Source organism: Snodgrassella alvi, from assembly GCF_040741455.2.
GTDB lineage: Bacteria > Pseudomonadota > Gammaproteobacteria > Burkholderiales > Neisseriaceae > Snodgrassella > Snodgrassella alvi_E.
In genome coordinates this window covers 57,672-115,342 of sequence record NZ_CP160328.2, presented here as the reverse complement: position 1 = coordinate 115,342, position 57,671 = coordinate 57,672, and the positions used below count along the sequence as shown (strand labels likewise).

General features: G+C 42.2%; 49 protein-coding genes, 2 tRNA genes and 1 other RNA gene (2 of these 52 cut by a window edge). 16 read left to right on the top strand and 36 right to left on the bottom strand.

Annotated elements, in window-relative coordinates; all coding sequences use genetic code 11:
- The 10 genes from ABU615_RS00505 to ABU615_RS00460 form a co-directional block, all read right to left on the bottom strand.
- Positions 1-733 carry the start of a hypothetical protein gene (locus ABU615_RS00505; RefSeq protein WP_370388987.1) on the bottom strand. It extends 1,799 nt beyond the left edge of the window, so only the first 733 of its 2,532 coding nucleotides appear in the window; it begins with the start codon at positions 731-733; its stop codon lies off the left edge, out of view.
- A gap of 129 nt (positions 734-862) precedes the next feature.
- Entirely contained in the window at positions 863-1,009 is a 147-nt protein-coding gene (locus ABU615_RS00500) for a hypothetical protein (RefSeq protein WP_370388986.1), read from the bottom strand.
- A gap of 71 nt (positions 1,010-1,080) precedes the next feature.
- The gene (locus tag ABU615_RS00495; protein WP_370388985.1) at positions 1,081-1,458 is read right to left on the bottom strand and encodes a hypothetical protein; all 378 of its coding nucleotides are present in this window, start codon (positions 1,456-1,458) and stop codon (positions 1,081-1,083) included.
- Positions 1,458-1,844: a phage tail protein gene (locus tag ABU615_RS00490; protein ID WP_100140057.1), complete on the bottom strand. Its 387-nt coding sequence runs from the start codon at positions 1,842-1,844 to the stop codon at positions 1,458-1,460. The genes ABU615_RS00495 and ABU615_RS00490 overlap by 1 nt, the downstream gene beginning before the upstream one ends.
- A 59-nt stretch (positions 1,845-1,903) precedes the next feature.
- Positions 1,904-3,334: a phage tail sheath subtilisin-like domain-containing protein gene (locus tag ABU615_RS00485; RefSeq protein ID WP_370389331.1), complete on the bottom strand. Its 1,431-nt coding sequence runs from the start codon at positions 3,332-3,334 to the stop codon at positions 1,904-1,906.
- Entirely contained in the window at positions 3,334-3,513 is a 180-nt protein-coding gene (locus ABU615_RS00480) for a DUF2635 domain-containing protein (protein WP_100156897.1), read from the bottom strand. Before ABU615_RS00480 ends, ABU615_RS00485 begins: the two co-directional genes overlap by 1 nt.
- Before the next feature lie 40 nt (positions 3,514-3,553).
- Positions 3,554-4,147 carry a phage protein Gp37 gene (locus ABU615_RS00475; RefSeq protein ID WP_267408045.1) on the bottom strand — a complete coding sequence of 198 codons (594 nt, stop codon included), beginning with the start codon at positions 4,145-4,147 and terminating at the stop codon, positions 3,554-3,556.
- A 665-nt stretch (positions 4,148-4,812) separates the two neighbouring features.
- A tRNA-Ser gene (locus ABU615_RS00470) sits at positions 4,813-4,903 on the bottom strand.
- Positions 4,904-4,969: 66 nt separating this feature from the next.
- Positions 4,970-5,419, bottom strand: coding sequence for a DUF441 domain-containing protein (locus ABU615_RS00465; RefSeq protein ID WP_100156895.1), 450 nt, complete (start codon positions 5,417-5,419; stop codon positions 4,970-4,972).
- 116 nt (positions 5,420-5,535) lie between these two features.
- Positions 5,536-6,033: a DUF1841 family protein gene (locus tag ABU615_RS00460; RefSeq protein ID WP_267390471.1), complete on the bottom strand. Its 498-nt coding sequence runs from the start codon at positions 6,031-6,033 to the stop codon at positions 5,536-5,538.
- A gap of 214 nt (positions 6,034-6,247) precedes the next feature.
- Here ABU615_RS00460 and ssrA point away from each other — a divergent pair.
- Positions 6,248-6,608: a transfer-messenger RNA gene (gene ssrA, locus ABU615_RS00455) on the top strand.
- Positions 6,609-7,248: 640 nt separating this feature from the next.
- Here ssrA and ABU615_RS00450 read toward each other — a convergent pair.
- The 4 genes from ABU615_RS00450 to ABU615_RS00435 form a co-directional block, all read right to left on the bottom strand.
- Positions 7,249-7,680, bottom strand: a complete 432-nt coding sequence (locus ABU615_RS00450) for a M15 family metallopeptidase (RefSeq protein WP_370388984.1) — start codon at positions 7,678-7,680, stop codon at positions 7,249-7,251.
- Between the two features lie 53 nt (positions 7,681-7,733).
- Positions 7,734-8,072 (bottom strand): hypothetical protein, encoded by a 339-nt coding sequence (locus ABU615_RS00445; protein WP_267390178.1) that lies wholly within the window; start codon positions 8,070-8,072, stop codon positions 7,734-7,736.
- A gap of 3 nt (positions 8,073-8,075) precedes the next feature.
- Positions 8,076-8,564: a hypothetical protein gene (locus tag ABU615_RS00440; protein ID WP_100140049.1), complete on the bottom strand. Its 489-nt coding sequence runs from the start codon at positions 8,562-8,564 to the stop codon at positions 8,076-8,078.
- A gap of 248 nt (positions 8,565-8,812) precedes the next feature.
- Positions 8,813-9,712 (bottom strand): phage antirepressor N-terminal domain-containing protein, encoded by a 900-nt coding sequence (locus tag ABU615_RS00435; RefSeq protein WP_370386376.1) that lies wholly within the window; start codon positions 9,710-9,712, stop codon positions 8,813-8,815.
- A 364-nt stretch (positions 9,713-10,076) separates the two neighbouring features.
- Between ABU615_RS00435 and ABU615_RS00430 the strand changes: the two genes are divergently transcribed.
- Positions 10,077-10,667 (top strand): S24 family peptidase, encoded by a 591-nt coding sequence (locus tag ABU615_RS00430; RefSeq protein WP_370388983.1) that lies wholly within the window; start codon positions 10,077-10,079, stop codon positions 10,665-10,667.
- A gap of 636 nt (positions 10,668-11,303) precedes the next feature.
- Here the strand turns inward: ABU615_RS00430 and ABU615_RS00425 are convergent.
- Positions 11,304-11,732, bottom strand: coding sequence for a hypothetical protein (locus ABU615_RS00425; protein ID WP_367421999.1), 429 nt, complete (start codon positions 11,730-11,732; stop codon positions 11,304-11,306).
- Between the two features lie 378 nt (positions 11,733-12,110).
- Between ABU615_RS00425 and ABU615_RS00420 the strand changes: the two genes are divergently transcribed.
- Complete coding sequence (locus tag ABU615_RS00420; protein WP_367488694.1) at positions 12,111-12,728, top strand: LexA family protein; 618 nt, start codon at positions 12,111-12,113, stop codon at positions 12,726-12,728.
- Positions 12,729-12,972: 244 nt separating this feature from the next.
- Here the strand turns inward: ABU615_RS00420 and narI are convergent, their stop codons facing one another.
- From narI to ABU615_RS00375, 9 genes are all read right to left on the bottom strand, one after another.
- Positions 12,973-13,662, bottom strand: coding sequence for a respiratory nitrate reductase subunit gamma (gene narI / locus ABU615_RS00415; protein ID WP_370388982.1), 690 nt, complete (start codon positions 13,660-13,662; stop codon positions 12,973-12,975).
- Between the two features lie 13 nt (positions 13,663-13,675).
- Positions 13,676-14,311 (bottom strand): nitrate reductase molybdenum cofactor assembly chaperone, encoded by a 636-nt coding sequence (narJ, locus tag ABU615_RS00410; RefSeq protein ID WP_100156886.1) that lies wholly within the window; start codon positions 14,309-14,311, stop codon positions 13,676-13,678.
- Between the two features lie 11 nt (positions 14,312-14,322).
- On the bottom strand, positions 14,323-15,873 hold the full coding sequence (gene narH / locus ABU615_RS00405; protein ID WP_370388981.1) for a nitrate reductase subunit beta: 1,551 nt from the start codon (positions 15,871-15,873) through the stop codon (positions 14,323-14,325).
- Positions 15,874-15,889: 16 nt separating this feature from the next.
- A complete protein-coding gene (locus tag ABU615_RS00400) occupies positions 15,890-19,585 on the bottom strand; it encodes a nitrate reductase subunit alpha (RefSeq protein WP_370388980.1) in 3,696 nt (1,231 codons plus the stop codon).
- 98 nt (positions 19,586-19,683) lie between these two features.
- Complete coding sequence (locus tag ABU615_RS00395) at positions 19,684-21,054, bottom strand: NarK family nitrate/nitrite MFS transporter (protein WP_100156883.1); 1,371 nt, start codon at positions 21,052-21,054, stop codon at positions 19,684-19,686.
- Positions 21,055-21,066: 12 nt separating this feature from the next.
- Positions 21,067-22,290 (bottom strand): nitrate/nitrite transporter, encoded by a 1,224-nt coding sequence (locus ABU615_RS00390; protein WP_370388979.1) that lies wholly within the window; start codon positions 22,288-22,290, stop codon positions 21,067-21,069.
- Between the two features lie 186 nt (positions 22,291-22,476).
- Entirely contained in the window at positions 22,477-23,130 is a 654-nt protein-coding gene (locus tag ABU615_RS00385) for a response regulator transcription factor (protein WP_100140038.1), read from the bottom strand.
- A 19-nt stretch (positions 23,131-23,149) separates the two neighbouring features.
- Positions 23,150-25,081, bottom strand: a complete 1,932-nt coding sequence (locus ABU615_RS00380; protein ID WP_370388978.1) for a histidine kinase — start codon at positions 25,079-25,081, stop codon at positions 23,150-23,152.
- A 44-nt stretch (positions 25,082-25,125) separates the two neighbouring features.
- Positions 25,126-25,182, bottom strand: coding sequence for a hypothetical protein (locus ABU615_RS00375; protein ID WP_370389363.1), 57 nt, complete (start codon positions 25,180-25,182; stop codon positions 25,126-25,128).
- A 501-nt stretch (positions 25,183-25,683) separates the two neighbouring features.
- Here ABU615_RS00375 and ABU615_RS00370 point away from each other — a divergent pair.
- Entirely contained in the window at positions 25,684-26,148 is a 465-nt protein-coding gene (locus ABU615_RS00370) for a type VI secretion system amidase effector protein Tae4 (RefSeq protein WP_100140036.1), read from the top strand.
- Positions 26,133-26,495, top strand: coding sequence for a T6SS amidase immunity protein Tai4 family protein (locus ABU615_RS00365; protein ID WP_367488731.1), 363 nt, complete (start codon positions 26,133-26,135; stop codon positions 26,493-26,495). Before ABU615_RS00370 ends, ABU615_RS00365 begins: the two co-directional genes overlap by 16 nt.
- 558 nt (positions 26,496-27,053) lie before the next feature.
- On the opposite strand, the gene ABU615_RS00360 is transcribed toward ABU615_RS00365, so the two are convergent.
- The 3 genes from ABU615_RS00360 to panC form a co-directional block, all read right to left on the bottom strand.
- Positions 27,054-27,431, bottom strand: a complete 378-nt coding sequence (locus ABU615_RS00360) for a DUF805 domain-containing protein (RefSeq protein WP_100140033.1) — start codon at positions 27,429-27,431, stop codon at positions 27,054-27,056.
- Between the two features lie 576 nt (positions 27,432-28,007).
- Positions 28,008-31,652 (bottom strand): DNA translocase FtsK, encoded by a 3,645-nt coding sequence (locus ABU615_RS00355; RefSeq protein ID WP_370388977.1) that lies wholly within the window; start codon positions 31,650-31,652, stop codon positions 28,008-28,010.
- Between the two features lie 51 nt (positions 31,653-31,703).
- The gene (panC, locus tag ABU615_RS00350) at positions 31,704-32,546 is read right to left on the bottom strand and encodes a pantoate--beta-alanine ligase (protein ID WP_370388976.1); all 843 of its coding nucleotides are present in this window, start codon (positions 32,544-32,546) and stop codon (positions 31,704-31,706) included.
- A 243-nt stretch (positions 32,547-32,789) separates the two neighbouring features.
- Between panC and ABU615_RS00345 the strand changes: the two genes are divergently transcribed.
- From ABU615_RS00345 to ABU615_RS00335, 3 genes are all read left to right on the top strand, one after another.
- Positions 32,790-33,581 carry a transporter substrate-binding domain-containing protein gene (locus tag ABU615_RS00345; RefSeq protein ID WP_370388975.1) on the top strand — a complete coding sequence of 264 codons (792 nt, stop codon included), beginning with the start codon at positions 32,790-32,792 and terminating at the stop codon, positions 33,579-33,581.
- Between the two features lie 189 nt (positions 33,582-33,770).
- Positions 33,771-34,772: a 2Fe-2S iron-sulfur cluster-binding protein gene (locus tag ABU615_RS00340; RefSeq protein ID WP_370388974.1), complete on the top strand. Its 1,002-nt coding sequence runs from the start codon at positions 33,771-33,773 to the stop codon at positions 34,770-34,772.
- 7 nt (positions 34,773-34,779) lie between these two features.
- Positions 34,780-36,363 carry a sulfatase-like hydrolase/transferase gene (locus ABU615_RS00335; protein WP_370388973.1) on the top strand — a complete coding sequence of 528 codons (1,584 nt, stop codon included), beginning with the start codon at positions 34,780-34,782 and terminating at the stop codon, positions 36,361-36,363.
- A gap of 244 nt (positions 36,364-36,607) precedes the next feature.
- Here ABU615_RS00335 and clpA read toward each other — a convergent pair whose 3' ends face one another.
- Both clpA and clpS read right to left on the bottom strand, forming a co-directional pair.
- Positions 36,608-38,902 carry an ATP-dependent Clp protease ATP-binding subunit ClpA gene (gene clpA / locus ABU615_RS00330; protein WP_100140029.1) on the bottom strand — a complete coding sequence of 765 codons (2,295 nt, stop codon included), beginning with the start codon at positions 38,900-38,902 and terminating at the stop codon, positions 36,608-36,610.
- 139 nt (positions 38,903-39,041) lie between these two features.
- Positions 39,042-39,347, bottom strand: a complete 306-nt coding sequence (gene clpS / locus ABU615_RS00325; protein WP_100140028.1) for an ATP-dependent Clp protease adapter ClpS — start codon at positions 39,345-39,347, stop codon at positions 39,042-39,044.
- Between the two features lie 226 nt (positions 39,348-39,573).
- Between clpS and ABU615_RS00320 the strand changes: the two genes are divergently transcribed.
- The gene (locus ABU615_RS00320) at positions 39,574-39,777 is read left to right on the top strand and encodes a cold-shock protein (protein WP_025330479.1); all 204 of its coding nucleotides are present in this window, start codon (positions 39,574-39,576) and stop codon (positions 39,775-39,777) included.
- Positions 39,778-40,175: 398 nt separating this feature from the next.
- Here ABU615_RS00320 and ABU615_RS00315 read toward each other — a convergent pair whose 3' ends face one another.
- Positions 40,176-41,336, bottom strand: a complete 1,161-nt coding sequence (locus ABU615_RS00315) for a uracil-xanthine permease family protein (RefSeq protein WP_370389362.1) — start codon at positions 41,334-41,336, stop codon at positions 40,176-40,178.
- 266 nt (positions 41,337-41,602) lie between these two features.
- On the opposite strand from ABU615_RS00315, the gene ABU615_RS00310 reads away from it, so the two are divergent.
- The 6 genes from ABU615_RS00310 to ABU615_RS00285 all read left to right on the top strand — a co-directional run bounded on the left by ABU615_RS00310 (position 41,603) and on the right by ABU615_RS00285 (position 48,318).
- Positions 41,603-41,678: transfer RNA gene (locus ABU615_RS00310), tRNA-Thr, on the top strand.
- 777 nt (positions 41,679-42,455) lie between these two features.
- Positions 42,456-44,135 (top strand): MFS transporter, encoded by a 1,680-nt coding sequence (locus tag ABU615_RS00305; RefSeq protein ID WP_267390153.1) that lies wholly within the window; start codon positions 42,456-42,458, stop codon positions 44,133-44,135.
- Positions 44,136-44,159: 24 nt separating this feature from the next.
- Positions 44,160-45,416, top strand: a complete 1,257-nt coding sequence (locus ABU615_RS00300) for an HlyD family secretion protein (RefSeq protein WP_370386385.1) — start codon at positions 44,160-44,162, stop codon at positions 45,414-45,416.
- Complete coding sequence (locus tag ABU615_RS00295; protein ID WP_370388972.1) at positions 45,413-46,819, top strand: efflux transporter outer membrane subunit; 1,407 nt, start codon at positions 45,413-45,415, stop codon at positions 46,817-46,819. Before ABU615_RS00300 ends, ABU615_RS00295 begins: the two co-directional genes overlap by 4 nt.
- A gap of 128 nt (positions 46,820-46,947) precedes the next feature.
- Positions 46,948-47,784: an RnfABCDGE type electron transport complex subunit B gene (locus ABU615_RS00290; RefSeq protein WP_367488777.1), complete on the top strand. Its 837-nt coding sequence runs from the start codon at positions 46,948-46,950 to the stop codon at positions 47,782-47,784.
- Between the two features lie 90 nt (positions 47,785-47,874).
- Entirely contained in the window at positions 47,875-48,318 is a 444-nt protein-coding gene (locus ABU615_RS00285) for an META domain-containing protein (RefSeq protein WP_267390149.1), read from the top strand.
- Positions 48,319-48,418: 100 nt separating this feature from the next.
- On the opposite strand, the gene fumC is transcribed toward ABU615_RS00285, so the two are convergent.
- Positions 48,419-49,807: a class II fumarate hydratase gene (gene fumC, locus ABU615_RS00280; RefSeq protein ID WP_100140021.1), complete on the bottom strand. Its 1,389-nt coding sequence runs from the start codon at positions 49,805-49,807 to the stop codon at positions 48,419-48,421.
- 372 nt (positions 49,808-50,179) lie between these two features.
- Here fumC and ABU615_RS00275 point away from each other — a divergent pair, with 372 nt between their 5' ends.
- A complete protein-coding gene (locus tag ABU615_RS00275; protein ID WP_370388971.1) occupies positions 50,180-51,946 on the top strand; it encodes a cation:proton antiporter in 1,767 nt (588 codons plus the stop codon).
- Positions 51,947-52,191: 245 nt separating this feature from the next.
- On the opposite strand, the gene sbmA is transcribed toward ABU615_RS00275, so the two are convergent.
- From sbmA to ABU615_RS00250, 5 genes are all read right to left on the bottom strand, one after another.
- Entirely contained in the window at positions 52,192-53,394 is a 1,203-nt protein-coding gene (gene sbmA, locus ABU615_RS00270; protein WP_323811343.1) for a peptide antibiotic transporter SbmA, read from the bottom strand.
- A gap of 511 nt (positions 53,395-53,905) precedes the next feature.
- Positions 53,906-54,625, bottom strand: a complete 720-nt coding sequence (locus ABU615_RS00265) for a 5'-methylthioadenosine/adenosylhomocysteine nucleosidase (RefSeq protein WP_370388970.1) — start codon at positions 54,623-54,625, stop codon at positions 53,906-53,908.
- A gap of 138 nt (positions 54,626-54,763) precedes the next feature.
- A complete protein-coding gene (recD, locus tag ABU615_RS00260; RefSeq protein ID WP_370388969.1) occupies positions 54,764-56,548 on the bottom strand; it encodes an exodeoxyribonuclease V subunit alpha in 1,785 nt (594 codons plus the stop codon).
- A gap of 35 nt (positions 56,549-56,583) precedes the next feature.
- Positions 56,584-57,279 (bottom strand): lipoprotein-releasing ABC transporter ATP-binding protein LolD, encoded by a 696-nt coding sequence (gene lolD, locus ABU615_RS00255; RefSeq protein WP_370388968.1) that lies wholly within the window; start codon positions 57,277-57,279, stop codon positions 56,584-56,586.
- On the bottom strand, positions 57,272-57,671 hold the 3' portion of the coding sequence (locus ABU615_RS00250; RefSeq protein WP_367488789.1) for a lipoprotein-releasing ABC transporter permease subunit. 851 nt of this gene lie beyond the right edge of the window; the window shows 400 of its 1,251 coding nt (coding positions 852-1,251); the start codon falls outside the window, past its right edge; its stop codon occupies positions 57,272-57,274. The genes lolD and ABU615_RS00250 overlap by 8 nt, the downstream gene beginning before the upstream one ends.

Below are 57,671 nucleotides of genomic sequence, written 5' to 3'. Positions count from 1 at the left end.
TACTACGATGGGCATAAGGAATAGAGGCTTTAACTTGATCAAGAGTCATGTTTTGTTGCAACATATCATTGATCAAATCTAGAGCAGCTTGTGAAGTCCCACCATTTGAGGCAACCAGTCCTTTCACCAAAGACTGAATTTCTTTCACACCCTCAGTTTTAATCCATTCAGTTGATTTACTTTTATCGGATACATAAGCTTTAGCAGCAGTTTGTAACACACCCGAACGTAATTTTTTTTCATCATCAATTGATGGACTAACAGCATCATATACAGCTTTGCCACCTTTAATAATAGCGCTACCTGCAGACTTAGCTGTATTCCATCCGGAATTTTTTGAAACCCCCGAATTTTTCTGAATTTTAGAGCTTTTTTCTAACTCTTTATTTAATTCGCGAATACTATTGCGTGATGCCTTACTAGCATTCTGAATCTGTTTTTGCGCAGCACTGGCTGTGGCCGCAAAATTTTTATAAGCATTCCCACTTTTGATGATTTCACGCTGAATCTGCTGCTCAGCACGCAACTCCTTGCGTAAACGTACTTCAGCTGTTCGTTGCTGTTCTCTCTGAATTTGCTGAATAATGCGAACTTGTGATTTACCCGCCTTTTCACTTTCCCGAATAGCAACTGCTGCCGTTCGTTTTATCTGCTGTTCAAGCTTTTTAACTTCTTCTGTCATTTTCACGATAGAAGCCTGCTGTTTTGCCAACGAATCCTGATTGGAAGACATATCAATACTCTCTCTTAATTATAGTTATATTAATTCCAAATGATTAAATGAATTGAAAGAAATGAATAGACTTCAGCAGCATCAATGCATAATCCCAGCCACAAGACAGGGATTATGCATTTAATCAGGCTAATTAGCGGCCAAACTTTCTTTAACCGGCTGAAAATGTTTTGGTTTTCTCTGACGTAAAGAAATAATTACATTATCATCATCATTTTTGATGCCCATACTTTCCAGCACCGTCTCAATCCACACTGATACTTCTGAATGACACATCCTGCTTACCATTTCAGGAGTAATCAATGATTTGGCCAGTAATATACATGCCTGTCTATAATTTTTATGCGCTACTTCAAAGCTTCGTTGCTCTCGGTTTTTTCGGATGCCGCTGGGTCTGACCGGCCAGCGGCAATCGATTTTGACCGAAGTGATTCCATACTTGTTAAAATTGACTGATAATCTTCAGATGCCAGATTATTAAAAAGAAATTCAACACTTAGATTTTCTGGTTCTATACCTGGCACATGCAACTGTTGCGCCCAATAAGCCAGAGTAGTAATAATCGCTTTTTCTGCATCTGGAACATCAGTGATTAAACCAGTATCCTCCAATAATTCCAGTGCCTTAAGTTCATCGGCCAAAGTCAATGGCTTAACAGTATAATCAAAATACATCTGCTGATTGTATTCCAGACCATAAACCAGTTTTCCAGTCTCTTTTAACATTATTCAATCACTTTATCCAATGCAAACATTTCAATATCACGACGTGCTTCATTTTCTACACTGTATTCTTCCGAGCATTTTGTACTGGTACAGCCAATATAACTAATGCGAGCTTCATCAGCATTACGCGGATAAATAGTAATTTTGGCGTTAGTAATATTGTCCCAATCAATGCCACTTTCATCCAAAGGAATAGCCGCACTAACACTCATGGTATATTCAGTCACACCATCCGCATAACCACGAACCTTACCGGATTTATTCATGGTTTTTACCACCTTACGTCCGGTAGTTACTTCTGGCTTAAAGCTAATAATTTCCACTTCACGGCCGTTTACTTCCATAATTACCGCACCTGCATATTTAGCACCTGTTTTATTTGCCATATAATTTCCTTTATATTTAATAAGGTGTTAATGAAAAATTAACACCTTTAATAATTAATTTATAAATACAGATCCACGCGTGCAGCCAATACATGCAATCCATTAACTACATCAGCCGGTATCACTGCATCCAAACGATTTGGATCGCTGGGATTACGCTGTACAATCAATTTTTCTTTATTTTCCATTACCTGTTCCAGAATTTCTGCGCTTTCACATTGATTTAAAACATCCAGAATTTCGGAACGGACTTTTAAAGGTGTACGTTCAGACAGTTTTTCTCGTGGAAAACGTAAAGCTATGCGTTGATTAATCGCATCTCGAACATAATCAAGAGTACGGATAGTAGTAATATCCAACAATGCCGGATCATCAGTACCAGTTGCATTTTTTACATATGTTGAGACTGCTCGCATAATCTGTACGCGGTTAGATACAATATGCAACGGTGAAAGACCATTGTATAAAGCACTATTAAACTCAGCAAATAAAGGCCAGCTGGCATCAGACGTAATACTTAGACCTTTTATTTCAAGAGTATTTAATGGGCGGGCGGGATCAGTTTCACTGGCAATTACAGCCGCATAGCCTGCAGCAATAATGGCATTACCTTCTACAGCATTTTTATACCATGCTATAGTAATACGTCCACTGTTGATGTTATTAGCAAAAGTTGTTCCCGTACTTAGGGTACCTCGCCAGCCCATTACACCTATACAGCCGCGCTTTTCAATTGCATTTGATACCAGATCTATATGATCCGATAATTTTTTAGCATTCAGACTATCAGTAAATGCATTACAAATAATCTGATAATGCTTACCGGCTACTCTCTGCAGAGCAGCACTGATATCGGGATTAAGCTGTCCACCTTCAAATGGTTTGATATCCAGCACTACACTGCTGGCGCTGGATGTGTCTGTATTAAATGATGCCGACAAAGTAATTTCATTACCAATCGAACCTTTATTTTTAGCGGTTAACTGAATTTTATCGCTTACAACCTCTGCTGTAGCTAATGTGTTTACTTGGTTAATTATATTTGCCAACCGGTTATAAACTTCTGCATTAGTATCACCATTATTGACTGTCAGCTGACATTCCGTACCGCCGATATTAATCGTAAGGATACCTGAGTTAGCACCTGGATCTGCAATCGTAATGGCTATGCTGGCTTTAGCAGCAATACTTTGTTCAGCATCATTTACACCAATAATAGTTAAATCCAAATAAGGATTATTAGTAAATGCCTGTTTGACACAATAATGAGCCCATGACCCCTCACCAAAGAGATTAGCAGCATCGGCGTCACTAAATAATTGTACGGGTGCTAATGCCGGCTGTCTGCCTGTTGGTAGCATAGGTGCAATCAGCAGCATCTTCTGCGGATTAGCGGGCAATCCTCTTACTGTTGTCCGGGTATTGAATTCAATATACCGTCCTGGTACACGAATATCATTTCGCACCGTATCAAACTGGATATTTTCTATCATTCATTCACTCCTGTTTTATTTTCTTCGAAATTTTCAGTTATCATTATCAGATCGCCATCAGCCACCAAACGACGGTAGTAGAGAGTGTCCGGTACGTTAACCAATTGAGTTGTTATATAAGAATTAACGCGTTTTTCTTTTGGTACGCGCAAACCATCTGCTGCTTTAACCTTCATCTTCTTTCTCATGAATAGTTAGAACTTAATCCTGCCAAACTTAATTTTCTATTTCTTCTATATTCACCGTCAGTGAAGTAAATGGAGCATGTGGTTCGGAATGACTACCATTAAATTTACTAAATAAATAGTCAGGATTACTTACATCGTTGGTATATTCGGGATATTGATCACTTTCCAGCCCATAGATATCAAAACCTGCCTCAAATTCAATGGCATAAATATTCAAATCTTTACTATTGGCATCAGGAGGATTAAAAAAAACCGGACGAACCGATTTGGGCTGCAAACCTAAACTATTTAAGTGTTCATTTAATCTCTGTCCACTCAGCAGACGTAATACGGCATAAATTAAGTCATTGATATTGGTATTCTGCAAAGATTCTGAATCATTAATCTCATTATTTACACAAACTACATAAAAATTAGCTATTAATTCGAAACGTTGTCGTTCAGAACTCTTTATTTTTATATGTGCTTGATTAAGAGTTAATAACACAGATGTTTTTTTTTCTTTGTTGGTGAACGCATCTCTATTTTCAAGCCCACCAAAAAAAACTTCTATATCTGTGACTAATGATCCCAACCCCTGATGTAATCGCTCAATAATTGCATTTTGGATTTGATTAAGCACAATAAATACATTTCTCCTTTCTTTTTATATATATTTATCATAAATATTATGTATTACATTCACTTAACTATCGAATTAAATATTAAATATCATGTTTCTTTTAGTACAAAAAACAATTCTTGTATTTCACACTTCATATACATAATTCATCAATATCTTCTCGAAAGAGATATAACTTCACGTAATTATCCTGCAGTCAGTCAAAGATATGATTAAAACAACACAAAATGCTTAATCATATTTATGAAGCATTACTCAATGAATAAAATTTTAATATACGTTTGGTTCAACAAACTTTGCGTGTTTATTCAATTTTTTTAATACAAATAACCACAGTGACCCATTAATAATTTAGTCAATATCGGCTACAGTAGTAATTTTATATAGCAATTTAAATTCAAATATTTTCTGATCTATGTCACTTACTCGCATTAATCTTGATTAGTTTCTATAACACTACTTTTATTTTCTTTATCTTGTATTTTCCATTAGTGCATTTATTAGTATAGACTTATCACTCAATTTAGTGAGATTCATTGATTTAACTTGGAAATAAAAACAAATTCAGTACAAAAGCTATACGAAATAAATACATTTAAATAATATAACAATATCATATTAAACATATATAAAAAAAGCCGCATAAGCAGCTTTTATATAGAAACTGGCGGAGAGGAAGGGATTCGAACCCTCGATACGCTATTCACGTATACACGCTTTCCAGGCGTGCGACTTCAACCACTCATCCACCTCTCCAAGAAATGGAAGTGGGCGCATTATAACGAGCGGACCTCATTCTGGCAAGAACTTCAGGCAATATACCTATAGAATTAACGACAGTAATCCAGCAGCAATCAAAGGTCCCACCGGCACTCCACGTAAGAAAGCCACTCCAATAATCGTACCAATCATCAAACCTGTCACAATGGTGGGATTCATTTGCATTAGTTGTACCCCACGGCCACCCAGCCACGCAACGACAATGCCTACTACTACAGCAGCAATGGTTTTCCAGCTACTGGCCAAGGCCGCAATCTGCGCAGGCTGCACCTTACCTGTAATCAGCGGTGCCAATACACCGATCATCAGCAGCATAATTCCAAGCTGCAGCCCATATTTTTCTAATAGCGGTGCATATTTCAATAACGGTGTCTGCTGCACCAGTAGGATAATCAATGCAGAAATCGTTACTGAAGGATTATGTCCGAAAATACCCAACGCCACAAACAACAGTAGCAACAAAGCATTTGCATTACTTGCCCAAAAAGACATATCCATCCCTTAATTAAAGCTTACAGATTCCAAAATATTATGTACCACATTTAATCTGATAAAGTAAATCGGTACAAATGGTTAAACAATAAACTATAATTTATACTAGAGCAAATTCAATCTTTTTTTACGGCAGCTGTTTCGATTTCATGCGGATTCAGACGCGGGTTGTCTTCCTGTCCGAGCCCAACCAATCTACGCAGACGCGTCATATAAGCATTCACATCCAGCCCCTGCCCATAACGCTGTGCCAGCCAGAGGGTTTCCGCCAATGCTTCTATCATATCGTGCTCGGCTTTGACCCAGTCACCTGCATATTTTTTACATAACTGCTGATGAATGGCAGCAATACCAAATGGCTGATTAATCGCAACCTGCTCCTGTACTGACAAATGTAATGACAGATGCAAAAAAGGGTTAGTCTCCCCTTCTTCCGGCCGCCATGTACGGTTTAGGTATTGTTCGACATTTTCTAAATAAGGCGCATATTCGCTATGTGCGTCAATAATCCGTAACGCTTTCTGCTGTAAAGCATCTAACAGATGCGGCTGCTGACGCTTCTGCCAGACATCTGAAAAAAAATGACGTACATCATCAGTATTGACATCGTACATATTAACCAAGATTTCAAATTGAACCTGTAGATTATAAATCAATACGTTTGGCAACGATATTGCATCAACAGATTTACATTCTGCTCTAATTGTGTATATGCAAATTAATAAAGATAATTTAATATTTTAATCCAGCAGCCAACTTAGTTAGCATATAGCAATTCAGAATAAGTTTGCATATATCTCAAATAAACGTATAATTGACAAACTATCTGGGGGCGACCTTGGTTTCGACGGGGGTTGCAAAGCAGATGCGTGCATACCGGGGTCTCAGATTCCCGTTAAACCCTGAATTTATATAGTCGCAAACGACGAAACTTACGCTTTAGCCGCTTAAGGCTAAACGTTGCAACGGTTCGCCAATGGGCCGTGTGAGGCAACTCACCGCAACGACATTTACATTGGCTGGTTTAATGTCGTGTTGTCTGGCATTAAACGAGATTTATGGCAACTGGTTTACAAACAGCCTGTCTGTCGGCGGTTTGTGAATAAGATTCGAAGTTGGCAAGACTAAGTATGTAGATCGCTCTGTAGAGGACTTTCGGACGGGGGTTCGATTCCCCCCGCCTCCACCATCTCTACAGTATTTCTCTTTTAAAACTATTTAATTCATTTCCATATCACCTGATTTTCAATCTGATTTTATTAAACTGTTTTTAAATTTGTTTCCCTAGAACGCAAAAAAGCTCCCATTTAGGGAACTTATCTATTCAGCTGTTTAAGGTGAAGCATACCTGTGATTTGAATTTATTATAGCATTTATTATGTATAAGTCAATAAAATATCTTAACCAATTGAAATAATTATATATTTAAATTTTCCTCATTCGATTATTATATTTTCATCCAGCCAGACTTAATTCTGAAACAATTTACCCAAACAGATTTTATCATTCGTTTTTAAATGTTGATGAGATAAATATCTAGCCATTCTTATATAAATTAAGTAAATTTTCCGATTATCATTCGAGTAATAAATTTTGGAGGCAGATATTTAGCTTCTTAGAATCATCTGACTAATAGAATTGATTATATTTCTTAATCATGAATGATTGCTATATTCTTTTGTATTATCTCAGAGTAAAATTTTAGTCTGATCGCAGCATAATGATGAAATTATATAGACTATCCATTTTATTACAAATTTAATAAATGTGTTGATTACCAATAAATAATGACAACAACACAACAATTCCATTAGTGCTATTCAGTGGAGTTATACCTCAAAATGAGGATAGTCTTTGCTAGTTTTCCAATCCCCACCCCAGACAATTTTTACATTTAGTTCTGCTGCTGCTTGCTTCATTGCCAAAGCAATGGTGTGGAATTTATGCAAATCGTTCCAGTCTACTGGATACGGTACCAGATCAATTGCCTTACCAGTAACATGTTTACTGGCAAACGGATTATTTAACCAGGTAACTTTACTTACGGCTGGCTGTGCATATTTTGCTGGCACACCTTTTAGTGTACATTGCTGTTCGGTGCGGCCTTTACCGTAATTAATGCAACATTGTTCTCGTGTGCGTAGGCCTTCTGTTACCATAAAATCTTGAGTGGTCAGTTCTATTGCCCTTTTTACCACTCTAACTAGACCGTTATTTACCCCATACAGTCGCTGCAATGAGCGATTACTTAATTTATACATTTTTAATTTCCAAAAAAAGCAGCCTTTCGGCTGCTGATACTCATTTATAATTATTATTTTGTTGTATCATCGTGACCAACAAATTGTTCTGCTTTTCTACTTACAATATCAATAATGCGCTTTGCCAGTCCTGGCGCGGCGGCTTTGAAGGCATCAAGAAAGGATGTTGTAGACATACCTGCAAATACTCCTACACCAGCAAAAAGCCATGGGCGGTTTGGCGGAAAAAAGTAATCGGTCACTGCTGCTGCAAATATCATTCCCAGTAATACAAACAGTATGGTCATAAACCAACCATAGCGTTTATAATCTGTGACCAATAAAGAACCAGCTAGCCCGCCTATCAGCGCAAATAAAATACAGACGGAAAAAGCATTTTTTATTAACTCCATACTTTATCGTCCCTTGTGTTTCAAATCTTCAACCCGTTTTGTGTAGTTGATCTGATTACGTCCGGCTAGCGCACACACAACAGCTAATACCGGATAAGTTGTCATTCCGGTGGTCAGTGGTGGATACGAAGCCCAAAACGTAGCCGATATGACTGCCCATATCAGTGCGGATAAAATCAGTAAATAACCACAAAGCACGTTGCAACGATTAGATTTAAATATGGTTACAAGCAATTGCAATACGGCCATACCAATCAACAGTACCGAAAGAGTCAACGGATGTAATAACAAAAAGCCTTTATACAGTTTGAGATTAAAAACCTCGCTACCGCCCAGCAGAAATATGCCGGCAAAACCGATCATAATCAGTGCGCTGGTTACGGTAATAACGCGTGTACCTGTATGAAACAACCATTTTTGTAATTTATCCGGCAAAAATCTTAAATCCAGCAGTGAATAAAGTAACTGTAATACCATTTCCACATTTTTCATAAATCAACCATCAAATCCTCAGAAAACAAAAAAACCGGCAAATGCCGGTTTTTGTACCCATTAATAATAAAATTTTCATATTTAATTTATTGTATAAATATTTGTTTTGTTTTTTCAATATTTCTCCTTCTGTAATTTAGTCATTAGTTCAAGATTTTCTACCAGTTTCATCAAATGAAAACTGTTTACCATCATATTCTGTGCAAAGCAGTGTGTAAGTTTCGTTTAGTACCAAACTCTTGGGAAGATTACATCAGCTTAGCCAGATGCTTGCGCGCAGATTCTTTAATTTCTGATTCGGGCATTTTGTCAAATAAGGGTAGAAAAGCCTTATAGCAGTTATTAAAGACATGCTCTATTTCATAAGCATATTTATGGACCTGATTTTCGTATTTGCTGCCAAAAATATGCAATGCTGGCAGTAAATGCTCAAACATAAGTCGCATATTCTGTGAGCATACAAATGATTCATATAGATTATCTAGTTGAGCCGGTGGTACCATTATGTCAGTAAAACCATTATTATCTGGTTGTGCATTACCGAGACTAACTTTTTTAACAGCTACGCGGCTGAGTAGACACAGCACTTCACTAAATTTGGATGCGGGTACATGCTCGTAGCTGACACCATAGCGGGTTTGTACTGCCTGCCATAATGTCATGGCCAGTTCTGCCTGTTTTTCTTTGGCAACGGATAATACAAGTTGCCGATGCAGTGCTTTTATCACAGCAATCTGGTCACGTTGTAAGCCGGATTTATTTTTGTCTACTGGTTGTGGACAGCACGGCTTTTTTAACGTACGTGGTTTACGCCAGTAAGCCTGTATAGCTTCTGCACACTCGCTCTGATAAATTACTACTGTGTCTTTAAGGCTATCTTTCACTTTTTTGGGATTGATGCTCTGCAACCAGTTACTTAGCTTTTTTAATGGAATTGCTAATATTTTTTTGGTGCCATTTTTAATTGGAATGGATAAAAATCCACAACCATACTTTTGATAACAGCCTCTGAGTTTTCGATGCTGGGTCGACCAGTCCAGACCGATTCCGCTGACTACAGATTTCATGCACACGTAAACTGTATTCTTGATTTTAACTGTAGCCAGACTACTCCCATTAAAAGAAACAAATGTGATACTATTATTCATTCAAAACTCCTTAATTTGAACTTGGGATTTTGTTTACTTAATACCTCAAAGGTGGCAGCCTTTGAGGTATTTCCTTTTAAGTTGCTATACTAATTAAATATATTTAATTTTTTTTATTTTCACCTTGTATTAGTTTATTGTTAATTTAAGTTTAAATAACTTAAAACTACTTTGGGTTAAACTTAATGACAGTTTTGACTCAATATAAATTCAGGTAATATACCTCTTACGGTTATTAAATATAGCCATTTATGGCTATATTAAAATCTATAAAAGATAATTACAAGCATTTAATGGCTATTTTTAACCATTCTTTGTCATTTTTCGATTAAATTTTTATTTATTAATATCTTACGTTTTTACCATGAAATTTGCCATTCAACTCAAAGCTGCCAGATTGGCTGCTGGGCTTTCTCAAAAAGAGCTTGCCTTTAAAACTGGCATTACGCCTTCTCTAATTTCCCGTTACGAACTGGGTAAAGTTGCACCCAGACTGGAAACGGTTAACCGGATTATGCAAATCCTTAATTTTCAGCCCAGTGAAAGCATATCGGAAGGCCTGTTTAATGATGATGCGTTTATTCCGATTCCTCCTCTGCCGTCTCAAAATACCCATTCAAAAACTTCTCAACTTAATCTGTACCGAGAGGATATCAAGCTAAATAATTTGCAGGTAGACAATCTGGTTAGTATCACCATGAGTGGTGATTCGATGCATACTTTGTTAAATGATGGTGACAAGCTCGTTGTGGATGTTTCAAAAAAAATACCTGTAGACGGTAAGATTTATGCATTTAATCAGGGTAGTCTGCTCAGAATCAGGATACTGCAAAACTTACCTAATGAGCGGGTAAGAATGAAAAGTTATAATAATCATGAATACCCAGATGAAACTGTTGGATTAAATCAGATAGAAATTATTGGACAAATTGTATACAAAGCCGGTTTTATATAAATGTTCCCAGATTCAGCTTTTGCTACTCGCAATATTCAGTTTTTTTGTTTGTGTACAGCCGAATACGCTATCAAGTATTCGGCTGGTATCGTAAATACAGTTGTTGAGTTTTGTAATATTCATATCAATCATTTTAAGAGAATAATGAGATGATTTTTACGTTTGTTATTTAACTGATGAGATTAATTTAACATAGTCAGATTCCAAGCCATTTTATCTGAAATCTGACCAATTACGAATTTTCCTGACCATTTTTATTCTTCCTTTTTCCATTAAAGATATTTTTTGGTAGTTTTTGCCTAAATAAGTTCATTTATGGTGTCTGATTTTATATGTTTAACAACTCAGATACTGTTGTAAATATAAGCTCATGTCTACTTAGTTAAATATTATTAGTTATGGTCTGGTTGACCACATCTTCACTGCCTATAAAGGTATAAAAAAACGGATTTCTGTACGCAAAATCCGTGCTGATGATAAATCTCTTATTTTTGTTAATTATGCGCTGCCATGATTTAACCGGTTTCGTAATCACCAAATGCAAAAAAGCTCCCTTGCGGGAACTTTATCAAACAGCTGTTTAAGGTGAAGCATACCTGTAATGTATAATTAATTATAAGCTGTGATGGGATAATGTCAAGTATTATAGCGAAAATATTTTTCAAATTGTGGCTGAAGTTTCATTTCCTGCCAAAAACGCCATAAGCTTTGTTCTATTGCTTGATTCCATTCTTTGCTGGAGTAGCGTCGGCGCTGGTTGCGTTTAACGGAGTTTTGATTCTGGCGTTTATATAAAGGGCTGAGTTTGCAATATTTACTAGACAGAGTGGCAAAGGCTTCGCGGTCTTTGTAAAACAGGTTGCCCATAGTGTTTTTTACCATGTCATACACTTCGGGCTGATAGGTAGGATAAAAAGCTTGCTGGGGGCTTTTATTAGGTGCTTCTGGCTGATATTTCCATTCTATACTTCGGCAATGTCCCTTTTTGATGCTGTCTTTCATGCAGTACTCATACGCGCGCAGTACTTTTTCTGCAAGATCAATTTCTGATTTATAGTCTGTCATAGATTCACCTTATGTAAGTGATGTGCCAAAACCATTAGGCGATACTTAATTAATGTATTGTTTAAGGAAAACTAGTTATTTGCTTTTTTTAAGTTACTTGCCATATTATGAGATAAATGTTTATTTTTAAATTTGCTTTTGAAGCATATTTTTTAAAATTTCAGAGTTTCTAAACTTTTGAAATCAATTCTTTGACTAAACACTAAATCACTGTGTGAAGATTATTTTTAAAACCTTATCAATTATCGATAATAATCAACAAAGTATTTTATATTCGTTTTAATACAAATATAATATTAAGCTAATATCTAACAAAATGCAAATCATTGCCTAATTATAGTAAGTCTAAATAAGATTAGGTAAACACTAAGGATAATTATGTACACTGGTAAACAATTAGGTGATGCAATTAAAACTGCTATTGAGCTAAAGGGTGTGCGAAAAGCTGATGTGGCGCGCGCTTTTGCGATAAAACCGCCCTCGGTAACGAGCTGGATACAGACTGGGCGGGTTGATAAAGCTCATATTGATAAGTTGGTATCCTATTTTGCCGATGTTGTGAAGCCGGAACATTTTGGAATCGGTGCATTTGAAGATAATGAAGTTTTGTTTAATGGCTTTAAAGTACCACTGTTGTCATGGATAGATGCAGCTAAGCAGCTGGATAGAAAAACCTTACTGGTTGCTAGTAATATTTGGGTATCTGCTTTGCGCAAGCCCAGTGCACAGGCGTTTGCATTGGAAATCAAGGGAGACAGTATGGAACCAGAGTTTACGGCAGGCGACAAAATTGTAGTAGAACCAGAGCTGCCGGTACAACATGGCAATTTTGTGGTAGTGCGCGAAAGTGGTAATGAGGCGATGTTTAAACAATATGTAAGAGAGGGTAATCGCCATTATCTGAAGCCGCTGAATAATCGCTACCCGATTATCGAGATGTCGGATCAGTTCCATATTTGCGGCATTGTGACTGAGAAATTTAAAATTTATATTTAAAATGTTACACAAGAATCTTACAGGCAAGTTGAGAGATACTGAAGAGTGACAACGCTGACTGGATGTAATAGACATTTTTTTGTGGATTACGCATTAAGAATGCGATGATTTTTAGCACATTATGCTAGATAAGCCTGTGGTAAATCAATTTTTTTAGTGGATTTATTTTTGCTACGGTTTGGCTGTCATAAATTTAAGGCAATACTGAATATCAGCATTGCCTTAAATTGTTCTAAGCAATTGTTTAATAACGTCTGCTTCTGACCAACTGGGCTTGGCGTTTTAGGTACACTAATGCGCCAAATCCACTCCAAATATGTACTAGCCGAGTAAATGGAAAGATAACAAATACGCTCATACCCATAAATAGGTGAAGTTTGAAAATCGGATGAGTATGAGCAATGATGTCAGCTGCTCCGCTGCGGAAAGTGACGATATGCTGCGCCCATTGCATCAGGCTAATCATTTCCTCCCCGTCCAGATGGTGTGCGGAAACATGAATGGTTCCTAATCCCAGACACAGGGTAATTAGCAGCCAGATTAATACCAATTTATCACGCCACGTGCTGTTGGCGAGTAAACGCGCACTACTGAAACGGCGATAAATCAACATTATAAGACCGATTAAAGCCAGTGTTCCCATGATGCCACCGGCAATCATGGCTGTGAGCTGCTTGGTTTCATGACTGATGCCCAGCGTATCCCACACGAACACTGGTGTTAATAATCCAACTAAATGGCCAAAAAACAAACCCAGTACGCCGATGTGAAATAGGATATTACCCATGCGCAATAAGCGCGGATATAGTAGCTGGCTGGATTCGGATTTCCACGAATATTGGTTGGTATCAAATCGAATCAGACTGCCCAGAAAAAAGATACTGGCGGCAATGTAGGGAAAAATGCCGAATATGAATTGATTAAGATAATACATGCTGTCTCCCGGCTTAGCTGAGTTTTTTCTGGCGGAAAAATTGCACTTCCTGTACGGATGGCTGGTTTAACAGAGGTTCGAGTCCTTCTGCGGTGGGGCCAAATTTTTCCAGGGCTTCATCCATATTACGTACCGGTGCTGCCTTTAATGGCTGCGGTGCCACTGGCGACAAGGCCACTACTGCATCCATTACCGGCGCATAAATGGACTGGCTTTTATGCAGATTGGCCGCAATGTATGCAATGACATGCACGGCATCAGCTAGCAACTGCTGCGCCTGCTGGCTGTCGATGCCGGATAGAAACTCCAGAAATAAGGGCAGATAATCCGGCAGTTCGTTATTTTCTGGTTCTAGACCATGTGCCTGATATTCTGCTAGCAAGTCGACCATTGCCTGCCCACGTGCTTTGTCTTCACCATGCAGATGTTCAAACAGATGCAGGGCATGGTTGCGGTTGCGGTCGAAAGTATCGACATACACTTCCTGAAGGCTGATTTCATCGTATGCACGCAAATGATTAAAAAATGGTTCCAGCGCTGCGGACTGTTCCAGTGCAGCATACTGGTTGACAGCAGTATGCAGTTCTTCAATATGGCTCAGCCATTGTTGCCGCGGATAGCTCAGTAAAATGGATAATATCTTATACATTTTCTGTTTCCTTATACTGACTGGCGTTCGTTTTTCTTACGCAAACCATGAAATACTATCGGTGCAGCTTTACGAGTACCAAACAAGCTCTCTTTGCTATGGCCATTGTGGCAGCCATCACCAAAGGTGAAACCACATCCAGCTTTTTCTTCAAAGGTATTGCTAACCAGTTCTTTATGAGCACTGGGGATGACGAAACGATCTTCATAGTTGGCAATAGCCATAATCTGATACATTTCTTCGATTTGCTGCGCGCTCAGTCGGTGGCCTGACAGCTCCTGCAAAGCCTGTTCAGCAGAATGGATTGTTTTAGTACGCATGTATTTACGCATATCAATCATGGTTTGAAGGGCATTGACAATTGGTTCTGTTTTGCCGGCTGTGAGCAGATTGGCCAGATACTCGAGCGGAATACGCATTTCTCTAAGCTCTGGTATGAGGCCATGCTCACCAATCACTCCTGATTCCAATGCTGACTGAATCGGAGATAATGGTGGTATGTACCATACCATTGGTAAGGTGCGGTATTCTGGATGCAATGGGAACGCTACTTTCCATTCAACGGCCATTTTATATACAGGAGAATTCTGTGCTGCCTGTATCCAGTCGGCAGGAATGCCTTGAGCAAGCGCTTCGCGGGCAATTTCTGGATCGTTTGGATCAAGGAAAACATCAAGTTGCTGTTCGTATAAATCCTGAGGATTTTCTACAGCGGCGCTGGAGCTGATACGGTCGGCATCATACAGCATTACCCCTAAATAACGGATACGGCCAACACAGGTTTCCGAACAAATAGTAGGTTGACCACCTTCTATACGTGGATAGCAGAAAATGCATTTTTCTGCTTTACCTGACACCCAATTGTAGTAAATTTTCTTGTATGGACAGCCGGAAACGCACATGCGCCAGCCTCGACATTTATCCTGATCTATCAGTACGATGCCATCTTCTTCTCGTTTATAAATGGAGCCAGAAGGACAGCTGGCCACGCAGGCTGGATTAAGACAGTGCTCACACAGGCGTGGCAGATACATCATAAAGGTGTTTTCAAAAGCAGCATAAATGTCCTTCTGTATGCCATCAAACAGTTTGTCCTTTGAGCGTTTGGCAAATTCACCGCCCAGATCATCTTCCCAGTTTGGCCCCCATTCGATTTTGTCCATCTTCTTGCCAGTTAATACCGACACCGGCCGTGCCGTTGGTGGGGTTTGCATCAGTGGAGCAGCTTGCAAATGCTCGTAATCATAGGTGAACGGTACATAGTACTGGTCGATGGCCGGCATATTTGGATTAGCAAATATATTTGCCAGTATTTTTAGGCGATTACCCTGCTTTAGCTTAAGTTTACCAGTACGTTCGCGTACCCAGCCGCCTTTATATTGCTCCTGATCTTCCCAGTTTTTTGGATAACCGATACCGGGCTTGGTTTCGACGTTGTTAAACCAAGCGTATTCCACACCATCACGGCTGGTCCAGACATTTTTGCAAGTCACGGAACAGGTATGGCAACCGATGCATTTATCCAGATTCAGCACCATGCCGATTTGTGCACGTATTTTCATAATTTGTGTTCCTTACTTATTCAGCCGCCGGGGTTGTGGCCGGTGTATCCAGCCAGTCCACCTTGTTCATTTTGCGTACTACCACAAGTTCATCGCGGTTGGTACCTACCGTACCGTAGTAATTGAATCCCCAGGACAATTGAGCATAGCCACCAATCATATGAGTCGGTTTCATTACTACTTTAGTCACAGAATTGTGGATACCGCCACGTTTGCCAGAAAGCTCCGAACCGGGCACGTTGACAATTTTTTCCTGTGCGTGATACATCAGAATCATGGTTTCCGGCACACGCTGGCTAACAACAACGCGCGCGGTTAATGTGCCGTTGACATTGAACACTTCCACCCAGTCGTTATCCTGCAAACCGGCACGTCTAGCATCGATTTCCGACATCCATACATGCGGACCACCACGAGATAAAGTGAGCATGCGCAAGTTATCAGAATAGGTACTGTGAATCCCCCATTTCTGGTGCGGGGTGATGAAATTCAGCACAATTTCTGGATTTCCGTTGCTTTGATGGCCTTTGACATTGAGTGTGGTCTTCAGGTCTACCGTTGGCCGGTAAGAAACCAACCCTTCACCAAACAAACGCATCCATTGATGATCTTGGTAAAACTGCTGACGTCCTGTCAGCGTACGCCATGGAATCAGTTCATGTACATTGGTATAACCAGCGTTGTAGCTGACTTTTTCACTTTCTAGACCAGACCAAGTTGGCGAAGAAATAATTTTACGCGGCTGCGCCTGAACATCACGGAAGCGAATGGCATCGTCTTCACGTGCAATCGCCAGATGAGTATGGTCGATACCGGTATTTTTAGACAAAGCCTCCCAAGCTTTAACAGCTACATGGCCATTGGTTTCCGGCGCTAAAGTTAAGATCATTTCTGCTGCATCAATAGCACTGTGTAGTTTCGGCTGTCCTTTTGACACACCATCGCTTTGCGTATTGTTGAGCTTGCGCAGTAAATCCACTTCTGCCGCGGTCTGCCAGCTAATCCCTTTGCCTCCGTTGCCAATTTTTTCCAGCAACGGCCCTACAGAAGTAAATTTTTCATAAATGGTGCCGTAGTCACGCTCTACTACTGTCATTTTTGGCATGGTTTTACCCGGTACTGGTTCGCACTCACCCAGTTTCCAGTCTTTAGGGTCAAATGGCTGAGCCAATTCTTCTGGACTATCATGCATCAATGGTGTTAACACCAAATCTTTGCGCACGCCTAGATAATCTTTAGCGGTTTCAGAAAATGCCTTGGCTAGACCACGGTAAATATCCCAGTCTGTACGGCTTTCCCATAATGGTTTCACTGCCTCGCTTAATGGATGAATAAACGGATGCATGTCCGAAGTATTCAAATCGTCTTTTTCATACCAAGTAGCTGTAGGCAGCACGATATCAGCATATAAGCAAGTAGTAGACATACGGAAATCTAACACTGTAAGCAAATCAAGCTTACCTTCAGCAGCAGGCCGTATCTTCACATCCATCGGCTTAATGGCATCTGTCTCATCGCTCATTAATGCATTCTGTGTACCCAGCAGGTATTTCAGAAAATATTCATGCCCCTTGCCAGAAGAACCAAGAATATTTGAACGCCATACAAATAGGTTGCGCGGGAAGTTTTGTGGATTGTCTGGATCATTACAAGCCATATCCAGCACACCGGCTTTCATCTGCTCAACCGCAAAGGCAATCGGGTCTTTGCCCTGCGCTTCCGCGTCACGGGTCACATCCAATGGATTGCGCGCCAGTTGCGGTGCAGAGGGCAGCCAGCCCATACGCTCCGCTTTTACATTGAAGTCAAGCTGACTCATATTAGCCATCTGGCCTGCATGAGTAGGTGCAATCACTTCTGCCATATCCAGCTTTTCGTGTCGCCACTGGCTGGTATGTGCATAAAAGAACGATGTGCCATTCATTTGCCGCGACGGACGGTTCCAGTCTGCAGCAAATGCAAGCGGTGCCCAGCCTGTTTGCGGACGCAGCTTTTCCTGTCCTACGTAATGGCACCAACCACCACCGCTCTGGCCAATACAGCCACACATCATCAGCATGTTGATAATGCCGCGATAAGCCATATCCATGTGGTACCAGTGATTCAGACCAGCCCCCACAATTACCATACTGCGGCCATGGGTTTCATGCGCATTTTGCGCAAATTCGCGCGCCACCTGAATCACCAGCTCTGGCTTAACACCCGTATGCTTCTGCTGCCACAGAGGTGTATACGGTACATCAGCCAGATAATCATCTGTCACACCATCACCACCAAAGCCGCGGTCGATACCATAATTGGCACACATCAAATCAAATACTGTGGTGACCAAAATTTCTTTGCCATCGACACCTGTAATTTTTTTAACCGGAATATTTTTCACAATTACTTCAGCTGCATCTTCGCCACCAAAGTAATCAAAAGACACCCCCATAATCGCATCATGATTTTCGGCCAGCGAAATCTGAGCCTGAATATCGGCACTGTCGGATTTTTCCGCGCGTAGATTCCATTTTCCCTGCTCGCCCCAGCGGAAACCAATTGAACCTTTTGGCGCTACAATGTCGCCGCTATTTTCATCAATTACCAAAGTTTTCCATTCAGGATGATTAGTTTCATCCAGACCGCCGGCCATCTGGCTTGCACGCAGGAAATAACCCGGCAGCAAACGACCATTGTCCCGATTCAATACCACTAGATTCGGCATATCGGTTAGGCGGCGGCAGTAATCGACAAAATAAGCCGATGGATTCTGCAAATGAAACTCTTTCAGAATCACATGTCCCATCGCCATTGCCAGCGCTGCATCTGTACCCTGCTTCGGCGCCATCCAGATATCACTGAATTTCACCATTTCGCCATAATCAGAAGACACCGCAACCGTTTTCGTACCCTTATAACGTACTTCAGTGTAAAAATGCGCATCTGGCGTACGTGTCATTGGCACATTTGAGCCCCACACCATCAGATAGTTGGCGTTGTACCAATCCGCAGATTCAGCTACATCTGTTTGTTCGCCCCATGTCTGCGGACTGGATGGCGGCAGGTCACAGTACCAATCATAAAAGGACAGCGGCACCCCGCCAATTAAGCTTAGATAGCGTGAACCAGCAGCATAGCTCACCATCGACATTGCCGGAATCGGCGAAAAACCAATTACACGGTCAGGGCCAAATTCCTTAATTGTAAATGCATTGGCAGCGGCAATAATTTCATATGCTTCATTCCAGTCCAAACGCACAAAACCACCCAAACCACGCTGAGATTTATATTTTTTTGCACTTTCTGGATTCTGAGTAATACTCTGCCACGCTTCAATCGCGCCCAGACTTTTACGTTTCTCGCGCCACATGCGCAGCAAAGACGCACGAATCATCGGATATTTCACCCGCTGAGCTGAATACACATACCAACTGTAAGAGGCACCTCGCGGGCAGCCACGTGGTTCATGATTTGGTAAATCGGCACGCGTACGCGGATAATCTGTCTGCTGCATTTCCCACGTAATCAGCCCATTCTTAACAAACACGCGCCAGCTGCAGGAACCTGTACAGTTCACCCCATGCGTCGAACGCACCACTTTGTCATGCTGCCAACGCTGGCGGTAAGCATCCTCCCACTCGCGTCCTTCGGCTACCACCGCACCATGTCCGGCAGAAAAAGTTTCCTTGGTTTTACGTAAAAAATTTAGTCTGTCTAAAAAATGGCTCATGAATTTGTGCTCCACAGAGGCCTCAGCCCCTAACAGTTTCTTATTGATTTATATTTTTTAAGCGCTATCGTCCGCGACCACAGCGCCATAACAGCAAACTAGCAGCGCGTTACTGATTGCTTACGCACATAAAACCAGTAATTAATCAGCAGACAGCTCACATAGAAAACAATAAAGCCCCACAATGCCATCGAAACACTGCCAGTAGCCTCAATCGAAGAACCGAAACTTTTTGGAATTAGAAAACCACCATACGCGCCGATGGCACCCATAAAGCCCAGCACCGTGGCTGATTCTTTAGTAGCATGTAATTCCGCACTCTTAACATCACCCTGATGCAAGTGACGGTGAAACAACGAAAAAATCCGTGGTGCCTGCGCATAAGTCGAACCATTACCAATACCACTGAACGCAAACAACAGCATAAAACTACAAAAGAAACCAACAAAATTGCCAGAATTGCTACCCATCGGCTGGCACACCAGCACCCCGATTACCCCGACAATCATCATGGCATAGCTGATTTCAGTTAATTTTGCTGCCGACATCCGGTCAGACAGCCAGCCACCAACCACGCGCAGTATCGCGCCAACAAACGGACCCAGAAATGCTAGCTTAATGGCATCAATATGCGGAAAAGAACGGCTAATCAACAACGGAAAAGCAGCTGAAAAACCAATAAACGAACCAAACGTACCCACGTACAGCCAGCACAAAATCCAATTGTGCAAACGTTTGAAAATAATTGACTGTTCTTTTAAAGAAGAATGCAGGCTACCAATATCATCCATACCAAACCAAGCTGCCAATGTACTGAGCACGATAAATGGCACCCAGATAAAGCCGGCATTTTGTAACCACACCTGCGTTGTACCCTGTGGCGTCGTAATAGTTTGTGCATCACCACCCAGTGCCCCAAACAGGCAGGTCGTAATCGCCAGTGGCACCGCTATCTGCACAGCAGATACCCCTAGATTACCTAAACCAGCATTAATACCCATGGCCTGACCTTTTTCCGCTTTCGGAAAAAACAGACTGATATTGGACATCGAAGAGCTAAAATTTGCCCCGCCGAAACCACACAACAGTGCCAGCACAAACATCGTACTGTATGAAGTATTAGGATTCTGTACAGCAAAACCCAAACCTAATGCTGGAATCAGTAAGCTGGCAGTAGAAATCGTTGTCCACTTGCGTCCGCCGAAAATCGGAATCACAAAAGAATAGAAAATTCGTAACGTGGCACCCGAAAGAGCAGGCAGCGCAGCTAGCCAAAACAGCTCGTTACTGCTGAACTTAAACCCCACAAGTGGCAGTTTCACCACTGTCACACTCCAAACCTGCCAGATAGCAAACGCCAGCAACAAAGCAGGAACAGATATCCATAGATTTCTGCGAGCCACAGTACGGCCTTTGCTTTGCCAAAACTGACTGTCCTCTGGACGCCACTCTTTTAAAATTTTACCCATATCAACCTCAGATTATTGATGCTTCTGATTTTTCAGAGAAAAATGCATCCAGATTAAGCTAATACACACCGTACCAAACATCAGCATAAATGAGCTGGAACGAACACCAGTCCAGTCCACCAACACACCGAACATAATCGGTAGCAGAAAACCACCTAGCCCACCAGCCAAACCGACCACGCCAGAGACAGTGCCCATATCTTCCGGAAACTCATCAGAGATAAACTTAAATACAGATGCTTTACCTATCGCCAAAGCCACACCCACAACAAATAGCAAAATCGTAAATACCGTAGCATTCAAACCAATATGCATATCAAGATGACCGCTTACCGTACGGATAGACATCTGCGTCTGCGGATAAGACAACAGAAAAAATGCAATCCAGCAAATCCACATCACAGCCCAAGTCACTTTATAGGCACCGTATTTATCCGACAGCCAGCCTCCGAAAGCACGCAACACTCCTCCTGGCAAAGAAAAGCACGCAGCCAGTAAAGCAGCTTGTGTGAGTGAAAAGTGATATTCACCAACGTAATAACTCACCATCCACAAAGAAATACCCACATAACCGCCAAATACCACTGAATAGAGTTGACTATATTTCAATACTTGAGGATTTTTCATCAGCAATAGCTGTGCTTTCAGACTAGGCTGTTTGGCATTGGCTAATTTCGGTTCTGGATAACTGAAAAACCAGAAAAGCAAAGTAATCACCAATAAAATAACTGCATATACCCGCGGTACTGCCTGCCAGCCATAAGCAGTAATCAAAACTGGTGCCAGAAACTTATTCAGCGCTGCGCCCGCATTGCCAGCACCAAAAATCCCCATGGCAAGACCCTGCCGCTCCTTACGAAACCACTTTGCCACATAAGGTGTACCAACAGAAAAAGAACCGCCTACAAGACCCAGCCACAATGCAATCCACAAAAACTGGCTATATGTATGCGCATATTCCAGCAGCCAGACAGCAGGTACACACACCAGCATTAAAAGAAAAAATACAATCCGGCCACCAAAACGATCTGCCCAAATACCCAACGGCACCCGAATAAGCGAACCAGACAACACCGGCATTGCAGTTAGCAAACCAAACTCTGTTTCATTTAAATGCAGCTGTTGTTTAATCGGCAAACCAAGTACAGCAAATACCATCCAAATCATGAAGCAAATAACAAAAGCAATCGTACTGGACGTCAGCACAGTTACCGACTTTCTGACTTCAGAATTCATCTTGCACTTCCCCCAAAAAAATTTATCCTAGTGTACGTAATCCCTCTTTCATATCCCATTAGTCATCAGATGCAGAATCGATACTTCAAAAGAACAACCATATATAAGCAAACTGGCCTATTGACAAAATCAATAGGCCAGTTCAAAACGCAAAATTAAAAAAATTACACAGCTACTATCCCATCACTATTTATCCAAACCGTGTTCAACAGCATAAACTGCTGCTTGAACTCGGCTCCCAAGATTAAGCTTGCGCAAAATGTTCTGCATATGAACTTTTACTGTACTTTCAGTTACTTCCAGATTGCGCGCAATAAGCTTATTACTGTTACCACGTGCCAGCCAGCGTAAAATCTCCCGTTCCCGTGGCGTTAGCGGTTCCTTCAACTCATGATTTACAGGTTCCTTCCGCCTAAGCTGCGTCACCAGCTTACTGGTCATTTCGGGTGAAAGCACACTGTCACCATTGATCGCTTTTTCGATACTATCGAGCAGAAATTCTGTATCAATATTTTTAAGCAGATAACCCCGTGCACCTAGGCGCATACATTCCACTAAATCACCACCGTCTTCAGATACAGTGAGCATCAGCACCACTTGTTGAGGATTATGGCTCATCATTTGCGGCAGTGCCTCTAACCCACGCATCACAGGCATATCTAAGTCCAGCAACACAGCATCAGGTTGTAACTGCTGTTGCATTTTTACCCCTTCCAGCCCATCAGTAGCTTCACCCACTACCTCAAAACGCTCACAGCTATCAATTAAAGCACGCAAGCCACGCCGAAAGAGCGTATGGTCATCCACAATCAGAATCCGGTACTTTTTTTCATTAGCCATCATTAATTTCCCAAAAGAATTACTCCTGAGTATGGATATACTGACGTGGTACCATCAGCTCCACACATGCTCCACCCCCCACCCGTGCAGAAATTTTCAACTTTCCATTAATTTTAGCGGAACGCTCTTTCATTATATGTATACCCACATGTCCTTGCTGCTCCTTCTGCAGGAGTGTATCTTCAGCAAAACCAACACCATCATCCTCAATTTTCAGATTCAGCCGGTCTGCCATATAAGCCAAACATACTTTAACTGCATCTGCATGAGCATGTTTACGCACATTTGACAAAGCCTCCTGCACAATAAACACTACCTGTAACTGCACCTCAGGCTCAACTTCATAAACATCACCTTTAACAGACCAATCAACAACGATATCAGTTTGTTGTTCAAATCGCTTCATTACTCCTTGCAATGAACTAATCAGCCCTTCCGTTACCAGCCTAACACGAAAATTCGATAACAATTCGCGTACATCATCATAACATTGCTGAATGCCCTCATTAATAAATTCAAGAGTCTGTGCAGCCTGTTGTTCTTTATGCTCACCTAACGCTTTTTCCAGCACCTGTACCTGAATATTCAAGAAAGAAAGCGACTGAGCAATACTGTCATGCAAACCCTGTGCCATCAGATTACGTTCTTCCAGAATAGCCATCTGTTTGTCCAACTCATTTAGACGCATACTTTCAATAGCAATCCCAAACTGACTACACACAGTAGAAATCAAGCGCTGATTTTCTTCACTCAACGCAAAGGGCACTTTAGCAAACAGATGCAGCATACCAATTTCATCATCCACAGACTTCACCGCAAAGGTTAAACAAAACGGCAAAACCTGTCTTATCTGGCAGAAACGATTACGCTCATCAAAAATAGCCAATGATTCAGTTTCAACTACCGGCACAGATTGCAACATCTGAGCACAACGCCCACCATCACAGCGATAATTTCTGAATCTATCCACCTGCTCTTCAGTCAGCCCATCAGATCCAGCCAGCTCAAGCCTCTGAGAATGCCGATTTTTCAACTGCACCACACAGGCATCCGCACCACTAAACACCTTCATTTTATGCATAAACACCTGCACAAGCACTGATAACTCATGCTGTTCTTGAAACAATGATGTCATAGCATACAAAACAGCCAAATCCTGATTACGCTTTACTAGCGCCTGTGTTTGTTCCGCTACCCGATTTTCCAGCGTGTCATAAACCTCATTTAGCTTGGCAGCCATCAAGTTAAAGCCTTGCGCTACCTTACCAAATTCATTAGCTGTGCCCACTTGCAAGCGCGTATCAAAACGGCCTTTACCAATCTGACCAATACCCTGATTCAAACGGAGTAACGGCGCAATAACCAGATGGTGCAGTAACAGAAGAGAAACAATTGCAGAAAAAATAGCCATCAACAGCACAAGCACCTGTAACCAGCGCAACAACTGAATATTATGAGTGTTATCCTGCTCAATCAGCAGTACCAGACGATCAATCACCGCAGTAAATTCACGGGCTTCAGCCAAAAATGCCGCATCGCTCAGACGTCCATTTAAATAAGCATTACGGTCACCAAGAAAATCCTGTAACTGCTCCTCAATCTTTACTACTTGATCAAGAAGCTGCTGATGCCGCCGTCCATTAACAAAACCGGTTTCATGCAAATCATGCAAATGCGTCAGAATTTCTTCAAACTGACGTTGCTCCTGCTCAAACTGCTGCTCCGCTCCTGGTGTTTTCGTTACCAACACCATATAAAACACCCGTTTACGCAAACTCCCAGCTTCATTTATTGCCATACCCAGCTCTTCAAGCCGCCAAGACGTATTCAGCGACAACCCTACTAAACTGGTAGCCAAAAACAGCCACACAGCAATAAGCACCACCAATACTTTAGAAAGCTTCTGCCCACGTAAAAACCAACGGTCAAATTTTTGCCACAAACTTTTCATATCACCCTTGCCAATAACAGAAGGCACAGTAACTTAAACTATAACTATAATATTATTTTGAATTTAAAATCCCCTAACATGATTGCGAGCATCAAATAAATTATTATTTTTTGAAATTTTGTTTATCATTCAAAATAAATTATTCAGATTATAAAACACCAACTATCATACTATTTACCTATTCTATTATTTTTTAAATACTGAAAAAAATTAAAACATGACAAAGCATGAAAACACTAGAAACCAAGTTAATCACATTTAAGGTTTAAATATTTACATCGTCAGTATTTCCAAAATAAAAAAATAAAGTGTTAACAACATTAACATTTTTAGTTTATTGACACATATAGACATATTCCCTATTTTTGCCCAGAAATTTTTGATCAATATGGACAATTTAATTTACCGTCTTCTGTAAGAAACAATATAAGAAGATAAGAAAAATAACTTGGAGCAAATTGTTTTAAATCAGTTAGCTTTACAAAATCCTATTTTAATTTATTTTATATTTAAGATAGACAATGCCAGCATATACACTTTATAATCATTATTAACAAATTCAGTAATTTACTTTACCTGTATTTTCTTAATAAGAGGATGAAATGGCAAAACCTGACTTCAAAACTATGTGGACAAATTTTCAGTACGTTAATGTACCCGTTAAAGAAGTAGGGAAAAAAATTGGAGGTAAAGTTCAACAAAATATTGATTCAGAAATTTTCCAGAATGCTTGTGCAATACGAATGAGCTATGCATTAAATTATTCAGGTTTTCCTATCAATCGAGATTCAAGATGGAGCACATCTTCCGGTGCCGACAAAAAATGGTATATATTTAAAGTTACTGATCTGATTCGATTTTTAGAATGTAATTTTGGTAAACCAGACATTATTACCAAATCTACTACGAATATGAGTCAATTTAATGGAGTAAAAGGTCTATTAGTATTTAATGTTTCTATTTGGTCGGATGCGTCGGGTCATGCCACATTATGGGATGGAAGCAAATGTTCTGACCACTGCTATTTTGACGATGCAAATGAGGTGAAAATGTGGAAATTAAAGTAAAACTAATTTTTAGTCTAATAGTAATTTCGATTTCTTCTGCATTCGCAAAGGCGCGCCCTCCGTTAAAAAATGATTTGGAAAATTTTACCTTGAGTTATTGTCTTGCTGAGAGTGAAAGCGGAGACATAATGCAGCGGGAGGCAAAAGCGGCTGTAGGCGCCTATGTTGAACTTGGTCGCTATCCTGCTGAAGCTTATGAAGAAGCAGCAGTTGTTGCACGCAATTACTCAAAGCGTCCTTATAAAAGTTATCAAGAAGGCGTAAAGCTAATATTAATGAAGTGCATAGATGCTTCACAAAGCAAAGAAATAAAATCAATTAAAAAACGTTTTTCTCAGAGAAAATAATTTTTTACTGAAAATTATTATATAGATGAAGCAAAATTCCAGTTTTTAGATTATTCATTTTACAGATAATTGAACAATTTTAGTCGTATTTATATAACCTTAATTATCAGGTTTATCCCATCTTAATTAGGCATAAACGAATATACCTTTTCAACACGTGGTAGATGTAAACGTTTCCAACTTTCACAATAAAATAAATTTTTTTGTGTATTAGTTTGTGATCTAAAACAAATTATAATTATTCAAATACAGTTAATATATTTTCAGTATATCATTAATATTTTGTACTAATTATTCATAATTCTATAAATATCTACAAAATAAAAAAAATGGATTAATGACTATCAATTCAGTTTCTAACTCTTCAAAAAAGATTATTAATAAATTTGATATCAGTAAAAAAAACCGCAAAAGAATACAGACTTCGGCAGCTCTCCCTTTCATAAAACCTAAGCTGCCGAATCAAAATAATCAAACAATATCGAAGTAAACAATAAAATGTCTCATAAAGAATTTATTGCTATTTATCTGCCAAATAAACGTATATCGTAAATCTGCTTAAAACATTCTCTGTTCAAATCGATTCGGTTTACCTGGCAATAACATAAGAATAATAAACCAGATTTGACCAATAATCGGTATCAGAGTAATCAAAATCCACCAACCCGAGCGATCAGTATCATGCAAGCGCCTAAACTGTAATGATAAAGTAGCAATCCATACTACAAATCCAATTACCAAAACTACAAAATTAACTGTCCAGTCACCCCATGTATAAATATCATTAATCGGATGGCCTAGCATTTTTTCAAGTACATACATCAGCAACATACCCAGTACATAGTTGATAACAATCGGCCACCAATAATCAGCACGGTTAGAAGTTCCAGAAAAATTAAAAATGTTGTGCCAGAAACGTTTATAAGACTCAATCATAAATCTATCTCCTAATAATAACCTGTATATATTTACACACTTAAAGATATAAATTTTTATTTCATAAATAGCCAAATTCATCTTAAAACTTATTTTTTTTCACTTCAAACCGTTTAATAATCAAAACAATTAATTACAAAATTTATTTTTCTTATAAAACCTTACGTAAATATTGAGTGTTTTATCTTTTACCTTTTTAATTGATACAATATTTAATTACTTATCAGCAATATTTTGCACTTTCATCTACAATTTATTTTATTAAACATCTCTGGCAAAGCAATACCAAGTAAAACGGCCCAAAATGATTTAATAAAATTTGCCTGTTTATTGATTTTTTTCAAAATAACTGTTCATTAAAACAACAGAATCACAACATATTAATTAAATCTATACATATAAATACGCAGTTTTAACCATAACTCTAGAATAATATCAATCAGATAAACTAATTAATAAATATATAGATATCATATTAATAATATAATAACTCATAGACTGAATTGACTAATTAACTCATAAATAAAAAACCGTATACATAAAGTACACGGTTTGAATAATCGATATTTAGAATAACTAATCATCTAAATGGTTATTTTGCGGAGCAAGTACAGTACGATTACCATTTCCTTCTGCAGCTGAAACAATTCCCTCTGACTCCATCTGTTCCACCAAACGAGCTGCACGGTTGTATCCAATACGCAGCTGACGTTGTACCGATGAAATACTCGCTTTTCGAGTTTTTACCACCAGTGCCACTGCTTCATCATAAAGAGGATCCAACTCTTCTTCACTATTGCGTGGTGACGCATTGCTAAACATATCATCATCACTGACACCGGCCGTTAAAATATCATCGATATATTTCGGCTCACCAAACTGTTTCAAATAATGCACCACACGATGCACTTCTTCATCAGCCACAAACGCCCCATGCACCCGTTCTGGATAAGCTGTGCCGGGAGGTAAAAACAGCATATCACCCTGTCCAAGCAGATTTTCCGCACCCATCTGGTCAAGAATGGTTCGGCTATCCACCTTGCTAGATACCTGAAAGGCAATTCGTGTAGGAATATTGGCTTTAATCAGGCCAGTAATCACATCTACACTCGGCCTCTGTGTCGCTAGTATCAAATGGATACCGGCCGCCCGAGCTTTCTGCGCCAAACGGGCAATCAGTTCCTCGATTTTTTTGCCTGCCGTCATCATCAGATCAGCAAATTCATCTACCACAACCACAATATAAGGCAGCTTTTCTAGTGGTTCTGGGTCGTCCCGATTCAGCGAAAACGGATTAAACAGCTTTTTATTTTGCGCTGCTAGCTCAGCAATTTTATGATTGAAACCGGCCAAATTACGCACACCAGCATGGCTCATCAACCGGTAACGTTTTTCCATTTCATTTACACACCACGTTAACGCATTCGCCGCCAACTTCATATCCGTCACTACCGGTGCCAATAAATGCGGTATACCCTCATAAATGCTTAATTCCAGCATTTTAGGGTCTATCATAATGAGACGCACATCTTCCGGAGTAGCTTTAAACAGCATCGACAGAATCATTGCATTAACACCCACTGATTTACCCGATCCAGTGGTACCCGCTACCAATAAATGTGGTGCTTTGGCCAAATCGGTCACCACCGGCTGTCCAGTAATACCCTGACCCAACGCCAGCGTCAGTTTAGAACGTGATTGCTGAAATACCGGAGCCGAGAATATTTCACTCAACCGAATAATCTGCCGTTTCGGATTAGGGAGTTCCAACCCCATACAGGTTTTACCCGGAATAGTCTCAACCACGCGTATAGATGCAAAGCCCAGACTGCGCGCCAAATCCTTTTCTAAGTTTACAACCTGACTGCCACGCACACCCTGAGCCGGTTCAATTTCATAGCGGGTGATAACCGGACCAGCAAAAGCATCTATTACACGTACCTTAACTTTGAATTCAGCAAGTTTTTCTTCAATGGTAATCCCGTTTTCAAGTAAGGTTTCTTCACTCTGTCGCGCAGCAGGGTCATAATACGGCGGCAATAATAAATCCATACCCGGAAGCAAAGGTTTTAAAGACGGTGCGGGTATTGATTGATGAGAAGCATTCCGATTAAGCGCTTTTCGTAATGCCATCCCGATTGCCGTCTGAGCCTGAGTTGCCGAAGAATTTATTTGCTCTGTTGGCAGCGGTTGTTGATTCAAACGGGTAACCACACTCACGCTTCTAACTTCTGGCTCTGTTTCAGATAGACTTTTTTGCACCTGTTCCGGCACTGAATCTGGAGTTGTTTCAGACTCATTAACGCCAACAGCATCTGGCAACCAATAATCAGAAACTTCGACATCAGTATTTTTTTCTTCCGCTGCGGCCTGCTCAGAATAAAAAGACGGTACTTCTTTCTTCTCTTCAGAATCGTTGAAATACGGGTCTTCAGTGGCCAGCACAGGGTTTTCAACTACACCCGCTTCTTTGCTGCTTTCCTCATCGGTGTAAGAAATAACTGCATTATGGGTCGGATTCAAATCACTAAAAGACGTCGTATTTGTATAGCCGGTATCACTACTTATACCTGACACCGGTGGTGGTATATCCGGCGCATACTGAAATTGATTACCTACAGAGGGATCAGCATCATGCATAATGCTGTCACGATGTTCGTCCTCATCAAACACTGATGGGGTGTAATCATCATCTACAGAAAAAGAATCATCCGCTGATGGTACCGTAACTACTGGCGCAGCAGCCATGGCTGTCGGCATCGGCTGAAAAGGTGTAAAACGTGTAGATAGTGGTGTATGTTCACTGCCTGCCACTCCTGTATAGGGGCTTACGGCCGACATATCTGCTACAGGAGTAGTCATCCGCACAGCATGACGCTTACCAATTCGAGCAGCCGCCGGAATCACACTTTCGCGTACTACAGGCCGCTGAAATTTCTGCTTATTTAAGGGTGAATCGGTTTTAGCCAGATTAGCGTAAATTTCATCTTCCGCAATAACCGGTACACTATAGCCAGAATTAGCATGAGTGAACGTTTCCTGATGGCGCTGACGAGCCAATCTCTGGCGCAACAAATTTAAACGGATATCTTCTTCATTTATGACATGAACCCCATTGTGTTCACTACGTTGTTTAGGTTCGTGATGAGCGTGAGCAGAAAGAGAGTTTGCTGCATGTGCCAGATGCGAAGGAACGCCAACTGAGTTTCCCAATTTGCGCTGAGTAGCCTGCTGTAAATCATTTAAATCGAAATTTTTCAGCGCCCGAGCCTTGAGCAAAGCGGCTTGTTCAGCCTTAGTATGCAAGCGAACTCTGTTTAACGCCGGATCATCAGGAGTAATTTCTCTGGCATGCCTATTCTGCTGTTTTTGGCTATTTACTGGCTTATGCTGCCAGTTAATCTGTATCACTTCTAGCGCCGGAGCAGATTCAGCTACCGCATCCGTTAGAGGATGCGTAGCTACCTTACGCGTGGCTTCTGCTAATGTGATAACTTCCAGTTTTTTCTTCTGATTAAATACCACCGCTGGCTCAGCCACTTCTTCACTGCTTACCAAAATTTTTTCTGTAGTAGACTCTTCTTCCGTATCTGCTATCAATTCCTTATCAGTGTTGGAGACATCAACCACTTTTGGTTCAGACTCAGTTTTATTTTCAACGGAAGATTGCATTTTCTGTGTTGAGAAAGAATCTGCTATCGGCAACTGTGTGTTGTTTGCTTCCGGCATCTCTGCAGCAGTTTTTGCCTTCGACTGTAGATATTCTTTATCTAGCGTAGCAGGATGAGGCGTTTCGGTTTTTAAAGGTTTCGGGCTTGCCTCAGTTACAGTAATCTGTCGGGCTAGAGGATGTTTTATGGGCAGCTGAGGCTTGCTCGCTACAGAATCCATTGCATCAGGCTCAGCTTGTACATTCTGCTCTGATGTTGCTGACGCAATTTCCGCCGGTGCTGCTGGTACTTTCTGTAAAGAATGTTGTGATTCTGCTGACGATTGTACTTTCTGTTGCTGCTGACTACGCCGCACTGCTAATTTTCTCACTATACTTTTCAGCAATGATACACGAGCCGGAGCTGAAGACGACACTTTACTGTGCTTTAAATGCTCTTCATAGCGGGTTAAATAGGTCATTTCCAGCTGCCATTTACGCTCTTCAATATTGCGCCACCAGAGTAATGCGCCTATAGCCATAATTAACAGTAATAATACAATCCACCACATACGTATTCACGCTGCCTTTTGGTTAAATTCCGGTTTACAGACTCTTTTATTTTATTCGTGCTCCAACTGCACTTCTAAATTATCAATTAGACGCGTCGTCCCCAGTATAGCAGCCGCAACAATTACCAGATTTTTATCAGAAATCTGAGCTTTTGTCAGCGTTTGTGCGTGTCTGACTTCAATATAATCCACTTGCCAGCCATGCTGTTGCAAATAGGTTGCTGCACTATTTTCTAAAGCAGCGAATTGCCGATTTCCTCTTCGCATTGCTTCAGCCATAGTCCGCAACTGCGCCGATAGCTGCGCTGCTTGTTCACGTTGTTCAATTGTCAGATAACCATTACGGCTAGACAAAGCCAAACCACTATCAGCACGCTCAATTTCAACCGGAATAATGTCAATATCCACATTCAGATCCTGCACCATTCCCTTTATTACCGCCAGTTGTTGATAATCCTTTTTACCAAAACACGCCACATCCGGCTGCACAATATTAAAGAGCTTTGTCACAATTGTGGCCACCCCTCGAAAATGGCCCGGACGACTACGGCCGCAGAGCTCATTCTGAATAGCCGGCGGTTCAACAAAATATTGCTGCGTTCCATTCGGATACAATTCTTTTTCTGACGGCGCAAACACCACATCAGCACCGGCCTTAGTCAGCTTTTCCACATCCTCAGCCAATGTCCGCGGATACAGATCAAAATCTTCGCCCACTCCAAACTGAATGCGATTAACAAATATGCTTACCACTACCGCATCAGCGTGTGCTTTGGCAGTACGCACCAAAGCCAGGTGACCGGCATGCAAGTTTCCCATTGTCGGCACCAGAGCCACCCTTTTCACTTGCTTGCGCCATGACCGCAGTTCAGTAATGGTATGAAATATATGCATTATTTATCCTGTTAGACTTAATCAAATTACACCAGCACAAAATTATGTAAAGTCATGTCTCCATGAAAGCGGGATTATAGCACCGCTAAGCAGTATCACAGTGTACGGATAAAGCTTGTTTCAACTGTGAAATATGTTACTATCAAGCCAGACATGGCGGTAAGGATGCATATTTTGAAATGCAAACCATTGTATAGTAAGCAGCCTTCAGCCAATAATTTCAATAGAATTCAGGGAGTGTATATGAAAATAAAATACTGGCTGACCGCTGTAGCCGCGTGTTCTGCACTGCTACTATCTGCCTGTGGTGGCAGCAACAGCAATTCTGCTTCTGCGCCTGCTCAGCCCAATGCAGATAAAACCTTTATAGTTGGCACCAATGCCGAATTTGCACCTTTTGAATCCCGCACAGCCGACGGTTCGCTCACCGGTTTTGATATTGATTTGCTCAACGCCATGGCCAAAGCTGGCAATTTCAAAGTACAGTTTAAAGATCAGCCATGGGATGGACTATTTGCTAGCCTCAATAACGGCGATCTAGACATTGTGGCTTCCGGTGTGACCATCACTGATGAGCGTAAACAAAGTATGCTATTTAGTGACCCGTATTTTGATATTTCTATGATGGTACTTACACCAAAAGCCAAAACATTCCATTCGCTGGCTGAATTAAATAATATGCATCGTGTAGCCGTAGCCACAGGCCAAACTGGTGATTTGGCAGTACAAAAAGTATTGGGTGCGCAAAGCACAAAAATTGCCCGTTTTGACAGCGTGCCCCTGGCCATCAAAGAGCTTGAAAATGGTGGTGTAGAAGCCATGGTATCCGATGGTGCCGTAATCAGTAATTATGTTAAAGCCAACGGTGCTGATAAATTCACCATTAATAAGGTACCCGAATTCGGTGTTGACCATTACGGCTTTGTGGTTCGCAAAGGCGATACAGCCACTGTGGAGAAACTGAATGATGCACTGAAAAAAATCCGCGCTAGTGGCGAATATGACAAAATATATGCAAAATACTTTTCCAACTAAAATTTAATTTGCATTCAGAAGAAAAAAACAGCCCGTTATCCTGAATAGCGGGCTAAACTGTATGTGTCAACATTCTGACCAAAGCCATATCTACTTTAGTTTCCATTTCTTCAAAACGCATCTGCACATTTGGCTTTTATTTCACAGCGTTCTAAAATAGCCAACTCGTTAAAATAAGCTAAAACTAAAATGAGTTATCAAATAACGGTTTTACCAGCCGGTGAAACTTTTCAGGCACCAGAGGGAACATCACTGCTACAGGCAGCAATCGATCAGGGGATCATGCTGCCGCATGCGTGTAAAAGCGGCTGCTGCGGAGCGTGCAAAGCTCAGCTAGTCAAGGGTCAAACTACTGAAATCAACCCACAGTCTGCCCTGAACAGTAATGACACAAATCAGCAGGATATATTACTGTGCTGCCAAAGTGCCAAAACAGACCTAACTCTATATTTGCCCAACTATAATGGCCATTCAGCACAACCAGTACAAACGCTGACTGCACGAATTGAAGATATTCGCTATTGTGGCCATACTGCCATCCTATCGCTGAAGCTGGCACAGCGAAAACCCTTTCATTTCACTGCCGGCCAGTATATCGATATTGTGCTATCCGATAATCAGCGCCGTAGTTATTCGATAGCGGGTTTTGACACAAACCGCCGGCAGTTAATTATCCATGTACGACGTCACCATGGTGGCGTCTTTTCCGAACAACTCTTTGATGGCCGCTTGCGCCCGAAAGACATTCTGCATTTTCACGGGCCACTGGGCAATTTTCAGTTAAACAGCCAGCAAAAACCACTTATTATGTTGGCCTCCGGTACCGGTATTGCACCGATTGAAGCCATGCTGGAAACACTGAAACAACAGCAATTTCAACTACCGGTATCAATATACTGGGGTATGGCAGCAGAAGAAAATTTGTATGATGCTGCCGTGCTGGATAAGCTTTGTTCTGAGTTAGCACAGGCACAGTGGTCAGCAGTATTGTCGCATCCATCAGCATCATGGAAAGGTGCACGTGGCTATGTTCAACATGCGGCACTGGCTGCTCATCCGGATATGAATAAATATGAAGTGTATGCATGCGGCCATCCGCAAATGATACATCAGGCCAAAAATTTATTTACAAATCAGGCTGGATTGCCTGAAGACGCATTTTTTGCAGATAACTTCACCCCGGCTGTCTGAGTGATCTATGAAACTAACGCCCCGTAAACATTATGCACTGAATGTATTACTCTTACTTATTTACAGCATCGTAATGATTTATGCACTGGCCTACCCGCCAAATCCTAACCGCATAATTGAAACATGGCTGGTCAGCATATTATTGCAACGTTTCTGCTCACGACTATGGTGCATCATGATGTGGCTGAGCGCAATCATTGTTCTGTTCTATCATCCTACTGCTACTCTGTACGGAAGACCAAGTTTTGGTATCGTTACTTCATTACTTAGTACCACAGCCAGTGAAGCAAGTGAATACATAGCAGCCATATCATGGCATACCTATGTAATGACAATTGTTCTGGCCGCTATACCGCTACTCATTATGCGTTTCAGCCGCTATACGGCTGTCCCACGCTGGCGCGGCTACTGGGCTATTCCGCTTGTAATTGTACTAATGGTAATGACAATACAGACAGCGCGCAAAGGTTATACTACAGGTGGATTTGCACTACGTGCACAGCCAATAGAATTTCTGGCCGATGCTTATCTGCAACCGCGTGCCTACTTCGCCGAACTAGCAAAGATGAAAGCCGACTTAGCTAAACCAGATAATTGGCAAATTAGCAGTAGTCAACAGCAATACCGCAACTATGTATTGATTATTGGTGAAAGTGCCCGCGCAGATTATTTACATCTATACGGATTCAAATATCCAGACACCCCATTTCTGGACAGGCATGCCAGCATCATCATGGATAACATGCTGTCTGCCGGTCCCAATACGCCCATCTCGCTCTTACATGGCCTTACTCTCAGCCATGGTAAATCATTCTCAATTCAGAATAATGTGATTACTCTGGCGAAAAAAGCCGGTATGGATACAGCATGGTTGTCAAATCAGGGGGCACTTGGACAATACGATACATCCATTTCAACGATTGCTCATCAGGCCAATCACGTCACATTTCTAAAAACTACCGGCTACGATTTCGGCCAACGCAGTTATGATAATCAGCTCATTGAGCCATTGCAGAAAGTACTGGCTCAGCCTCTGGTTGCTGGTCAGTCCCGCCTGATTGTATTGCACATTATGGGTTCTCATCCCAATCCATGCGACCGGCTGCCCAACCCGCCACAGCACTATGTGGAAAATAACAACAGTAATTGCTATATCGACACCATTCGTCAGACAGACACTCTATTAAGCCAGATATATACAACATTGCAGCAAAATGGTGAGCCTTTCAGCATGTTGTATTTTAGTGACCATGGCCTGAGTCATGACAAAAACACCTTTGAGAAAAACAGTTTAGTACGTTCTTCAAGCATCCTGCGCCACAACGACCATTTTTATCAGAATTATCATGTCCCGCTAGTCATTATCAACAGTGGTCAGCCTCGGCAGACACACAATCAGGCTCAGCGTAGTGGGCTGGAACTATTAGACGGAATTGCACAATGGCTGGGCATCCGCTCACCACAACTACCATTTGCCAATCAGTTTTTCAGCACGGCAAACAGTAACAATCCGCAGGTTCTCGACTTCAACCAGCATTTACAATCCGTCAAACAGCTGCGGAATGATCCTTTGCCTGCAGATTTACAGTAAATAAACTCACTATACTAACTATCTGTAATAAAAAATAAATATCCCTGCCTAATTTATTCAGCAGGGATATAACATTAATTTTGATTTAATTTTCTTAAACATTTTCATTTGATTTGTATCAAAACACACTCAAATGAAAACATTATAATGAATTTACTTTGATTGGTTTCCTCTTGATGTGTGTGTTTAAGTGTGGCGTTTCGCCACACTTTTTTTTATTTTAATTTTAGCTTTCTTAATCAAATCATTCAATTGTTACCGATTCCTTTTTCTTTGAACCGGATTGATTGGCGGCAGAAAAAACCAGCTTCACTTCATCAGACTGCGGCAAATAATCAATCAATACATCACCTCCTTCACTCAGACGGCCGAAGAGCAACTCATCAGCCAGCAGCTTACGAATACGCTCCTGAATCAACCGGTGCATGGGGCGAGCACCCAATGCAGCATCAAAACCGTGTTTGGCCAAATAGCTGCGTAAAGTTGGTGTGAATTCTGCCACCACCTGTTTAGCCAGCAACTGCTGCTCCAGTGCCAACAAAAACTTATCCACGACTTTCGCAATTATCGCTTGATCCAGAGCCGTAAATGGCACAATTGCATCCAGACGGTTGCGGAATTCAGGCGAAAACGCTTTCTCAATAACGGCCAGACTATCGACTTGTCCGCGCTTTCCTGTAAAGCCCAAATTAGGCTTAGCCAATTCAGCAGCACCGGCATTGGTGGTCATAATCAGAATAACATTCCGGAAATCCGCACTGCGTCCATTATTATCCGTAAGATTGGCATAATCCATCACCTGCAACAACACATTGAACACATCCGGATGTGCCTTTTCAATTTCATCCAGCAGCAGCACACAATATGGTTGCTTATTGACTGCATCAGTAAGTAATCCGCCCTGCTCAAAGCCCACATAACCCGGCGGGGAACCTATTAGACGCGAAACAGCATGTGGTTCCATATATTCCGACATATCAAACCGCAGCAAAGGCAAGTCCAGCAGCTGCGCCAGCTGTTTGGCAACTTCAGTTTTGCCAACGCCGGTCGGGCCGGCAAACAAAAAGCTGCCAATCGGCTTATCAGGCTGTTTGAGACCAGAGCGCGCCATTTTAATCGACGCCACCAGTACATCAATAGCTTGATCTTGTCCAAATACTTTTGCTTTTAAATTATCAGCAAGAAAGCGCAATACCTGCTTATCATCATGTGAAACGGTGGTTTCTGGAATACGTGCAACTTTTGCCACAATCGCCTCAATTTCAGCACGGCCGATAACTTTACGTTGTCTGGATTTCGGCTGGGTTTTTTGCGCTGCCGCGGCCTCATCTATAATATCAATAGCTTTATCTGGCAGAAAGCGCTCATTAATATAGCGAGCAGACAACTCAGCAGCTGCCTGAAGCGCACCTCGCGTATAGCGTACTTGATGGAAATTTTCAAATGCAGGTCGCAACCCTTGTAATATCTGCACCGTTTCTGTTACCGATGGTTCTACAATATCTATTTTCTGAAATCGTCGGCTTAAAGCATGATCCTTATCAAAAATAGTACGGTATTCCTGATAAGTTGTGGCGCCAATACAGCGCATACTACCTTTAGCCAATGCCGGCTTAAGCAAATTAGACGCATCCATCGTGCCGCCAGACACACTGCCGGCACCTATAATGGTATGAATTTCATCTACAAACAATACCGCCTTATCCAGTTCGCCCAATTCTTTAATAACGGCTTTCATCCGTGCTTCAAAATCACCGCGATACTTAGTACCGGCAAGCAAAGCGCCCATATCCAGCGAAAAAACCACTGATCCTTTGATAGATTCTGGCACCTTATCATGTACCAGCATATAAGCCAGCCCCTCTGCCAGTGCCGTTTTACCCACACCGGCTTCACCTACCAGTAAAGGATTATTCTTACGCCGCCTGCACAAAGTCTGAATCAGGCGCTGCATCTCCTCATTACGGCCAATAAGCGGGTCAATTCGGCCGGCAAGAGCCTCCCTGTTCAGATTAACAGTATAGTTTTCTAAAGCTTTTACTTCTGCCTTGCCCGCATCTGCCTCATTATTTTGTTCAGTATTTTTATTCTGAACCGGATTATGATTACCAAGTGTCAGATAGCGCAGCACATCCAGACGGTTCACCGACTGCGATTCAAGAAAATAAACAGCGTGGCTGTCCTTTTCTGACATAATGGCCACCAGAACATCCACAGGTGTCACCTCACCTTCAGTATGCGCAGCACGTACATGCACAATTGCCTGCTGCAATACACGCTGAAATCCAAGCGTAGGCTCCAACTCAGACTGCTCTGCTACGCTTTCCGGCAACACCGGAGTATTCTCATGAATACTTTGCTGAAGCTGTTTGGCTAGCAATTCATTATCCACCCCTACAGCCCGTAGCACCCCACTCACATCTTCACTTTGCTGCAACAGGCCGAGCAGTAAATGCTCCACACCAATAAACTCAAACGCATGGTTCCGAGCCTCGGCATAAACATACTGCAGAATTTTTTCTAGTTGCGCCGAAATCATACCCGACCTCCTGACAAAGTAACATTTTCAATTCAGAATGCAACACTCAGCATTATCAGCATATACATGAAGCACTCACGTTAAAAATCAAGTAACACCCGCCGAGTGTACCGTGGCATCTAGGTTTTAATACAACATCTCATTCTTCTTCAGTCAGACACCGCAAAGGAAAGCCAGCAGCTTCGGCACGTTCAAGCACCTGATTGCATTTGGTTTCGGCAATATCCTTCTGAAACACCCCACACACACCGCGTCCAGACTCATGCACCATCAGCATAATGGCAATCGCCTGAGTATGTGGCAAATGAAACACTTCCATGAGTACAGTTACCACAAAATCCATCGGTGTGTAATCATCATTCAACAATACCACTTTATAGCGCTTCGGTGGCTTTAACATGCTTTCCTGATTCTGGCTAACAGTTTGTGTTCTAGTATTTGACATTGTGCATAAATCTACATGTATCTGTGGGTTTTTAGTAACGGTTTTAATAATTTTATCATTTTTCGGTAAGCTTGCTTGACGTTAGTTCTTAACCTATGTAAAAAGACTACTTAACAAGTCAGACATAGACTGCCAAACAAATAGTTGTACACCTGTTCACTAATTTGTAGGTTCTACTGTGTCGCAAACTTGTTCTTTATTTTGTTTTTTATGTATAGGAAGTTTCATGGCAACTGGTATTGTTAAGTGGTTTAACGACGCTAAAGGTTTTGGTTTTATTACACCTGATGAAGGTGGTGAAGATTTGTTTGCTCATTTCTCTGCAATCAATATGAACGGCTTCAAAACCTTGAAAGAAGGTCAACGCGTATCTTTTGACGTGACCACCGGTCCAAAAGGTAAACAAGCGGCCAACATTCAGGCAGCTTAATCTTAGCCGGTTGTCCGGTTAGACAAAAATAGCGGCAATGCCGCTATTTTCTGTTTGATACTGAATATACTTACATTCTGCAATTACCAGTAGCCTGTCATTTATTCATATCAGCTCAACTAGGACCAGTTGGTTAGTTTAGACACATCAAATTTAATAGAATTCAAATAAATAACTGAATTTGCTAAATAAATAGCTGGTCCGATTTTTAATTTATTGTACTTAAAAACCTGAATAATGTCCTGATTCAGAAAATCCTATCCGTTCCCCATCAGAATACAATCTCATAAGCAACCATATTAACCACCCTGCTGTTCTATTTATCTAAACTTCTTACCGATCTGCACAAAAAAACCGCAGCCTATTAGAAGCTGCGGTCTTCAACTCAAATCTGATAGTTATTCTGCTTGAACGGTTGTTCCGGCTGGAAGCAGTAAATTCAGCACTATTGCCAGTAAAGCACATAGTCCTACACCAGCAAAAGCCATGGAACCGATTTTCACAACCATGCCACCAACACCCACAATCAAAACAGAACTCACAATCACCAGATTACGCGGTTGCATTAAATCCACTTTAGCATCAATCAGCGTTTTTAGCCCCAGAGAAGCAATCGTGCCAAATAGTAGCAACATGATACCGCCCATTACAGGCAACGGAATTGAGCTCAGAAAAGCATTAAATTTGCCAAAAAAGGCCATTAAAATCGCAAACACAGCTGCCCATGTCATAATTACCGGATTACTATTCTTGGTAATCATCACTGCACCGGTAACTTCACCGTAGGTTGTTACCGGAGGGCCGCCGATTAAACCGGCAATACACACACCCAAACCATCTCCAGCTAAAGTTCGATGTAACCCAGGGTCTTTCACATAATCATTACCCGTCACCTTACCAATAGCCATAATTCCGCCAATGTGCTCAATAGCCGGCGCAATCGCTACCGGCAGCATAAACAGCGCAGCCTGCCAATTAACTTGCGGAGTAGCAAAATGGGGAACAGCAAACCACGGCGCCGCAGCCATAGCACTGGTATCCACCATTCCGGTTAGCAATGCCATTATATAACCGGCTGCCACACCTATCAGAATCGGAATCAAACGCATCATCTTACTGCCGAATACCGTCACAATTACTGTTACCGCAAAAGTAAAACCCGACAAAAACAGCGAATGCGCATAATCCACAACTTGTTTATCACCGGACTTACCCATAGCCATATTACAGGCTACCATCGCCACAGAAAGCCCAATTACCATAATCACCGGACCAATAACCACCGGCGGCAGCAAACGGTGCACCGAAGCCAGCCCGCGCCACTTAATCAGTGCAGCAAAGACAAAATACATAAAGCCAGCAGCGAACAGGCCAAACATAGTCGAACCCAAACCCCATTCCTGCATGGCATATATAATCGGGGCAATAAATGCAAACGAAGAGCCCAGATATATCGGCACCTTACGTTTAGTACAAATCTGAAATAATAATGTGCCTACACCCGCACCCATCAGCGCCAGAGCTGGATTTAGCCCTGTTAACAACGGCACCAGAACCATGGCACCAAAGGCCACAAACAAAATTTGTGCGCCGGCCAGCGCTAGTTTAAATTGGTGTCCCACCCAGACACTCCCCATAAAATAATCAAAAACTCTTCATTATAGTCTAGTACCAAATAAAAAATAGTTATAATTTGTCGCCAATCAGCTAAAGCTTGAATAATTTAATTAATTTTTAAATCATAGCCTTATTTGTAAATTTAAAAAATAATTTCCATTAACTCTTGCGTATTTGTTCATTATTGCGCATAATGCGCCTCTCTTTAGCCGGCATAGCTCAGTTGGTAGAGCAGCTGACTTGTAATCAGAAGGTCCCGAGTTCGACTCTTGGTGCCGGCACCAGTTAAAAAAAGCGTAATCAAACGATTACGCTTTTTTATTTGCAATTTAATCATTACATCTCTCGAAATCAGTCCACAATCTAAGTTTTCCTTTCTACACACCTAATCTAATAATAACGCACCCGCCATACAACCTATGGATTACAACGCTAAACAGCTAAGCCAGCCTAAACAAATCATCCGGTACAAATAATAGACTGAATTTTTATTTTCTGAAGATTTAGAGTCGAAGAAGCCTCCCACTCCTTCAAATCCATTGAGTATCTTGCTTTTCAAGTCATTCCCAACGCTTTATTAGCACCTTCACCCATAAAAACAGGCATAACCCATCCCAATTTACATAATTGATGACTGAAAAAATTAATTCAGGCATTTATATTTACTTTAAAATAATGGTTGTGTTTTTAAACTCTCGTCTATGTCCAAAAAATACTGTTAGGCAACACTATCCAACTACATTAGATGCAACCAATAAATAAAATTGATTAATAAATTTTAGTATTTATTAATCAATTCATATTAGAGCACCCTCATCACAAATTAATAATTCAATACAGCAAATAACAAAAAATTTAATTAAAATAAATTGTTAATCAATAATCTTCATCTCAAGTAACTATTACATCTGTTAAATTATTGTTAGCAGAAACCAATAATTTGTTTTAGAATATGCAAAAGCTGAACCAACATCGCCCATCCACCTGAGCTGCTCAGGATTACTGGATGGCGTTTTTAATTGTGGCCGACTCAGCATAATGTAACTTGCAATAATCAACTCATGTCTCATACTACCTATCAGTTAAAACCGCATGAACGCCCAATGATGGCCGGTTCCCCTTCCTTTCCGGACCATCCGTGGAAACGCCGTGTCTGCTATGCCATCATCGGCGTGATCGTAGGCTTAACTGCCGGATTTACCAATGGCATGATGCTGGCCAATATTCCTCAGATTCAAGGCTATTTGGGGCTGACACCCGAGCAAGGAGGCTGGATACAAGTCTCTTATTATATGTTTAGTGCCATTATTAGCGTCTTACTATTTAAAATTCGTCAGAATTTCGGCTTGCCACGTTATGTTAGCTATATCGTTACGGGACTTATCATTACCAACTGCCTGCAATTCTTTTTCCATGATTATCATATGGAATTATTTGCTCGCGGTATGAGCGGACTCGTAGGTGGCAGTTTAAATAGCATGGCCATGTACTACATGATGCAAGCCATGCCCGCTATACATCGCGGTAAAGGCATACTACTCGGCCTCGGCTTGACCCAGCTAAGCCAGCCGCTGGCCAGATTTCTTTCTCCTTTGCTGTTGCAGCACGAACAATTTCAGCTAGTGTTCAGCTTTCAGCTTGGCATGGCGTTGCTGGTATGCGGAGCCGTATGGCTACTTCCTATTCCTTCTGGCTATCTGGAAAAATCATTCGAAAAAATCGACCTAATTAGTTTTCCTCTAATGGCTGCAGGCATCGCCTTTATTTCCGCTGGTGCAGTGCAGGGACGCATTGTCTGGTGGGACAAAGACTGGATTGGCTGGCTGTTTGTTGCCGGCATTGTATGCTGTATGCTTTCCGTAATTATTGAATACAACCGCAAGCGGCCAATGTTTGATATCAAATGGATGATGCATACCAACGGCATGTTACAGGTATTGGTTTTCGGCTCACTTATCCGCGTAGCCCTGTCCGAGCAAAACATGGGTGCAGCTGGTCTAATGACTGCATTAGGTCTAAGTAACGATCAGATGATTCATTTCTATGCCGTAACATCTTGTGGCGCAGCATTGGGACTAATGACTAGCGTACTAACATTCAAACCTACCGATATTAAATTACCACTGGTGATTTCATTCGCCATCATCGCCATTGCCAGCTTTATGGAAGTTGGACAAAATCAGTGGTCGCGACCAGTGAATTTTTACCTACCAGAATTCATGATTGCTTTTGCATCATTATTCTTTTTCGGTCCTGTGATGATGGAGGGTATGATTCGCGCGCTCGCCAAAGATCCTGTTTACATTATGAGCTTCTCCGCTGTATTTGGATTTTCACAAACTGTCGGTGGTCTAATTGGTTCAGCTCTGCTGAACGCCTTTATCACCATCCGTACCCGTGTGCATTTAATCAATAGCGCAGATGGTTCCTATTTAACTGACCCTCAGGTTAATCAGCTCATCCAGCAAAATGCGCAAGCCAGCCAGCGATTCAGCTTCGACAGCACATGGAATCACGCATATGGCGTGAGTAAATTAATTCAGCAAGATACCATGCTGGCACAAGTAGCCGCTTACAATGATTTATTCGTTACCGTAGGCATTGGTTCATTAATCTGTTTTCTAGTAGTTGGCGCACAACGCTGGTGGCATCAGCTGCATGGCACCAACCCTATCGGAAAAGAACTCAGAGGCTTTGCAGCAGCACGCCAGCGCGCGATGCAGGAACCGCCCAAACAATAAGCTGAAATAATATTTAGGATAATAATGACAAACACACCACAAAACACATCTGGACAAAAACCGGATACCGAAACAAACAAGCCTGAAAACTCGGCATCTGCCACCCAAAATTTAGGCAGCGCCTCTTCATCAGCACAGACCGGTGACAAACAGACCAGTTCAAATCAAAACAACGGTGCTGCGGCCGCCGGCCAGAATAATACGTCACCCACTCAGCCATCAGCCAATCAGTGGCAGCCACCTAAACGCAAATGGTTTGTCACCGCTATGCTGGTACTGGTGCTGATGCTGGGTGTACTAATGATTTTACGCGCATGGAAATTGCCACCATTTCGCAATTCCATGGTTTCTACCGATAATGCTTATGTACGAGGCCAGACTACTATCATTAGCCCACAGGTCACCGGCTATGTTACCAAAGTATATGTACAGGATTTTGACGAAGTAAAAGCTGGTCAGCCACTTATTCAGATAGATGATCGCATCTATAAACAGAAAGTAGCGGCTGCGGAAGCCGGAATTGGTCTGCAAGATAGCTCCCTAGCTAATTACGAACAAAACCGCCGTATCAAAGAAGCCAATCTGGTTGCCAGAGAAGCAGATATAGCCAATGCACAGGCTCAGCTGGAAAAAGCACAGGCCGATATGGCAAGGGTAAATGTACTGGTGGCAGACGGCTCTCTGTCTTTGCGTGAGCGTGACCAGACACGTGCCGCATTAAAACAGGCACAAACCGGCGTTGCAGAAGCCAAAGCACAGTACCGCGTTGCTCAGGAAGACCTGAAAAGCACCCATGTCAATAAGGGCGGCCTGAAAGCCAATGTGGATAATGCACATGCCCAGCTAGGTCTGGCACAGATTGACCTGTCCAATACGGTAGTGAGAGCTCCGGAAAACGGCCGTCTAAGTGAAATCAGCGTTAAAAATGGCCAACTAGTAAATGCAGGCACACAATTAATGTTTCTGGTACCGGCACGCAAATGGGTAGTGGCCAATTTCAAAGAAGCTCAGACAGCCAATATTCGAGTTGGCCAGCCAGCATGGTTTACCGTAGACGCATTAAACGGCGCCAAAATCAGAGGCACAGTGGAAAAAATCTCACCAGCTGCAGGCAGTGAATTTTCCGCCATCAAACCTGATACCACCACTGGCAACTTTGTCAAAGTACCGCAACGCATTGCCGTACGCATCCGTATCGATAACCATAATGAACTATTTGAACGCCTGCGTCCCGGCATGTCGGTAGTAGTCAGTATTGATACCACTAGGGTGAAAGCATGAACGCCCAATTGATTAAGTTATCCATACTTACGGCTATGGCTATCGGCCTCAACGGTTGTATTCCTCGTATACCGGCTGTACCGGCCACAGCACGAGTACAAGCCCCCGCTTACTGGCACGAACAATCCACACCAACTAGTCAGAACGCAGATGCTCAATGGTGGAAACAGCTGAATGACCCTGTGCTGGATCAGCTCATCAATGAAGCTCTAACAAACAATATTGATTTAGCTCTGGCTCAGACCCGTGTTCAGGAAGCACTAGCTCAGGAACACGCCTCGCGCGCCTCGTTGCTACCCACACTGGAGGCCAGCGGTGGCACCACCCGCCAGAAAAGTCTGAATGCGTTTGGAGTGGCCACTTTAACACGAGTAGAACAGCCCAGTTTTCAGGCCGCCTATGAACTGGATGTATTCGGTAAAAACCGCCATACCTTTCAGGCTGGCCGTTTAAACCGACAAGCCACTGAAACGGCCGAAGCTGCCACACGCCTGAGTGTAATCAGTACCACAGTGAAATCCTATATTACCCTACGAGCTCTGGATGAAAAACTCAATCTGCTACAAAAAACATTAGATGCACGACAGCGCGAACTGAAAATTGCCCAGTCCAAAGCCAATGTTGGTTATACATCCAAACTTGAGCTAAATCAGGCACAAGCAGAGTATGCCGCCACATTGCAGCAGATTCCGGTAGTCCAATCGAGTATCAGCCAGCAAGAACATGCATTGAGTATGCTGGTTGGCTCCAGCAGCCGCACCATTGAGCGTGGTTTACCATTATCCCAACTGCAAGCACCGGCCATTCCTGACATGCTGCCGTCTGAACTGATGCAGAATCGTCCAGATATAGTTCAATCCTCATTATTACTGGCTGCCAGCGATGCCAATCTAGCTTCAGCGCGAGCACAGTTTCTACCGTCAGTGAAAATCAGTGCTGCTTTTGGCCGTATTTTTTCCACTGCTCCGATTAAAGAACCGGTAAACGTCTGGAGTATAGGCGGCAGTATACTGGCACCCATCTTTGAAGGCGGTAGTATCAAGGCCAACTTTGATTTGAATGTAGCCAGACGCAACGAAGCTGCATGGAATTATCGAAAAACCGTGCTCACAGCGCTAAAAGAAGTGGAAGACCAGCTCTCCGCTAGCTACCGTCTGCAAGAACAGGAACAAGCATTGGAAATGGAGCAGAAAGCACTGGCAAGTGCTCTACATCACGCTAGCAACCGCTATCATGCCGGATATTCACCTTACTTAGACGTACTGGATAGTCAGCGCAATTTACTCAGTGTAGAAAGTCAGCTAATTCAGAGTAAAGCGGATTACCTGAACGCACAGGTTTCACTATATCAGGCATTGGGTGGCGGCTGGACACCAGCTAGAAACACTGATACCCATCATTGATACTTGGACTTATTTCTCGAAACAAGTATAATTTTTTTAACGGTCAGTCAGCACCCTGCTGCAAATTGGCACAACAACCAGTATGTTAAAATTGATTTTTAATTAGTATTCGTTTAATCAGTTTTATTATGTTTATTGCTTCAGAACACATCGACCGGCTATTACCACAAACCCAGTGCAGGCAATGTGGCTATCAGGGCTGTGCCCCTTATGCACAGGCATTAAGCCGAGGCGAGGCAGCCATTAATCTGTGTACACCGGGAGGAATGGCAGTTATCTGTGATCTGGCGCAATTACTCAATGTACCGGTGATCCCTCCTGCTGACACCAATAAAGCTCAGCAGCCTAAGGCTATAGCCATCATTGATGAAGACGAATGTATTGGGTGTACCGCCTGTATCAAAGCCTGCCCAGTAGATGCCATTTTTGGTGCAACCAAGCAAATGCATACCGTTATTACCAGCGAATGCAGTGGATGTGAATTATGTCTACCCCCCTGTCCGGTAGACTGTATCCATATGCAGCCAGTAGCAGACCAATGGTTACCCCGCTCTCGTCTTTTAACTGAAGACATTCAAAATGAGCGCTTTGCCGCTGCTAAACAGGCTCATACCCGTTTCCAACACCGTAACGAACGCTTGCATCGTCTACAAAAACAAAAACAACAGCAATTACAGGCACGGCAGAAGAAAACCACAGCCACAACAACTAAATTAAATTCAGCAAGCAACATCAATCCAGCGGCTCTGATTGCCAAAGCCATGGCTAAAGCGCATACTCAGCAGCAGCAACGACGTGTGCCGGATAATCACGATTCATTTCAGCAACAGCAGATTGCCAAAGCTCAGCAACAGGCCAGCTACCGCCGCGCCATGCGTGATTTCCAGTATGGAAATGAAAAGCAAAAAGCAGAGGCACAGGAATGGCTGCGTTTATACAAACAACAGCACGAATCCCAACAATAATGCGCTTAACCTGACAAAATTAAATAAAAATGCTAAAATTATAGGCTAAATTAAAATTATTTAGCTGTATAAATTAACGAAATTAAACAAATGAAAAAGCTGAAACTGATTCTGGCTACCGTGACTGCCCTGTTAATGGTTAGTGCCTGTGCCATTGCAGACAAACCCAATACCCGTTATCTGTCCGGTAACTGGCAAATTCGTACTTTAAATGGTGAGCCTACTCCGGATACCAGCGCTCGAATCCGTTTCGACCCAAATACACACCAATATTATGCTTTTTTTGGCTGTAATCATATCCAAGGTAACTACCGAGATTTTCGCCACACTCTGCATCTAAGCCAACCGTTCGGTATCGATAAAATGTGTGCCAACATCGAAGATGAACGCACCGGTACCGGTACCCTCGGTTTCGTTAATTCATGGCGTATCATCAACGATACCACCGGAGTGCGGCTGCAACTGTTAGATAAACAGCACTATGTACGTGTCGAAGCTCGTTTATTAAAAGACGCCGACAACGAACAACATTAAGCTTTTCATTACATTAGTAGTAATAAATAATCTACAAGCACTTACAAAACAAAATAGCCACATTATCTCCGAGACAATGTGGCTATTTAATTACTCTGAATTAATGCGGAGCAATCATATCTTCAGGAATCACCCACTCATCAAACTCTTCGGCAGTGAGGAAACCCAGTTCAATAGCAGCCTGTTTCAGGCTGGTATTTTGCGCATAGGCAGTTTTGGCTATTTTAGCAGCTTTTTCATAGCCGATATGGCGGTTCAGAGCTGTAACCAGCATTAGTGAATGATGCAAATTGGCATCAATTTTCTCACGTACCGGCTCAATACCTTCCGCACAACGCAGATTAAAACTATTACATGCATCTGCCAATAAGCGAACTGATTGCAGAATATTAAACACCAGCACAGGCATAAACACATTCAGCTCAAAGTTACCGGACGCACCGGCTACTGTAATCGTCGTGTCGTTACCCATTACTTGTGCTGCGACCATCGTCATAGCCTCACACTGAGTAGGATTCACTTTACCCGGCATAATACTTGAGCCAGGCTCATTGGCTGGAATAGTAATTTCACCAATGCCACAGCGCGGGCCACTGGCCAGCCAGCGGATATCGTTAGCAATCTTGTTCAGACTTACTGCCAGTGTCTTCAGGCTACCAGAAGCAAACACCACAGCGTCACGGCCAGCAAGTGCTTCAAATTTATTTGGTGCAGTTACAAATGGTAAACCGGTCAGTTCCGCTAGTTTTGCTGCCGCTTTTACCGCATATTCCGGATGGCTGTTCAAGCCAGTACCCACAGCAGTACCGCCCAATGGTAACTCATACAACCAATGCAATGCCTGCTGCAAACGTTCCAGACCATGATCCAACTGGCTAACATAGCCACTGAATTCCTGTCCTAATGTCAGCGGTGTTGCATCTTGCAAATGTGTACGGCCAATCTTAACTATATCTTTGAAGGCTTCAGCTTTAGCCGCCAATGTGTTTCTCAATGCTTTTACTGTTGGCAACAAATGCTGATTAATTTGGATAGCTGTAGCCACATGAATGGCTGTCGGGAATGAATCATTGGTAGATTGAGCATGATTCACATGATCATTTGGATGCACTGGTTTGTAGCTACCACGAGGCTGTCCGGCAATTTCGTTAGCCACATTAGCCAGAACCTCATTCATGTTCATATTGCTCTGCGTACCAGAACCAGTCTGCCACACAACCAGAGGAAACTGGTCTGCCAGTTCGCCAGCCAGAACACGTTCTGCCGCCTGTACAATCAGTCCGGCACATTCGTCACTGATGCGTCCGAGCTGCTGATTGGTCAATGCAGCTGCCTTTTTTACCAAAGCCATGGCCTGAATCATGGCTGGCGGCAAAGTTTCACCACCGATATCAAAATTTTGCAGGCTACGCTGAGTTTGCGCTCCCCAATAAACATTTTCAGATACAGCGATCTCACCCATGCTGTCATGTTCAATACGTGTATTCATAACGTCTCCATGATTACGCACACATTTTATTTAAAATAAAACAAATATTTGTGCAGCGGTCAGGCATTAACTACACTCGCAGACCCTCTGGAATATATTTAATCCCCATTCTAAAGAAGCTTAATTGTGCAGCGATTCAGCTATCTTAGCCACCAATTTATCACATTTGTAAATAGATATTAATATAAACATAAGATTTGATTATAAATTTCCAACATCATTTACCTATCAACACTAAAATGAACTTAGATACAAATTCCTAAGCTAAGATCCTAACTGCATGCCACTCTAACAGCTATTGATAATGAAAAAAAATAATAGAGGGAACAGTTTGTGGCAAAATAGAAACTACCAAACAACACATATAAAATAATGGATATAGCCTTTCAGTTTTCAGCATTACTGGCACTGGGCATAGGTGCACAATGGCTGGCGTGGTATCTGAAACAACCATCCGTACTGTTTCTGTTGTTCACTGGCATTATCATTGGACCAGTGCTGGGATGGTTTCAGCCTGATAAAGTCATGGGCGACCTCCTTTTTCCGTGTATTTCTTTAGGTGTAGCCATTATCTTGTTTGAAGGCGCCCTTACGCTGCAATTTCACGAAATCAGCCAGCATGGCCGTGTAGTTCAAAATCTGGTGACCTTTGGCACCCTCATTACCATTGCAGTATTATCACTAGCTACCTATTGGCTGTTTAAACTGGACATACGGGTGGCTATACTGTTTGGAGCCCTCGTCTGTGTCACCGGCCCCACCGTTATTGCGCCCATGCTGCGTAGCGTCAGGCCACGTACAAAGATTGCCAATATTCTGCGCTGGGAAGGCATTATCATCGACCCCATCGGCGCCATTGCCGTTGTACTCGTCTACGAGTACATAGTTTCCAACGGCCACGAAAATTCACTGCTGCTTTTTAGCAAAATTGTGCTGGTAGCTGTAATCTGTGGCGGGCTGGGTGCTGTAATTCTAGCTAATGCCATCAAACGCTATTGGCTGCCGGAATACATGCGCAACGTCGTCACCTTTGCATTTGTACTTATTCTGTTCTCTTTTTCCAACTATCTGGAAAGCCAATCCGGCTTGCTCACGGTAACGATTTTAGGACTTGCACTAGCTAACTGGCCCCAATTTCCTCGTCAAAGTATTCTGGCATTTAACGAATCCCTTACCTTACTCTTCATTCCGACATTATTCATTATTCTTGCGGCACGTATGGACCTAGCTGCGCTACTTGGTCTTGGCTGGCACGGATTGTTGCTACTGATGATTGCCATGTTCGTTGCACGTCCGTTGGCCGTTTGGTTTTCTTCTATCCACTCCGGTTTAAGCGTGCAGGAGAAACTAATGATTAGCTGGATCGGACCGCGTGGTATTGTCGCAGCCTCGATTGCCTCATTGTTTGCAATGCGTTTAGAGCACCAGCATTTAGCCGGTACAGAACTACTGGCACCATTGGTATTTCTAATTATTATTGGTACCGTGTTGATTCAGGGGCTGGGCGCAAAAACAATTGCTATCATCTTGAAAGTACGCGAACCAGCCAATAACGGCGTACTGATTGTTGGCAGCAACGATGTCGCCCTGATGCTGGCTAATACCCTAAAACAACTGAATATCGATGTTTTGGTTGCCGATTATCACTACATACAGATTGCCCGTGCCCGCATGCAGGGTCTTCGCACCTATTTCGGTAATCCGGTATCAGAAAATGCACAGACACAACTAGACCTAATTGGCATTGGCCATTTGTTCGCCGTCAGCCGCGATAAAGAACTGAATACCTTATGTGAACTCCAATTTCGGCATGAATTCGGCGAGCAGAATATCTATCGTATCCGTTTTGCCGAAGAACAGCATTTAACCGCTCGCGCCCAGAAACAACATCAGTTTGTTTCCCGCCAACTGTTTGAAAAAGAGGTGACATTCGGGCGTCTGGAAAACATGCTAAACAAGCAGGCTCGGATAAAAATTACCAACATTACTGCTACCTACGACTATCAGCAGTACTGTCATGACCATCCGCAAGCAATTCCTCTATTTTTACAGGATAAAAACAATACCTTATATATCATCAGCAGTGAGTTTCAGCCAGCATCCGCCATTGGCAAAAGATTAATTGCATTGGATTACTGAGCATCAGTTCCGAAAGTCTCAACGACTATTGGCTCATTCAACAATTTGCTGCCTGAATCAGATTATAATTAGCTAATTTTCCGGCCAATACAATAAGCGCTAATCCTGACACGTCTGCCGCACTCAATGCCAGCAAATATGTAAGCATTGCCAGATAAATCTTCTGCCTGATATAAAATCAATATAAGATGGTTTGATGTTTTATGTGCAAACCATATAGCCAAAATAACGTAAGAATATAAATATTAATTTTTAGTATTTAATATCGATTCAAAAGCTTTCAAACGTTTATGAATCGACAATAGCTCAATAATAGTTTTCCACGAACTAATCAGATATTGGAACGAATCACGCACATTGCCAAACACGTTCAGAATCTGATTAATTAGCCCCAAAGTCATAGTGCCTGCTGCAATCGAAGGGGATAATATGAATAAACCGAATAAATTATCCAACTGCATGTACCATGTACTCACCAAATTAAAATAGGCGTAATGAAAATACAATCGGTAGTAATTCACCCTTACCCGCTCAAAAAGTTCTTTTAATGTAGCTGGCTGGGCGCGTGCAATATCATCCTCTCCATATACCAACTCTTTCCGGTAAGCTGCTTCTACTTTCTGATTATTGAATTGCAATCCCGGTAGCTTAATCCCCACCACCATCAGCAGCACCGTACCAAATAAAGACCAGCCTATCGCCGCCCAAACCAGCGAGTATTTAATTTCACCAATCAATGCAAGCACAGGTACATGGCTCGACAATTCAAACAGAATCGGTAAAAAAGCAATCAGCACCATCACAGCCCGTACCAGACTGACACACAATTCTTCCACAATAGTGGCAAAGCGCATTGTATCTTCCTGCACCCGCTGAGAGGCTCCTTCTACTGTATGTAATTTTGGCCAGTGGTCTATATAATATTGGTTCATCGCGGTGCGCCAGCGAAACACATAATGGCTGACAAAAAAAGCATTCAGCATAATCATAGTCACCGAAACCATCGCAATCAGCAAAAATGTCAGCATATTCTGATAAATATTACTGATTGGCCCTCCACCACTGCTAAGCATCTTCTGTATCATGTCCCAGAACGGTCCATACCAGGCATTAATCGCCACACTTACCTGCACATTAAACCAGATGTTAAACAGAATTAATGCCGAACCCCATATAGACCAACGCTGCCATGGATGGCGTGCCACCACCGACCAGAAAACCGCGAATACCAACGTAGCCAGCACAAACCAGATATAAAACCATACAAAAGCGGGCGACCAAAAACGAGAAAGGCCAATAGCCAGAGGCTTATCAGCATAGCCTTGCGGAAAGCCGAACCATTCACCAGCAGACTTACCTCCCGTATACCAGAGAGCAATATTTAAACCAATCCACAAAATGGCAGACAAAAAAAACCAACGAGGCTTAGGAAAAAACGACTGGAACACAATTTCATCCTGACAAAAAAACTACCGGTTAAAAAAAGATGGTTTCAACAATGTCAGCTCGTGCGTCACCAGCCATATGCATGCATCAGCGGAGATTGTAAAGAAGCTATTAAAAAGCGAGTGACCCACAAAGTCAATCAATATAGTTAATCCAGTAACGGATTTATTTTAAACATCTGTTTGTTGTGTCTGCTAGTGTCAAGCACAGCAAATTGGCTTAGAGCATCCATTTTAAAATGGATTTGGATTTGTTCGTAAAAATTACGGTACCCAAATTCCACCAGCAGAAAAAAAGATAGCAGAAAATGAGCAATGGCTAGAAAATTTAAAATATGCCATTTTTTCCACAAAAATATTATCCTCTATATTAAATATTTATTAGCTTATTTCACTATAAAAAGCAAAGAAACAAACCCATTATCATTATATTTTTAAGCATCAAAATACTTAAACGATGCAGGCAACTAATGTACAGCCGGCATCACTTTCCTGTAGCGCTTAATTTAACATATCATTCAGGGTTATTTTGCAGACCTAAAGTAATTAAATCAATTACCATGCGTGCAGAATTTTGGCCTGCTTGCTGTAAAAATTCATCAAAACTGATGGCAGCATTAGCGTCACCATTATCGGAAATGGCTCGGATGATGACAAACGGGATATGCAACTGATAGCAGGTCTGAGCAATGGCAGCGGCTTCCATTTCCACCGCCAGCACATCAGCAAATTTATCTTTGATGGCACTGTTCTGCTCGGCAGTACCAATAAACTGATCTCCGCTGACTATCAAGCCTGTATGGATATGTGCACCAGTGAATACTTGCGCCGCACAAGTAGCTGCTTCAACCAAAAGCTCACTAGCTTTAAATCTAGGTGGCAGCTGTGGTACCTGACCAGATTCATAGCCAAAAGCAGTAACATCGACATCATGATGAGCTACTTCTTGTCCTACCACCACATCACCAATCTGCATACCAGCTTTAAGACCGCCTGCACTTCCCGTATTAATCACATAATCAGGTGCATATCGTTCAATAATGATTGCCGTTGTCAGTGCCGCATTGACTTTACCTATTCCGCTTAGTGCCAGCACTACCCGCACACCCTTAATTTCACCTAGATAAAAATGCACTGCTCCAGCCACATCATCCTGACGTTTTTCCAGTTGAGTTAGTAAATAATCCAGCTCAGGCTGCATGGCAGCAATAACGGCAATTAAAGGTGTTGGCATCATTCAATCTTTGTCATATTTTTTGATAAAAACAGGATAGCAGAATTTACTTTATGCAGCCAGATAGGCATGAATACTAACAATGTCAATGTTACCTAAACCAAACCAGATAATTTGATTTCACATTTAGTAGCAGAATTAAAATAAAGACAATTGCGACTGCTGTAATACTTTTCCAGCCAGAGCAGCACCCAGCCCACTGCGTCGTTGCTGGCTATTTTTAATTCCCTGAACCATTTGTCTGGCTGTACCACAGAAAATAAACTGCTCCCGTGCACGAGTCAAAGCAGTATAAAAAAGCGCTCGATTAAACAGTGGGTCATCCGCTGCAGCGTTAGTCTGAGGAGCCACAAACCACACACTATCATATTCCGAACCTTGACTTTTATGTACCGTAATCGCAAAGGCATCTTCGTGAGGAGGCAGACGGCTGAGAACCATCGAACGAAAAGAATTACCATCATTAAAATAGGCACACAGGTGACCAGAATGATTTTCATCAGGAAGAATGATACCTATATCGCCATTATACAAACCCACCGCATAATCATTCTGGGTAATCATGATAGGTAAACCAGCAAACCAGCTATCGGTATTCAGATGCAGCCGACTACGCAAAAACTGCCGGTAATGCCGATTAAATCCTTCAGCATCAGCTCGCCAAGCTGTCAACACCATAATATCATTTAGATGGCTAAAAACTGCATCAACATCATGATCGGCCACGGCCTGCCACCATGGCTGATGCAGAGCATACAAATCATGACACATCCGCTGCCAATCAGCCGAACGCACCTGCAACTGTGCCGGAAAGCGGCGGACGGCATTCATAGCACTTTCATCATCACCTTTAATACAGGCAGTCGCCAAAGCACCGATACCTTGCGTAGCATCAAAACGGTAGCTGTGACTCAATGTAGCCACATGACTTGCCATTCCAGCCTGACTACTGGTTTCGGGCAGAATCTGATTTGGCAGCAGCGTGGTAAGCTTTTGTTTTAGAGCAGGAGACAATACTGTCGGCCGCGACAACTCTGCTAATACATTACCAGCACCAACAGCTGGAAGCTGATTAGCATCACCAAGCAATATCAGACGCACATCCTCTTTCAGAGCACGCAGTAATGCCCGAAACAAAGATAAATCCAGCATTGAGGACTCATCCACCACCAGAATATCCACCGGTAAAGGATGCTCAGCATCATAAGGGCCTGTTAAAAGAGGCGGTTGTAGCTGAAGCAACCGGTGTACAGTTTGACCGCCAAGCCGTCCCAGCAAACGTCTACTGTCTTGATCCAAAGGTAGTTTACTTAAAGCTCGCTGCAAGGCATTGGCCATATGTGCTGCCGCTTTACCGGTAGGCGCCACCAAAGCAATATGCGGCGGACGTGATAATTTCCATGCGTGCTTGAGCACCAATCCCAAAATTTTGGCAACAGTAGTCGTTTTTCCGGTACCCGGCCCACCATTTATAACCACAAAATGCTGTAATAGAGCCAGCGCCGCTGCAAACCTCTGCTGTGCACTGTCTGCATCCGGAAACCACTCAGTCAGATCAACAGCCACAGCCCTCATATCTAAAGGTACAGATTTTACTGTTGTGCGTTTCCACAGATTCTCAGCAATATCCTGCTCGAGTTGCCAGATACGGCCTGAAAACAAATGATTATCCAGCAAAACAAATGGCGTATACGCACCGGCTGCCCCTACCAGCATCCGACAATTGCGGACAGATGTCCGGTATTCGCGCGGAACAACAATATAACTGTCCCCCCGATTGAACGCCCATAACAGTGCATTAGCCCAAGGTTGCATCACAGCCCATTCAGCCGGAACAACTGTACCCAGCACCTGAGCCATTGCCGCCAGAGCCGGATGGTCGGGTTGTTCAGAGCCTGCCTGCACTGTTATTTCATTTGCCATACACTGCAACCATCATTAGCCATTAACCCTACGGTTCAGTTTGCTGCAAAAGGTATTAATTTCCCATCTGATACCGTTAATACCTCATCAAAACGTACAGCAAGCTCATCATCATGGGTAACCACTACCAGACTGGTGCCTAGCTCATGTTGCAAATCGAGCATCATATCGAGCACATTACTGGCATTTTTACGATCCAAATTTCCTGTAGGTTCATCCGCCAGAATACAGGCTGGATGAGTAACCAAAGCGCGAGCAATGGCAGCACGCTGCCGCTCACCGCCAGATAATTCACCAGGACGATGCGCCAAACGCTGTTTCAAACCCACTTTATCCAGCATTGCTCTCGCTTGTTCTTCCGCCTGTGCTTTGGGCATGTGACCAATCAACAAAGGCATCATCACGTTTTCCAGCGATGTAAACTCTGGCAGCAAATGATGAAACTGATATACAAAACCCAGATACTGATTTCGCAGCTGACCAATGGCTTTCTGACTCAGCTCAGTAATATCACGCCCCATTAGGCGAATGCTGCCTGAGCTGGGTGTATCCAGGCCACCCAAAAGATGTAGTAAAGTGGATTTACCACTGCCGGAAGCGCCCACCACACTGATACTTCGGCCACTCCCGATTTTGAAATTCAAATCATCAAGTACCGATACCTGTAAATGGCCATCATCATAAGTTTTACTGACATGTTCACATTCAATCACATATTCCGGCTTATTCATAACGTAATGCCTCCGCCGGTTGAGTTTTGGCAGCACGCCAGCTCGGATACAGCGTAGCCACAAAAGCCAGTAGCAAAGAAATCACCGCAATAGTACAAACATCAGTAAACTCCACATCCGACGGCAGGTAGCTAACAAAATAGATTTGCGATGGAATCAAATGTTTACCAGTTAGGTGCTCAAAAAAGGCAACAATGCGGCCAATATTCAAACCAAGAGTGACACCAAACAAGGTTCCGAAAAAAGTACCCAGAAAACCGGCTACCGCACCCTGAATCATGAAAATACGCATTACACCGGCTGGGGAAAGCCCAAGAGTGCGTAATATAGCAATATCTGCCTGCTTTTCAGTTACCGCCATCACTAATGAAGACACCAGATTAAATGCAGCC

Coding starts and splice junctions, on each gene's coding strand:
- lolD (WP_370388968.1), bottom strand. CDS start 57,279: ATGAATAAGCCGGAATATGTGATTGAATGTGAACATGTCAGTAAAACT.
- clpS (WP_100140028.1), bottom strand. CDS start 39,347: ATGTCAAATACTAGAACACAAACTGTTAGCCAGAATCAGGAAAGCATG.
- ABU615_RS00460 (WP_267390471.1), bottom strand. CDS start 6,033: ATGTACGATGTCAATACTGATGATGTACGTCATTTTTTTTCAGATGTC.
- ABU615_RS00395 (WP_100156883.1), bottom strand. CDS start 21,054: ATGGGTAAAATTTTAAAAGAGTGGCGTCCAGAGGACAGTCAGTTTTGG.
- ABU615_RS00435 (WP_370386376.1), bottom strand. CDS start 9,712: ATGAATAATAGTATCACATTTGTTTCTTTTAATGGGAGTAGTCTGGCT.
- ABU615_RS00480 (WP_100156897.1), bottom strand. CDS start 3,513: ATGAAGGTTAAAGCAGCAGATGGTTTGCGCGTACCAAAAGAAAAACGC.
- ABU615_RS00380 (WP_370388978.1), bottom strand. CDS start 25,081: ATGAAAAGTTTGTGGCAAAAATTTGACCGTTGGTTTTTACGTGGGCAG.
- ABU615_RS00400 (WP_370388980.1), bottom strand. CDS start 19,585: ATGAGCCATTTTTTAGACAGACTAAATTTTTTACGTAAAACCAAGGAA.
- ABU615_RS00335 (WP_370388973.1), top strand. CDS start 34,780: ATGAAACTAACGCCCCGTAAACATTATGCACTGAATGTATTACTCTTA.
- ABU615_RS00345 (WP_370388975.1), top strand. CDS start 32,790: ATGAAAATAAAATACTGGCTGACCGCTGTAGCCGCGTGTTCTGCACTG.
- fumC (WP_100140021.1), bottom strand. CDS start 49,807: ATGAATACACGTATTGAACATGACAGCATGGGTGAGATCGCTGTATCT.
- ABU615_RS00265 (WP_370388970.1), bottom strand. CDS start 54,625: ATGCCAACACCTTTAATTGCCGTTATTGCTGCCATGCAGCCTGAGCTG.
- ABU615_RS00355 (WP_370388977.1), bottom strand. CDS start 31,652: ATGTGGTGGATTGTATTATTACTGTTAATTATGGCTATAGGCGCATTA.
- ABU615_RS00295 (WP_370388972.1), top strand. CDS start 45,413: ATGAACGCCCAATTGATTAAGTTATCCATACTTACGGCTATGGCTATC.
- ABU615_RS00290 (WP_367488777.1), top strand. CDS start 46,948: ATGTTTATTGCTTCAGAACACATCGACCGGCTATTACCACAAACCCAG.
- ABU615_RS00285 (WP_267390149.1), top strand. CDS start 47,875: ATGAAAAAGCTGAAACTGATTCTGGCTACCGTGACTGCCCTGTTAATG.
- clpA (WP_100140029.1), bottom strand. CDS start 38,902: ATGATTTCGGCGCAACTAGAAAAAATTCTGCAGTATGTTTATGCCGAG.
- ABU615_RS00425 (WP_367421999.1), bottom strand. CDS start 11,732: ATGACAGACTATAAATCAGAAATTGATCTTGCAGAAAAAGTACTGCGC.
- ABU615_RS00275 (WP_370388971.1), top strand. CDS start 50,180: ATGGATATAGCCTTTCAGTTTTCAGCATTACTGGCACTGGGCATAGGT.
- ABU615_RS00300 (WP_370386385.1), top strand. CDS start 44,160: ATGACAAACACACCACAAAACACATCTGGACAAAAACCGGATACCGAA.
- ABU615_RS00490 (WP_100140057.1), bottom strand. CDS start 1,844: ATGGCAAATAAAACAGGTGCTAAATATGCAGGTGCGGTAATTATGGAA.
- ABU615_RS00305 (WP_267390153.1), top strand. CDS start 42,456: ATGTCTCATACTACCTATCAGTTAAAACCGCATGAACGCCCAATGATG.
- ABU615_RS00360 (WP_100140033.1), bottom strand. CDS start 27,431: ATGATTGAGTCTTATAAACGTTTCTGGCACAACATTTTTAATTTTTCT.
- ABU615_RS00315 (WP_370389362.1), bottom strand. CDS start 41,336: ATGGTTCTGGTGCCGTTGTTAACAGGGCTAAATCCAGCTCTGGCGCTG.
- ABU615_RS00385 (WP_100140038.1), bottom strand. CDS start 23,130: ATGGCTAATGAAAAAAAGTACCGGATTCTGATTGTGGATGACCATACG.
- ABU615_RS00440 (WP_100140049.1), bottom strand. CDS start 8,564: ATGAAAAATGTGGAAATGGTATTACAGTTACTTTATTCACTGCTGGAT.
- ABU615_RS00465 (WP_100156895.1), bottom strand. CDS start 5,419: ATGTCTTTTTGGGCAAGTAATGCAAATGCTTTGTTGCTACTGTTGTTT.
- ABU615_RS00320 (WP_025330479.1), top strand. CDS start 39,574: ATGGCAACTGGTATTGTTAAGTGGTTTAACGACGCTAAAGGTTTTGGT.
- ABU615_RS00445 (WP_267390178.1), bottom strand. CDS start 8,072: ATGGAGTTAATAAAAAATGCTTTTTCCGTCTGTATTTTATTTGCGCTG.
- ABU615_RS00500 (WP_370388986.1), bottom strand. CDS start 1,009: ATGTGTCATTCAGAAGTATCAGTGTGGATTGAGACGGTGCTGGAAAGT.
- ABU615_RS00420 (WP_367488694.1), top strand. CDS start 12,111: ATGTACACTGGTAAACAATTAGGTGATGCAATTAAAACTGCTATTGAG.
- ABU615_RS00340 (WP_370388974.1), top strand. CDS start 33,771: ATGAGTTATCAAATAACGGTTTTACCAGCCGGTGAAACTTTTCAGGCA.
- ABU615_RS00390 (WP_370388979.1), bottom strand. CDS start 22,290: ATGAATTCTGAAGTCAGAAAGTCGGTAACTGTGCTGACGTCCAGTACG.
- ABU615_RS00370 (WP_100140036.1), top strand. CDS start 25,684: ATGGCAAAACCTGACTTCAAAACTATGTGGACAAATTTTCAGTACGTT.
- ABU615_RS00430 (WP_370388983.1), top strand. CDS start 10,077: ATGAAATTTGCCATTCAACTCAAAGCTGCCAGATTGGCTGCTGGGCTT.
- narI (WP_370388982.1), bottom strand. CDS start 13,662: ATGTATTATCTTAATCAATTCATATTCGGCATTTTTCCCTACATTGCC.
- ABU615_RS00450 (WP_370388984.1), bottom strand. CDS start 7,680: ATGTATAAATTAAGTAATCGCTCATTGCAGCGACTGTATGGGGTAAAT.
- narJ (WP_100156886.1), bottom strand. CDS start 14,311: ATGTATAAGATATTATCCATTTTACTGAGCTATCCGCGGCAACAATGG.
- recD (WP_370388969.1), bottom strand. CDS start 56,548: ATGGCAAATGAAATAACAGTGCAGGCAGGCTCTGAACAACCCGACCAT.
- panC (WP_370388976.1), bottom strand. CDS start 32,546: ATGCATATATTTCATACCATTACTGAACTGCGGTCATGGCGCAAGCAA.
- narH (WP_370388981.1), bottom strand. CDS start 15,873: ATGAAAATACGTGCACAAATCGGCATGGTGCTGAATCTGGATAAATGC.
- ABU615_RS00495 (WP_370388985.1), bottom strand. CDS start 1,458: ATGTTAAAAGAGACTGGAAAACTGGTTTATGGTCTGGAATACAATCAG.